The sequence below is a fragment of the Sedimenticola hydrogenitrophicus genome, from assembly GCF_025175675.1.
In the GTDB taxonomy this organism is placed as follows: Bacteria; Pseudomonadota; Gammaproteobacteria; order Chromatiales; family Chromatiaceae; genus Sedimenticola; species Sedimenticola hydrogenitrophicus.
In genome coordinates this window covers 57217-114659 of record NZ_JANIOA010000004.1, presented here as the reverse complement: position 1 = coordinate 114659, position 57443 = coordinate 57217, and the positions used below count along the sequence as shown (strand labels likewise).

General features: G+C 61.2%; 53 protein-coding genes and 1 tRNA gene. 22 read left to right on the top strand and 32 right to left on the bottom strand.

Annotated elements, in window-relative coordinates; genetic code table 11:
- The first annotated feature begins 152 nt into the window (after nt 1-152).
- Nucleotides 153-887, top strand: a complete 735-nt coding sequence (locus NPX02_RS04040) for an NYN domain-containing protein (RefSeq protein ID WP_260291981.1) — start codon at nt 153-155, stop codon at nt 885-887.
- A gap of 278 nt (nt 888-1165) precedes the next feature.
- Here the strand turns inward: NPX02_RS04040 and NPX02_RS04035 are convergent, their stop codons facing one another.
- The 6 genes from NPX02_RS04035 to NPX02_RS04010 all read right to left on the bottom strand — a co-directional run bounded on the left by NPX02_RS04035 (nt 1166) and on the right by NPX02_RS04010 (nt 6666).
- The gene (locus NPX02_RS04035) at nt 1166-2329 is read right to left on the bottom strand and encodes a hypothetical protein (RefSeq protein WP_260291980.1); all 1164 of its coding nucleotides are present in this window, start codon (nt 2327-2329) and stop codon (nt 1166-1168) included.
- A 206-nt stretch (nt 2330-2535) separates the two neighbouring features.
- Nucleotides 2536-3225 (bottom strand): DUF2461 domain-containing protein, encoded by a 690-nt coding sequence (locus NPX02_RS04030; RefSeq protein ID WP_260291979.1) that lies wholly within the window; start codon nt 3223-3225, stop codon nt 2536-2538.
- Between the two features lie 143 nt (nt 3226-3368).
- On the bottom strand, nt 3369-4295 hold the full coding sequence (locus tag NPX02_RS04025; protein ID WP_260291977.1) for an AEC family transporter: 927 nt from the start codon (nt 4293-4295) through the stop codon (nt 3369-3371).
- 120 nt (nt 4296-4415) lie between these two features.
- Nucleotides 4416-4667 carry a hypothetical protein gene (locus NPX02_RS04020; RefSeq protein ID WP_260291975.1) on the bottom strand — a complete coding sequence of 84 codons (252 nt, stop codon included), beginning with the start codon at nt 4665-4667 and terminating at the stop codon, nt 4416-4418.
- 93 nt (nt 4668-4760) lie between these two features.
- Nucleotides 4761-5471, bottom strand: coding sequence for a hypothetical protein (locus tag NPX02_RS04015; protein ID WP_260291974.1), 711 nt, complete (start codon nt 5469-5471; stop codon nt 4761-4763).
- Nucleotides 5458-6666 carry a class I SAM-dependent methyltransferase gene (locus NPX02_RS04010; protein ID WP_260291972.1) on the bottom strand — a complete coding sequence of 403 codons (1209 nt, stop codon included), beginning with the start codon at nt 6664-6666 and terminating at the stop codon, nt 5458-5460. Before NPX02_RS04010 ends, NPX02_RS04015 begins: the two co-directional genes overlap by 14 nt.
- A 284-nt stretch (nt 6667-6950) precedes the next feature.
- Here NPX02_RS04010 and NPX02_RS04005 point away from each other — a divergent pair, with 284 nt between their 5' ends.
- On the top strand, nt 6951-7694 hold the full coding sequence (locus tag NPX02_RS04005) for a pteridine reductase (protein ID WP_260291970.1): 744 nt from the start codon (nt 6951-6953) through the stop codon (nt 7692-7694).
- 6 nt (nt 7695-7700) lie between these two features.
- On the opposite strand, the gene folK is transcribed toward NPX02_RS04005, so the two are convergent.
- Nucleotides 7701-8207 carry a 2-amino-4-hydroxy-6-hydroxymethyldihydropteridine diphosphokinase gene (folK, locus tag NPX02_RS04000; protein WP_260291969.1) on the bottom strand — a complete coding sequence of 169 codons (507 nt, stop codon included), beginning with the start codon at nt 8205-8207 and terminating at the stop codon, nt 7701-7703.
- 1 nt (nt 8208) lies between these two features.
- On the bottom strand, nt 8209-8565 hold the full coding sequence (gene folB / locus NPX02_RS03995; RefSeq protein ID WP_260291968.1) for a dihydroneopterin aldolase: 357 nt from the start codon (nt 8563-8565) through the stop codon (nt 8209-8211).
- A gap of 269 nt (nt 8566-8834) precedes the next feature.
- Here folB and plsY point away from each other — a divergent pair, with 269 nt between their 5' ends.
- The gene (gene plsY / locus NPX02_RS03990) at nt 8835-9443 is read left to right on the top strand and encodes a glycerol-3-phosphate 1-O-acyltransferase PlsY (protein WP_260291967.1); all 609 of its coding nucleotides are present in this window, start codon (nt 8835-8837) and stop codon (nt 9441-9443) included.
- A 10-nt stretch (nt 9444-9453) separates the two neighbouring features.
- On the opposite strand, the gene tsaD is transcribed toward plsY, so the two are convergent.
- The gene (gene tsaD / locus NPX02_RS03985) at nt 9454-10494 is read right to left on the bottom strand and encodes a tRNA (adenosine(37)-N6)-threonylcarbamoyltransferase complex transferase subunit TsaD (RefSeq protein WP_260291966.1); all 1041 of its coding nucleotides are present in this window, start codon (nt 10492-10494) and stop codon (nt 9454-9456) included.
- Between the two features lie 279 nt (nt 10495-10773).
- On the opposite strand from tsaD, the gene rpsU reads away from it, so the two are divergent.
- From rpsU to NPX02_RS03935, 10 genes are all read left to right on the top strand, one after another.
- Nucleotides 10774-10989: a 30S ribosomal protein S21 gene (rpsU, locus tag NPX02_RS03980; RefSeq protein ID WP_260291965.1), complete on the top strand. Its 216-nt coding sequence runs from the start codon at nt 10774-10776 to the stop codon at nt 10987-10989.
- A gap of 26 nt (nt 10990-11015) precedes the next feature.
- A complete protein-coding gene (locus NPX02_RS03975) occupies nt 11016-11459 on the top strand; it encodes a GatB/YqeY domain-containing protein (protein ID WP_260291962.1) in 444 nt (147 codons plus the stop codon).
- Between the two features lie 121 nt (nt 11460-11580).
- Nucleotides 11581-13356, top strand: coding sequence for a DNA primase (gene dnaG / locus NPX02_RS03970; RefSeq protein ID WP_260291961.1), 1776 nt, complete (start codon nt 11581-11583; stop codon nt 13354-13356).
- 135 nt (nt 13357-13491) lie between these two features.
- Nucleotides 13492-15357 (top strand): RNA polymerase sigma factor RpoD, encoded by a 1866-nt coding sequence (gene rpoD, locus NPX02_RS03965; protein ID WP_260291958.1) that lies wholly within the window; start codon nt 13492-13494, stop codon nt 15355-15357.
- Nucleotides 15358-15371: 14 nt separating this feature from the next.
- Nucleotides 15372-15448, top strand: a tRNA-Ile gene (locus NPX02_RS03960).
- A gap of 276 nt (nt 15449-15724) precedes the next feature.
- A complete protein-coding gene (locus NPX02_RS03955) occupies nt 15725-15922 on the top strand; it encodes a type II toxin-antitoxin system VapB family antitoxin (RefSeq protein WP_260291957.1) in 198 nt (65 codons plus the stop codon).
- Complete coding sequence (locus NPX02_RS03950) at nt 15919-16287, top strand: type II toxin-antitoxin system VapC family toxin (protein WP_260291956.1); 369 nt, start codon at nt 15919-15921, stop codon at nt 16285-16287. Before NPX02_RS03955 ends, NPX02_RS03950 begins: the two co-directional genes overlap by 4 nt.
- 357 nt (nt 16288-16644) lie before the next feature.
- Complete coding sequence (istA, locus tag NPX02_RS03945) at nt 16645-18186, top strand: IS21 family transposase (RefSeq protein WP_260291955.1); 1542 nt, start codon at nt 16645-16647, stop codon at nt 18184-18186.
- An 18-nt stretch (nt 18187-18204) separates the two neighbouring features.
- Nucleotides 18205-18960 (top strand): IS21-like element helper ATPase IstB, encoded by a 756-nt coding sequence (gene istB, locus NPX02_RS03940; RefSeq protein WP_260291954.1) that lies wholly within the window; start codon nt 18205-18207, stop codon nt 18958-18960.
- A gap of 22 nt (nt 18961-18982) precedes the next feature.
- Nucleotides 18983-19276 carry a hypothetical protein gene (locus NPX02_RS03935; protein ID WP_260291951.1) on the top strand — a complete coding sequence of 98 codons (294 nt, stop codon included), beginning with the start codon at nt 18983-18985 and terminating at the stop codon, nt 19274-19276.
- Nucleotides 19277-19445: 169 nt separating this feature from the next.
- Here the strand turns inward: NPX02_RS03935 and NPX02_RS03930 are convergent, their stop codons facing one another.
- From NPX02_RS03930 to NPX02_RS03890, 9 genes are all read right to left on the bottom strand, one after another.
- Nucleotides 19446-19952, bottom strand: coding sequence for a HEPN domain-containing protein (locus tag NPX02_RS03930; RefSeq protein WP_260291950.1), 507 nt, complete (start codon nt 19950-19952; stop codon nt 19446-19448).
- A gap of 4 nt (nt 19953-19956) precedes the next feature.
- Nucleotides 19957-21039 carry a DUF262 domain-containing protein gene (locus NPX02_RS03925; RefSeq protein WP_260291949.1) on the bottom strand — a complete coding sequence of 361 codons (1083 nt, stop codon included), beginning with the start codon at nt 21037-21039 and terminating at the stop codon, nt 19957-19959.
- Nucleotides 21040-21294: 255 nt separating this feature from the next.
- Nucleotides 21295-21684 (bottom strand): hypothetical protein, encoded by a 390-nt coding sequence (locus NPX02_RS03920; protein WP_260291948.1) that lies wholly within the window; start codon nt 21682-21684, stop codon nt 21295-21297.
- Nucleotides 21685-21808: 124 nt separating this feature from the next.
- Nucleotides 21809-22300, bottom strand: a complete 492-nt coding sequence (locus NPX02_RS03915) for a hypothetical protein (protein ID WP_260291947.1) — start codon at nt 22298-22300, stop codon at nt 21809-21811.
- Entirely contained in the window at nt 22290-22613 is a 324-nt protein-coding gene (locus tag NPX02_RS03910) for a hypothetical protein (protein ID WP_260291946.1), read from the bottom strand. The genes NPX02_RS03915 and NPX02_RS03910 overlap by 11 nt, the downstream gene beginning before the upstream one ends.
- 105 nt (nt 22614-22718) lie before the next feature.
- Entirely contained in the window at nt 22719-23675 is a 957-nt protein-coding gene (locus tag NPX02_RS03905; RefSeq protein ID WP_260291945.1) for a hypothetical protein, read from the bottom strand.
- A 95-nt stretch (nt 23676-23770) separates the two neighbouring features.
- Nucleotides 23771-24469, bottom strand: a complete 699-nt coding sequence (locus NPX02_RS03900) for a hypothetical protein (protein WP_260291944.1) — start codon at nt 24467-24469, stop codon at nt 23771-23773.
- Between the two features lie 397 nt (nt 24470-24866).
- Nucleotides 24867-25433 (bottom strand): PIN domain-containing protein, encoded by a 567-nt coding sequence (locus NPX02_RS03895; RefSeq protein ID WP_260291943.1) that lies wholly within the window; start codon nt 25431-25433, stop codon nt 24867-24869.
- Nucleotides 25433-25885 (bottom strand): helix-turn-helix domain-containing protein, encoded by a 453-nt coding sequence (locus tag NPX02_RS03890; protein WP_260291942.1) that lies wholly within the window; start codon nt 25883-25885, stop codon nt 25433-25435. Before NPX02_RS03890 ends, NPX02_RS03895 begins: the two co-directional genes overlap by 1 nt.
- Before the next feature lie 213 nt (nt 25886-26098).
- Here NPX02_RS03890 and NPX02_RS03885 point away from each other — a divergent pair, with 213 nt between their 5' ends.
- Together NPX02_RS03885 and NPX02_RS03880 are read left to right on the top strand one after the other, a co-directional pair.
- Nucleotides 26099-28225, top strand: a complete 2127-nt coding sequence (locus NPX02_RS03885) for an ATP-dependent helicase (RefSeq protein ID WP_260291940.1) — start codon at nt 26099-26101, stop codon at nt 28223-28225.
- A gap of 58 nt (nt 28226-28283) precedes the next feature.
- On the top strand, nt 28284-31337 hold the full coding sequence (locus NPX02_RS03880; RefSeq protein ID WP_260291939.1) for a DEAD/DEAH box helicase: 3054 nt from the start codon (nt 28284-28286) through the stop codon (nt 31335-31337).
- Nucleotides 31338-31694: 357 nt separating this feature from the next.
- Here NPX02_RS03880 and NPX02_RS03875 read toward each other — a convergent pair whose 3' ends face one another.
- Together NPX02_RS03875 and NPX02_RS03870 are read right to left on the bottom strand one after the other, a co-directional pair.
- Nucleotides 31695-32441 (bottom strand): RES family NAD+ phosphorylase, encoded by a 747-nt coding sequence (locus tag NPX02_RS03875; RefSeq protein ID WP_260291938.1) that lies wholly within the window; start codon nt 32439-32441, stop codon nt 31695-31697.
- Complete coding sequence (locus NPX02_RS03870) at nt 32438-32827, bottom strand: MbcA/ParS/Xre antitoxin family protein (protein WP_260291936.1); 390 nt, start codon at nt 32825-32827, stop codon at nt 32438-32440. The genes NPX02_RS03875 and NPX02_RS03870 overlap by 4 nt, the downstream gene beginning before the upstream one ends.
- A 156-nt stretch (nt 32828-32983) precedes the next feature.
- Here NPX02_RS03870 and nifJ point away from each other — a divergent pair, with 156 nt between their 5' ends.
- The 5 genes from nifJ to fdhF all read left to right on the top strand — a co-directional run bounded on the left by nifJ (nt 32984) and on the right by fdhF (nt 43952).
- Entirely contained in the window at nt 32984-36583 is a 3600-nt protein-coding gene (gene nifJ, locus NPX02_RS03865; RefSeq protein ID WP_260291935.1) for a pyruvate:ferredoxin (flavodoxin) oxidoreductase, read from the top strand.
- Between the two features lie 2 nt (nt 36584-36585).
- Complete coding sequence (locus NPX02_RS03860; RefSeq protein WP_260291934.1) at nt 36586-37590, top strand: dihydroorotate dehydrogenase-like protein; 1005 nt, start codon at nt 36586-36588, stop codon at nt 37588-37590.
- Between the two features lie 137 nt (nt 37591-37727).
- Nucleotides 37728-39434, top strand: coding sequence for a GGDEF domain-containing protein (locus NPX02_RS03855; RefSeq protein ID WP_260291932.1), 1707 nt, complete (start codon nt 37728-37730; stop codon nt 39432-39434).
- 96 nt (nt 39435-39530) lie between these two features.
- Complete coding sequence (locus NPX02_RS03850; RefSeq protein ID WP_260291931.1) at nt 39531-41201, top strand: NAD(P)H-dependent oxidoreductase subunit E; 1671 nt, start codon at nt 39531-39533, stop codon at nt 41199-41201.
- Between the two features lie 3 nt (nt 41202-41204).
- Complete coding sequence (gene fdhF, locus NPX02_RS03845; RefSeq protein WP_260291927.1) at nt 41205-43952, top strand: formate dehydrogenase subunit alpha; 2748 nt, start codon at nt 41205-41207, stop codon at nt 43950-43952.
- 479 nt (nt 43953-44431) lie between these two features.
- Here the strand turns inward: fdhF and NPX02_RS03840 are convergent, their stop codons facing one another.
- Entirely contained in the window at nt 44432-44842 is a 411-nt protein-coding gene (locus tag NPX02_RS03840) for a hypothetical protein (RefSeq protein ID WP_260291926.1), read from the bottom strand.
- 161 nt (nt 44843-45003) lie between these two features.
- Between NPX02_RS03840 and NPX02_RS03835 the strand changes: the two genes are divergently transcribed.
- A complete protein-coding gene (locus NPX02_RS03835; protein ID WP_260291925.1) occupies nt 45004-45342 on the top strand; it encodes a pentapeptide repeat-containing protein in 339 nt (112 codons plus the stop codon).
- A gap of 396 nt (nt 45343-45738) precedes the next feature.
- On the opposite strand, the gene tatC is transcribed toward NPX02_RS03835, so the two are convergent.
- From tatC to typA, 10 genes are all read right to left on the bottom strand, one after another.
- A complete protein-coding gene (tatC, locus tag NPX02_RS03830; protein WP_260291923.1) occupies nt 45739-46911 on the bottom strand; it encodes a twin-arginine translocase subunit TatC in 1173 nt (390 codons plus the stop codon).
- Nucleotides 46912-46926: 15 nt separating this feature from the next.
- On the bottom strand, nt 46927-47298 hold the full coding sequence (gene tatB, locus NPX02_RS03825) for a Sec-independent protein translocase protein TatB (RefSeq protein ID WP_260291919.1): 372 nt from the start codon (nt 47296-47298) through the stop codon (nt 46927-46929).
- 41 nt (nt 47299-47339) lie between these two features.
- The gene (gene tatA, locus NPX02_RS03820) at nt 47340-47588 is read right to left on the bottom strand and encodes a Sec-independent protein translocase subunit TatA (protein ID WP_260291918.1); all 249 of its coding nucleotides are present in this window, start codon (nt 47586-47588) and stop codon (nt 47340-47342) included.
- 146 nt (nt 47589-47734) lie between these two features.
- Nucleotides 47735-48052 carry a phosphoribosyl-ATP diphosphatase gene (locus tag NPX02_RS03815; RefSeq protein ID WP_260291917.1) on the bottom strand — a complete coding sequence of 106 codons (318 nt, stop codon included), beginning with the start codon at nt 48050-48052 and terminating at the stop codon, nt 47735-47737.
- Nucleotides 48049-48819 (bottom strand): imidazole glycerol phosphate synthase subunit HisF, encoded by a 771-nt coding sequence (hisF, locus tag NPX02_RS03810; RefSeq protein ID WP_260291916.1) that lies wholly within the window; start codon nt 48817-48819, stop codon nt 48049-48051. The genes NPX02_RS03815 and hisF overlap by 4 nt, the downstream gene beginning before the upstream one ends.
- A 33-nt stretch (nt 48820-48852) precedes the next feature.
- Nucleotides 48853-49590 carry a 1-(5-phosphoribosyl)-5-[(5-phosphoribosylamino)methylideneamino]imidazole-4-carboxamide isomerase gene (hisA, locus tag NPX02_RS03805; RefSeq protein WP_260291914.1) on the bottom strand — a complete coding sequence of 246 codons (738 nt, stop codon included), beginning with the start codon at nt 49588-49590 and terminating at the stop codon, nt 48853-48855.
- A gap of 41 nt (nt 49591-49631) precedes the next feature.
- Nucleotides 49632-50273: an imidazole glycerol phosphate synthase subunit HisH gene (hisH, locus tag NPX02_RS03800; RefSeq protein ID WP_260291912.1), complete on the bottom strand. Its 642-nt coding sequence runs from the start codon at nt 50271-50273 to the stop codon at nt 49632-49634.
- 27 nt (nt 50274-50300) lie between these two features.
- Nucleotides 50301-50891 (bottom strand): imidazoleglycerol-phosphate dehydratase HisB, encoded by a 591-nt coding sequence (gene hisB, locus NPX02_RS03795; protein WP_260291908.1) that lies wholly within the window; start codon nt 50889-50891, stop codon nt 50301-50303.
- Between the two features lie 371 nt (nt 50892-51262).
- The gene (gene dtd, locus NPX02_RS03790) at nt 51263-51700 is read right to left on the bottom strand and encodes a D-aminoacyl-tRNA deacylase (protein WP_260291906.1); all 438 of its coding nucleotides are present in this window, start codon (nt 51698-51700) and stop codon (nt 51263-51265) included.
- Nucleotides 51701-51976: 276 nt separating this feature from the next.
- Entirely contained in the window at nt 51977-53797 is a 1821-nt protein-coding gene (gene typA, locus NPX02_RS03785) for a translational GTPase TypA (protein WP_260291905.1), read from the bottom strand.
- 509 nt (nt 53798-54306) lie between these two features.
- Between typA and NPX02_RS03780 the strand changes: the two genes are divergently transcribed.
- Nucleotides 54307-54975: a TIGR04211 family SH3 domain-containing protein gene (locus NPX02_RS03780; RefSeq protein WP_260291900.1), complete on the top strand. Its 669-nt coding sequence runs from the start codon at nt 54307-54309 to the stop codon at nt 54973-54975.
- Nucleotides 54976-55451: 476 nt separating this feature from the next.
- On the opposite strand, the gene ilvD is transcribed toward NPX02_RS03780, so the two are convergent.
- Entirely contained in the window at nt 55452-57302 is a 1851-nt protein-coding gene (gene ilvD / locus NPX02_RS03775) for a dihydroxy-acid dehydratase (protein WP_260291897.1), read from the bottom strand.
- Nucleotides 57303-57443 lie beyond the last annotated feature (141 nt).

Below are 57443 nucleotides of genomic sequence, written 5' to 3'. Positions count from 1 at the left end.
CCGGTAATTCGGCAATAACCCGGTGCCGGCCCGGGGCAAGGCGGCGCCATGGGAACGGTTCCGCTGCACGGTGGAGTCTGCTAGGCTGTGCCAGAGGCCGCCGTGCAACCCGGTAGCTTGACCCTAATAGACGGAAAAATAAGAACAGAACCATGGAAAATACCGACAAATTGGCGGTGCTTATCGACGCGGACAATGCGCAACCGAGTATTGTCGACGGCCTGCTGTCCGAGATCGCCAACTATGGCACAGCCAGCGTCAAGCGCATCTATGGCGACTGGACCTCACCCAGCCTGAAGGGATGGAAAGAGGTGCTGCTGGAGCACTCGATACAGCCGATGCAGCAATTTGCCTACACCAAGGGCAAAAACGCCACCGACAGCGCCATGATCATCGACGCCATGGACCTGCTCTACACCAACAACTTCAACGGCTTCTGCATCGTCTCCAGCGACAGCGATTTTACCAAGCTGGCCTCCAGGATCCGGGAGTCTGGCCTGCTGGTGTACGGCTTCGGCGAAAAAAAGACCCCCTCACCCTTTGTCTCGGCCTGTGACAAGTTCATCTACACCGAGGTGCTGCGGGCCAAGAGTGATGAAGGTGCCGCCATTGCCAAGAAGAGCAGCGGCGATCTGCGACGGGACGCCAAGCTGGTCAACCTGCTGCGCAATGCCGTCGACACCTCTTCCGATGACAGCGGCTGGGCCCAACTCGGGCCTGTCGGCAGTAATATCGCCAAGCAGTCGCCCGATTTCGATCCGCGCAATTACGGTTACGGCCGGCTGGGTGAACTGGTCACCGCCACCAAGCTGTTCGACACCGAGGAGCGGCAGGTGGGCGGAACCAATTCCAAGGTCCTCTACGTCCGGGACAAGCGGAATAAGTAGGGGTGTGCCTCCTGCGGCAGCGTAGTCTGGCTTAGTACGTAGCTGGATGAAGCCCACCCCACGAAAGCCCGACAGACACACAACCCCGGACGGGCGGAATCCGGGACTGCGCACGGCGCCTGCTCCACTCCCCGGATTGTGCCGCCCTGGGCACATGCGGGAATGCCTGTTTCGGTGGTGGCGGCTTCATCCAGGCTACGCCGCTGTTCGTGCCTCACCGGCATCCTACATTGACGACATCTTCGGGGCATTTTTGTTGGTCGATAAACCGACCCCTGCTACTCGGTCCCCCAATATCGTGTGCCGATAGGCTCACCCAGGTCCGCCTCCACCAGGCGCCGCCGCACCTCCAGCAGCCGCTCGATCAGCCGTGGCTCCTTCGCCTCATAGGCATCGGTATCGGGGGTCCGCTTCACCACCACCCCCAATAGTTCGGTAATGGCGTTGCCGATGGAGTTCTGGCTGATGGTGATAATCAGCCGTCCGCTGTCGTCGCGGTAGAGCAGCTGCTTGAAGGCCGGTTGCCAGCGGATGGCGTTGGCATACTTGGCATCGTGCACGCACTGGTCACGCACCTTCTTCGCGGTCTTGAGAAAGTCGTTGTTGTAGATCAGGGTGTTCTCGATCTGCTCGGGGAAATAGGCGTCCCGGGGGATCGGCGCATTACGGGTGGAGACCTGGGTGAAGAAGGTGCGATAGAAGTCGATGAAGCCCATCAGGATGGCGTCGTACTCACGCCAGAAGCGGATGTTCTTCAACACATCCACGCCGCCCTGCACCTCCCAGCTCGGCAGGCCCTGGGGATAACCGGTGAGTTCGAGGCGGCAGGTGCCGTCGGTGACCGGACGCAGGATCTGCAGATCCAGCTGGGAGAAGAATTGGTGATAGACATCGTGCATGTAGGCTTGAAACAGGCTGTGCTGGCCGCCATCGGTGAGGTTCGGATTATCCGCATCGGCCAACCGGGCTTCACGCAGCTGCTGCTTGTCGAAAACGATGAAATGGTTGTGCAGCATGCGGATGCTCGGCACGCCGGCGGAGGTGAGCGGCCAGGTGGCATCCAGGCTCGCCTCGCCCGCCAGGATCAGCGCCTCGTCCGGGTCGGGAAACTGCTCCAGCATGTACTCGATCAGCACCTGGTTCATGCGGTTCCAGACATGCTTCACCTGGTCCGGCACCTGGGTGCGGCGCACCGGCCGGCCCAGCGGGTCGAGGATGCAGTTGGAGGTGTTGTAGATGATCGAGGCGTCGAACTCGTTGCTGTGGCCCAGCGCCTTGCGATAGAGCAGCAGGTTCTCCGGATTCACCAGCAGGCCGTTGTTGTGCACCAGGTCATTGAGATTCTCGGTGCTGTTGAAAAACTCGTTCGGCATCATCCCCTCCGGCACCTCCAGGGGTATCGGACGGAACGGGGTTTCGATCTCGCGCGGACCTGACTGCATAACCTCTACCTCAGTTGCAATATTCTGTTTATATGGTTATAAGTTATTGAAATAAATAACTTTTCAACATATCACCAAGCATCATAGAGCAACCGGAAAGATAAGCAAGTCATGCTATGCGCAAACGGCTTTTTCCCACCGCGTACAAAAAGACGCAGGCAGGAACCTGCCGCCCGGAGCCGGGCGGTCGCCTGGGTGACGACGGATCAGTAGTTGACGTTGATCGCGGTGCAGAGATAGCGCATGAAGGCGTCGGTGCGGCGAAAATCCTTCAGCACCGACTGGGGGAACCGGGGCGAGTGGATCGCCGCCGGTTCGATCGGCTTGATGGCGATGAAGTCCTTCCTTTTCAGATCCTCTATCAGCGGGTGATCGACAGCGAAGCCGCGTGGCGGCCGCTTCAGGCTGTCGCCCTCCAGGTTGAACTCGCGGGCGAAGGCGGGGGCCTGCAGCGCCTTCCTCCAGGCTGCCGGGTTGTCGTCCATGAAGCCGCGGATCCGGCCCAGGGTCTTTGACTCCGGGTGCCAGATGCCGGCGCCGACAAAGCAGCCCTCCGGCTCGATGTGCAGATAGAAGCCGGGGGCGTGGATATCCTTGCCCAGCGCATGGCGGAACTGGATGCCGATGTTGGTCTTGTAGGGGGTTTTGTCGCTGGCGAAGCGGGTATCGCGGTAGACCCGCATCAGCGAACCGCCCACTTTTTTCGGTATGGCGCGGAAATGGGGCGAGATCTCCGCCAGTCCTCCGGCCATGGATTCGATGAGGGCCAGCGCCGGCTCCCGGACCAACGCCTCGTAACGGGGCTTGTTGTCGTTGAACCAGGTCTTGTTGTTGTTCGCCTTGAGTTCACCGAGAAACACCAGGGTGGCTTCGGGAAAACCGTTGAACCGGGCCATGATCGCCTCCTTGTACCGATATTTATGATTCATCCGGGGTCGGAGTCAGGCCATTCCACCACAAGGCAGCGCCCTACTGTCCCGAATGGCCTGACTCCGACCCCTGACTGGTTCCCAGGTAAAACCCAACTCTAGCGGCTGAATCAAAAGCCCGCCAGCCAGATCATCACCGGCAGGGTCAACGCCGCGGCCACCACCTGCACCGTGATCAGGTTGGCCATCAAGGGCGCATCACCGCCCATCTGCCGCGCCAGGATGTAGGAGGTGGAGGCGGTGGGCACGGCGGCGGCGATCACCGCCACGGTGCGCGGCACCCCCTCGATGCCGAACAGCCAGGCGCCGGTGAACATCAACAGCGGCATCCCCAACAGGCGGATGGCGGCGCCGAACGAGACCAGCAGCCGGTGATCCAGCACCAGGGAGAAGTGCAGCCCGGCACCCACCGTCAGCAGGCCCAGCCCCAGCGCCCCGCCGCCGAGGATATCGAACAGGGAGAAGATCTGCGACGGCAGCCCGAGGCCGCTGAGGTTGAGCGTGGCGCCGATCCCGCAGGCGATGATGAAGGGATTCTTCCGCAGCTTGCGCAATACATCCCCGAGACCGCTGTCGCCATCGGTAAAGCGCGCCAGTACCGAGACATTGATGACGTTCAGCGGCGGAATGATCACTGCCATGATGATCGCCATGTAGGCCACCCCTTCATCGCCGAAGAGCAGGCCGACAATGGAGAGGGCGATGAAACCGTGCCAGCGGGTCGCCCCCTGGAACAGGCTGGTGAACGAAGCACCGCCGATCCCCAGCCAGCGCCGCATCAGCGGCTGGAACAGCAGCAACAGCAGGCTCATGCCGAAGATGGCAAACAGCACCATGGCCGAGAACAGCAGCAGCTCGGTGGAGGCGATCTTGGCGGTGGCCAGGGTCTTGATCAGCAGCGCCGGGAAGAGCACGAAATAGCAGAGGTTTTCGAAGCCGAGCCAGCTCTCGTCGGTAAACAGCGGGGTCCGTCGGAGCAGCATCCCGAGCAGGATAATGGCAATGACCGGGATCAGTGCGTTGAAGACGGCGATCATGGGGCTGGCGGTTCCTGTGCAGCAAAAAACCCAGCCGGACTGGCTGGGAAAACCGGTATTTTAAGTTGTTCACACTGCGGCGTGCAAAGCGCTTTTTGCATCCGCTGTCAGGGCGAAGGGTTACAGGGGCGAACCCCGTCCCTTGCTCGGGCAGGTGCCGCCGGCACAGGGCGAGGGACCCGGCAGTTCGGCATGACCGATACGGCCATACTCCCCCGCCTCCTCCGCCCAGACCACGCGGTGGGCGGGGACTTCCTCCGAGGGAAAGGGGATCAGCTGGCCGGTGACGCCGTCATTCTCCAGCACCTGATAGGTTTCGCCAAACAGCTCGAGAATATCGCCGGGTTGAAAGTCGCTTTGGTAGACAGACATAACTTGACTCACAGATAGAAGTTTTCGAATATGCCACAATCTATCCACAAAATCGTATCGTTTGCAACCATTCGGCGGAAATCAGAAGTGCATTCAGATAGGCATGAAGACCGCCGAGGCGACCGACTGGATAATGGTCTTGATGCGCCGGTTGCCGCTCTGGGCGACGATCCGGGCCATCCCGTCCTGCAGCGCAATCAGCTTGCCCAACAGACGCTCATAGCTGAGATTGATCACCGGCCCCGCGGTCTCGTTACTGACCAGGAACAGCCGCCCCGCGCTGTCCCGGGTATGCCCCAGCTTCCAGGTGGCGATCTCGATATTGCGTGCGGCATTGTAGAGTTTCTGCGGATCCAGTTCATCGGTCAGATAAAAGGTCTGCTTGCCGTTGTGCGCCGCCAGGATCATTCCCCGCAGCCCCTCGATAAAGGCGAGCACGCGGTCGCCCCGGTACTGCTCATCGAAGGTCAGCATGATGGCATCGCTGCCATGTAGCTGCCGCAGCTCGGGAAACTGCCCGCTCCGGGTTGCACCGAACACCTTATCCACAGCCTGCTCCAGGGTGGCGGCACCGTCCTTGCGCCACTCCCGGGGATTGCGCCGATAGAGTTTCTCCATCAGCTCGCGCAGATGTTCCATGGAGAACCGGATCTGGATCTCCGCCACCATGTCCACATCGCTCTTGGCGATGTCATCCATGCGGAACTGGCGGGTCTTGATCGGCGAGTCTCGATCCGGCGTGCTGTTGCAGCCGACCAGCGCCAGCAGCACCGCCACCAGCAGCAGTCGGCTAGAGCCGGTCACGCAGATCCCTCATGGCGAAACCGCTCAGCGGCGACTCCCAGCCCTTGGTCAGCCCCAGCACCTTGAAGCGCTCGCCCATTTCGGTCGGCAGGGTCAGGCGCCGCACCCCTTGTACCAGCGCCAGATGGGCCGCCGCCTCGTCCGGATCGGATTCCGCCACCAACCGGTCCAGTCCGCTAGCCATCAGGAAGAACGCCTGGGTGGTGTACCCCGCCACCCGGAACCCCGCCGCCAGCGCCGCCTCGGCAATGGCGGTGAAATCCACGTGGGCGGTGATATCCTGCAGCCCCGGGTAGACCAGCGGATCGGGGTGGGCACGGTGCCGGTAGTGGCACATCAGGGTGCCGCGGCTGCGGGCCGGGTGGTAGTACTCGGCGCGGCTGTGGCCGTAATCGATCAGCAGCACCGCCCCACGCTCCAGGCAGTGCGCCAGGGAAGCGAGCCAGGGTCCGGCCCGCTGGTTGACCTCCGACGCATAATCATCGGTTGCCCCCAACCGGCTCAACGCGGCGGCCAGGTGTCGGGCAAAAGCGGGCGATTCCGGCGCCGCCCAGATCAGTTCGAAGCGCTCCCCGGTACAGCCGACAAACTGCTCCAACAGGGTACCGGCGGAGAGCCGGAAGCGGTGCACCGGCATGGCGTCCAACAGCTCATTGGCGATCACCAGGCCGCAAAAGGCGCTCTCGGGAAACGCCGTCAGCCATTCGACCCGGTCGAGCAGATGGGGGGCGCGCCGGCTCAGGGTCTGGCGTTGACGCTGCTGCAGCTCCGGACTCAGGTCGAGGATCAGGTAACGCGCCGGCAGGCAGTCGAACCGCTCCAGCTCCAGCAGCAGATCGGCGGCGAGGATGCCGGAACCGGCCCCCACCTCCAGGATCGTGCCGCCGGGGAGCCCGTCGAGCACCTCCCGGCACTGACGTGCCAGGCAGCGGGCGAACAGCGGCGAGAGCTCCGGGGCGGTGACGAAATCCCCCGCCGCGCCGAACTTGCGCGCCCCGGCCGCGTAGTAGCCGAGCCCCGGGGCATAGAGGGCCAGCTCCATATAGCGATCAAAGGGTATGCGCCCCCCGGCGGCGGCGATCTCGTCACGGATCAGCGACACCAGTTGCAGGCTGTGCAGCCGGGCGTCCGCATCCGGTTCCGGCAGTTGCGCCACGACGGCCTCGGCCGCCCGGGGGTTGGTGCGCTCAATCATGAATTTCGCAAACTCGTCTGTTCGGTATAAAGTGGTGGGTATTGAACCGTTATCACGGCCAGTGTCGCACTACTGGTGCTACTTCAATTTGATAAAGTACTTTATGTAGGGTGGATAAGCCGGCAGGCACATCCACCATTGCCCCGGTGGATGCGCTGTCGCTTAGGCCATCCTCAGGTCCGTAAACGGTACATCCTTGTACCACTCCTCACCCTACGAAACTTGACCGACCGGCCTAGTCTAGCAGGACAGAGGGTAGAGCAGAAATCGAGGGAGAACCAGCCGTGGCCGCAGCAAACCCACCCGTCGCCCTGATCACCGGCGCCGCCCACCGCATCGGTGCCGCGATCACCCGTCGCCTGCATCGGGAGGGGCTGGATATCGCCCTGCACTACCACCGTTCGCAAGCCGCCGCCGAGGCGCTGCGAGACGAACTTGAGCGCCGGCGGGCCGGTTCGGTGCGGCTGATCCAGGCCGATCTCAACGCCTTGGAACAGCTCACGGAGATGATTCAGCAGATCCGCCAGTGGCGCGGCCGGCTCGATCTGCTGGTCAACAACGCCTCCAGCTTCTACCCGACACCGCTGGAGCAGCTGACCGTTGAGCAATGGGACGACCTGATGGGCACCAATCTCAAGGCGCCGTTTTTTCTCGCCACCGCCGCCGCCCCCCTGCTCCGGGCAACCCGGGGGGCGATCATCAACCTGGTGGATATCCATGCCGAACGGCCATTGAAGCATCACCCCGTCTACAGCATGGCCAAGGCGGGCAACGCCATGATGGTGAAATCACTGGCACGGGAGCTGGGGCCGGAGATCCGGGTCAACGGCGTGGCTCCGGGGGCCATTCTCTGGCCGGAACAGGAGCCGAGCGAGCAGGTGAAAAACGAGATCCTCTCGCGCACTTCGCTGGGACGCTCCGGTACCCCGGAGGAGATTGCCGGCACCGTGCGCTTCCTGGCGCTGGACGCCCCCTACATCACCGGCCAGATCATCGCCGTGGACGGCGGCCGTAGCGTACAGCAGTGACCGGCTTCAGGCCGCCGGCGGCAGGCCGGTCTCGAACGGCACCGGCCAGAGCCGCTGGGATGCCTGGTCAAAGCGCCTCCAGAGCTCATTGTAGGTGCGGCCCAGTTCCGGATGGCGGTGGTCGCCGGCCAGCTCGGTCAGCGGCAACAGGACAAAGGCATAGCGGGTGATCTCATCCCGCGGCAAGTGTAGCCCGTTCAGATCCACAACCCGGTCCCCATAGGTCAGCAGATCGATATCCAGGGTGCGCGCGGCGAAACCGCCCCCCTCCCGGGTGCGACCGTGGGCCGACTCGATGGCGCGAAACCGGCCGATCAGCTCCGTCACCGGCCGCTCGGTATCGATCCCCACCACCAGGTTGTAGAAGGCATCGCCGGAAAAACCGACCGCCTCGCTCTCGTAGACCCGGGAGACCAGCAAACTGCCGAATTCGGCCTGCAGGTCATGCAGCGCCGCGCGGATGTTGTTTTCGCGGTCGATATTGCTGCCGAGGCTGAGCCAGATCCTGGGCATCTCAGAAACGCTCGCCGCGTTCGATGATCACCCCCACATCGGTGGCGGCGCTCACGGCGCCGATCTTGTTCACGGTAAGGCGCACCCAGCGCACCGCGAACTCCTCGCGGATGATCTCTGCGCAACGCTCCGCCAGGGTCTCCACCAGCTGGAACTGGCTCTGCTCGACAAAGCCGATCAGCCGTTTCGAGACCGCCTTGTAATCCACCGCGTCGGCGATATCCTCGCTGGCGGCGGCACGCTGCACATCGGTGCTCATATCGATATCCAGCACCACGGTCTGCTTGATCTCCCGCTCCCAGTCGTAGATGCCGATCACCGTTTCGATCCGGAGATCACGTAAAAAAACTATATCCATGAGTATCCCGTCCGCCTGCATTTGAATCGGCTCATGGTAAAACAGCCGGCGCGGATAACAAATACCCCGACGTAACCTTGACCGTAACTCCTCACCCGGTCTGTAAGTGATTGACCTGCCTTGTTGGCCGATCTTGATCCAGCCATCGCGTGAGGACGGCAAGACAGGACAATCACCCCGCGAGTAGTTGCCCTTGACCTTGGCACCCCGTAGCCGGGAGAATCCCGCACAGCCCAAGGGGGACCGGCCCCGTCGAGGACACCATAATCATGCTGAACGCTTCACTGATCATCGCCGCCTATCTGCTGGGATCGCTCTCCAGCGCCATCATCGTATGCCGCCTGATGGGGCTGCCCGATCCGCGCACCCAGGGTTCGAACAATCCCGGCGCCACCAACGTGCTGCGCCTGGGCGGCAAGAAGGCGGCGGCCATCACCCTGCTCGGCGACACCCTGAAGGGCTTTATTCCGGTCCTGGCCGCCAAGCTGATCGGCGTCTCGCCGCTGGTGCTGGCTCTGGTCGCCCTGGCGGCCTTCCTGGGACACCTCTATCCGCTGTTCTTCCGCTTCCAGGGCGGCAAGGGGGTGGCCACCGCCCTCGGCACCCAGTTCGGCATCCACTGGCAGATCGGCGGGCTGGTGGCGCTGATCTGGCTGCTGATGGCGAAGGGACTCAACATCTCCTCGCTGGCCGCGCTGGTGTCGATGGCACTGGCGCCACTGGTGGTCTGGTACATCTGGCTGGCCCCGGAGCTGATCCTGATGCAGGTGGTGATGAGCCTGATCCTGTTCTGGCGCCACCGCAGCAACATCCGCAACCTGCTGAGCGGTGCGGAGGGAAAGATCAGCGACGAACAAGGACCCGACGCCGGGCCCTAAGCGAGGCCGGTCAGCCAGCGAGGGGGGGCAGAGAGTCCATCGGCCAGCGGGCGCAGGCACCGAAGCCCAACGGCTCGCTGGCTCCGGCGCGCAGGCGCTGCCAGCCGGCATAGGCGATCATCGCCCCATTGTCGGTACAGAATTCGGTGCGCGGATAGAACACCCGCGCCCCCTCCTTGTGCATCGACGCCTGCATCTTCTCGCGCAGGTGCCGGTTGGCGCTCACGCCGCCGGCCAGCACCAGGGTGCCGGCACCGCACTCGCGTACCGCCCGGCGGCACTTGATCACCAGGGTGTCCACCACCGCCTCCTCGAAGGCGCGGGCGATATCCGCCTTGGTGCGCCAGACAGCCTCTTCACTCTCCTGGGTGCCGATCTCCCGCTGCAGGGTGTTGAGGGCGAAGGTCTTGAGACCGCTGAAACTGAAATCGAGCCCGGGCCGGTCGGTCATGGGACGGGGAAAGTGGAAACGCCGGGGATCCCCCTTGAGAGCCAAGGCCGCCAGCTCCGGCCCGCCCGGGTAGGGCAGTCCCATCATCTTGGCGGTCTTGTCGAACGCCTCGCCCGCGGCATCATCCAGCGACTCGCCCAGCAGCCGGTAGCGGCCGATCGCCTTCACCTCCACCAGTTGGGTATGCCCGCCGGAGACCAGCAGGGCGACGAACGGAAATACCGGGCGCTCCGCCTCCAGCATCGGAGCCAGCAGATGCCCCTCCATATGATGCACACCCACCGCCGGCACCTGCCAGGCCCAGGCCAGGGTGCGGCCGATCGCGGCCCCCACCAGCAGCGCCCCGACCAGGCCGGGACCGGCGGTATAGGCCACGCCGTCGATATCCGTCTTGGCCAGGCCGGTCTCCGCCAGCAGACTGGCAAGCAGCGGCAGGGTCTTGCGCACATGGTCCCGCGAGGCCAGCTCCGGCACCACGCCGCCATAGACCGCGTGCAGATCGACCTGGCTGTGCAGCTTATGCCCCAGCAGGCCCGCGCCGCTGTCGTAAATAGCCAACCCCGTCTCGTCACAGGAGGTTTCTATACCCAGTACCCGCATATCTCTCTCGGAATGTTGCTGATTCGGGGACGGCCATCCGCCTCCGAAAGAATTGAAATGTCACGCCTGGCGCGGACTCTATAATAGTGTAAGGCGGAGCCGGGTGGATCAGCGACAGCGCACTTACCCCGCTTGCCCCGTCCCCTTCCGGGAACCGGTTGTAATTCCACCACATCCCGGAATGAAACCATAATTATTTTTGCAAAACGCTACGACAGTGCGTAGAATTCGCGCTCTTAAGTTTCCAGCATCCCGTTGGTACGATTTTTGAGGTGGGAAATGCCCAACGTACGAGTCAAAGAAAACGAGCCGTTTGAAGTCGCAATGCGCCGCTTCAAGCGCGGTTGCGAGAAAGCCGGCGTCCTGGCCGAGGTGCGTCGCCGCGAGCATTACGAGAAGCCGACGACCGAGCGCAAGCGTAAAGCGGCCGCCGCGGTAAAGCGTCACCTGAAGAAGGTCTCGCGCGAAAACCGCAAGTGGGACCGTCAGTTCTGATCTGACCCTGCCCCGGCTCTATTCCCATGATAAAACAGCGCATCCAGGATGACATGAAGTCCGCCATGAAGGGGGGTGACAAACCCCGTCTCGGCGTGATTCGCCTGTTGATGGCCGCTATCAAACAGCGGGAAGTGGACGAGCGGATCGAACTGGACGACACCCAGATACTGGCCGTGCTGGACAAAATGGTGAAGCAGCGACGCGACTCCATCACCCAGTATGAACAGGCCGGACGGCGGGAACTGGCGGAACAGGAGGCGTTCGAGATCACCATCCTCCAGGAGTATCTGCCGGAAGCCCTGAGCGAGGCGGAAATTACCGCCATGATCCGCGAAGCGATCCAGTCCACCGGTGCCGAATCGGTACGCGATATGGGCAAGGTGATGGGGCAACTCAAGCCGAAGATGCAGGGCCGCGCCGACATGGGCGCCGTCAGCGCCCTGATCAAGCAGCTACTCGGCAGCTGACCCGACCGCTGATCCAATCCTGACGGCACCCGCACAAGGCTCTGGCGCACGGCTCTGGCATATTGCATGACCGGAGCTTTTTTGTATCCGCGCGGCAGACTGGATCGGGTACTATTGCAGCATGGCCGGAAAGATCCCCGCACACTTCATCGACGAACTGCTGAACCGGGTCGACATTGTCGACCTGATCAACAGCCGTGTGCCGCTGAAGAAGACGGGCAAGGATTACCAGGCCTGCTGCCCCTTCCACAACGAAAAGACCCCCTCTTTCACCGTCAGCCGGGAAAAACAGTTCTACCACTGCTTCGGCTGCGGCGCCCACGGCACCGCCATCGGCTTTCTCATGGAGTACGACAACCTGGGATTTGTCGACTCGATAGAGGAGCTGGCCGGCAAGGCCGGACTCGAGGTCCCGCGCGAGGGGCGCGACGAAACCGGACCCGACTACCGGCCGTTCTATGACACCCTGGATCAGGCCGCCCGCTTCTACCAGTGGCAGTTGCGCAAACACCCGGACGCCGGCAAGGCGGTCGACTACCTCAAGCAGCGGGGCCTGACCGGCCAGATCAGTGCGGATTTCGCCATCGGCTACGCACCCCCGGGCTGGGACAACCTGATCCGGCAGATGGGCCAGAGCGACAAGGAGTTGGAACTGCTGCGCAGCACCGGCATGATCTCCGAACCGGAGGTGGACAAGTGCTACGACCGCTTCCGCGACCGCATCATGTTCCCTATCCGCAACCACCGCGGCCAGACCATCGCCTTTGGCGGGCGGATTCTCGGCGACGGCAAGCCCAAATACCTCAACTCGCCCGAGACCCCGGTCTTCCACAAGGGCCGGGAGCTGTACGGCCTCTACGAGGTGCGCAAGGCGTTGCGCAAGATCGAGCGTCTGCTGGTGGTCGAGGGTTACATGGACGTGGTGGCCCTGGCCCAGTTCGGTATCCGCTATGCCGTGGCGACCCTGGGCACCGCCACCACGGCGGAACACCTGGAGCGGCTGTTCCGCACCTGCTCCGAGATCGTGTTCTGTTTCGATGGCGACCGGGCCGGGCGCGACGCCGGCTGGAAGGCGCTGGAGACCAGCCTGCCGCAGATGCGTGACGGTCGCGAGGCGCGCTTCCTGTTCCTGCCCGACGGGGAGGACCCCGACACCCTGATCCGCAAGGAGGGGCGGGAGCGCTTCGAGCAGCGCATCATTGACTCCACGCCGCTCTCCAGCTTTCTGTTCGACAAGCTGGAATCCGAGGTCGATATGGCCTCTCTCGGCGGGCGGGCACGCCTGGCGGAGCAGGCAAAACCGCTGCTCGGCAAACTGCCGTCCGGCCTGTTCCGGGAGATGATGCACCAGCGGCTGGCGCAGCGGGTGGGCCTGGAACCGGGGCAGCTGGGCAGCAGCCCGGCGGCGGAATCGCCCAGATCCCGCCCGCCCGTGCGAAAAAAGACGGGCGCACGGCAGATCCTGTCGCCGGCACGTCGCGCCATTACCCTACTGCTGTTGCGGCCGGAACTGGCGCGGATTACGGATTTGCCCTACGAATGGCGGGCATTTCGCGCACCAGGCATCAGTTTATTAAGCCAACTCCTTGAAATCGCGCAGAATCAACCTAACCTTAGGACAGCACAGATCATTGAACGCTGGCGCGACAAGCCGGAGTACCCACACCTGGAGAAGATCTGGAGCACAGCGACCGAGCTGCCCACCCCCGAAGACGGCATGGAAATGGAGTTCCGTGGAGCCCTGCAACGGCTCGTGGAACATCAGCACGAGCAGGAAACCACTCAACTGCTGGAGAGAGTCAGCACGGGAGATGCTTCCGAACAGGAGAAGCAGCGCCTGGGCCAGCTACTTTCTGAAAAACAGAAAATTGCTGACTTGCATAGACGTTCGGATTGAGGTGACCGGCAGGAGATGCGCCGCGGCACTTTGAGACGGGACATATTTATCGTGCGCGTGTAGAAAATTCGCGAAATAAAGGCTATACTTCGCCGCTTGACATTCGCGCACGCCCCTTAGAATTTAAGGCAGGAAATGGATAAGGTACAGCAGCAATCCCAGCTCAAGCAACTGATCGCGAAAGGTAAAGAACAAGGCTTTTTGACCTACGCCGAAGTAAACGACCACCTACCCGACGGCATTGTAGAACCCGAGCAGATTGAAGACATCATCCGCATGATCAATGACATGGGTATCCAGGTGCATGAGAGTGCCCCTGATGCCGATGACCAGGTGATGAGCGACTCCGCGGTCTCCACCGATGACGACGCGGCGGAAGAGGCGGCGGCTGCCCTGGCCAGTGTCGACAGCGATTTTGGCCGCACCACGGATCCGGTGCGCATGTACATGCGTGAAATGGGCACGGTGGAACTGCTCACCCGCGAGGGCGAGCTGAAGATCGCCAAGCGTATCGAAGAGGGACAAAACCAGGTCCTCACCGCGCTCTCCACCTACCCGGACACCATCAACACCATTCTTGATCTGCTGGCCAAGGTCGACGCGGAAGAGATCCGCCTGACCGATGTCATTGTCGGCTTTGCCCAACCGGAAGAGGAAGCGGAGGCGATCGTTGCGCCCGTCCCTGCCCCGAAAAGCAGCGACGCGAGCACCGCAGGCAAAGACGTTGATGATGAAGACGAGGACGAAGAGGCCGATGACGCGGAGGAGGAAGATCCCAATCGCGGTCCCGATCCCGAAGAGGCCGCGCGCAAAAGCGAAGAACTGAAACAGGCCTGCAAGTCCCAGACGGCACTCCTGGAGAAGCACGGCCGCGAACACAAGAAGACCATCGCCGCCAGCGAAGAGCTGACCGCCGCCTTCATGGAGTTCCGCTACAGCCCCAAGGTGTTCAACACCCTGGTGGAGAAACTGCGCGAGGCCATCGCCTTCGTACGCAGTCAGGAGCGCGCCATCATGGACCTGTGCGTCAACACGGCGCACATGCCGCGCAAGGAGTTCATCACCTCCTTCCCGGACAACGAGACCGATCTCGCCTGGATCGACCGCCAGATCGAGAAAGGCGCGGACTACGCCGGCGCACTGGCGACGACCAGGGATGACGTGCTGCGCGCCCAGAAAAAGCTGCTGGAACTGGAGCAGCGCTGCAAACTGACCATCGCCGAGATCAAGGAGATCAACCGGCAGATGTCCATCGGCGAGGCCAAGGCGCGCCGGGCGAAGAAAGAGATGGTGGAGGCCAACCTGCGACTGGTGATCTCCATTGCCAAGAAATACACCAACCGCGGCCTGCAGTTCCTGGACCTGATCCAGGAGGGCAACATCGGCCTGATGAAGGCGGTGGACAAGTTCGAATACCGGCGTGGCTACAAGTTCTCCACCTACGCCACCTGGTGGATCAGGCAGGCCATCACCCGCTCGATCGCCGACCAGGCGCGCACCATCCGTATCCCGGTGCACATGATCGAGACCATCAACAAGCTCAACCGCATCTCGCGCCAGATGGTGCAGGAGATGGGCCGCGAGGCGACCCCGGAAGAGCTGGCCGAGCGCATGGACATGCCCGAGGACAAGGTGCGCAAGGTGCTGAAGATTGCCAAGGAGCCGATCTCCATGGAGACCCCGATTGGTGACGACGAGGATTCCCACCTGGGTGACTTCATCGAGGACTCCGGCGTCATCTCGCCGATCGACTCCGCCACCGGCGAAGGGCTGCGCGAAGCGACCCAGAACATGCTCTGCGGCCTCACCTCGCGCGAGGCCAAGGTGCTGCGCATGCGCTTCGGCATCGACATGAACACCGACCACACCCTGGAAGAGGTGGGCAAGCAGTTCGACGTCACCCGCGAGCGTATTCGCCAGATCGAGGCCAAGGCGCTGCGCAAACTGCGCCACCCCTCGCGCTCCGAGAACCTGCGCAGCTTCCTCGACGGCGACCTGTAACACAACGAGTCAAAGGGCCTATAGCTCAGTTGGTTAGAGCAGTGGACTCATAATCCATTGGTCCCAGGTTCGAGTCCTGGTGGGCCCACCAACTTTAACAGTTAAAACAAGCGGTTACGCTAATAACGTAGCCGCTTTTTTTATGCCCGTTCAATATTTTTCGAATTTGTTCAAAACCACACTCACCGAACCGGGGCTACGGCCTGAGCGACTCGCTGCCGGATATAGCGTTCCGTGGTGCTTCGCTGGTCGTGGGCGCGCAGCTTATACGCGGCCTCGAAGCCCAGCTCGCAGACAAGCTAAGGCACGACAGTGGACATCATTTGATGTACTATAAAGTGCATCACTAACCTTTTTGAGGTGTGCCATGCGTACAACATTAAACATAGACGACCAGTTGCTGGCAGAGGCCCAGCGCATCTGTGGAGTGACCGAAAAAGCGGCGCTGGTCCGCGAGGGGCTGCGCGCACTGATTGAGCGCGAGAGTGCTCGCCGGCTGGCGCGGCTGGGTGGCAGTGAGCCGCAACTGGAGCCCACCCCCCGCCGACATTCGGATAGCCAATGATTCTGGTCGATACCTCAGTTTGGGTCGATCACCTTCGGTCCGGGGACGACGGACTGGCAACCCTGCTCAATAGTAGCCAGGTGTTGATGCATCCCTTCGTCCTGGGTGAGTTGGCCTGCGGCAATCTGCGCCAACGGGCAGAGGTGTTGTCGTTACTAAAGAACCTGCCTCAGGCCACTATGGCTCGAGAGGAGGAAGTGCTGTTTTATATCGAGCGGCACGAATTGATGGGTCGTGGAATTGGCTATGTGGATGCCCACCTGATGGCAGCAGTGGCCTTGGATGGCGGAGCGCGTCTGTGGACCCGAGACAAGCGCTTGCATATGTTGGCCGATAAGCAGGGAATGGCGTATACGTCTGCTTGAACCCGTTTAATGAAAACAGGGAGCGTGGATGACGGCACTGAACGAGGAACAACAAGTCGAACTTGCCACTGATTGATCAGACTCCAGCTCTGACCGTTTCTTGATCAGGTTTCACATCCACTCATCGTGAATCTACTGCATATTCCGGCCCAACCTGAACACCGATTCCGGTTCAACGTGAACACCTGTTCTGGTCGAACGTGAACACCCATTCCGGCGCAAGCTGAACACTTTTTCGATTTTTCCGGAATCGGTGTTCACGATCCCGGAATCACCGTTCACGTTCGACCAGAAACCTTCCCAACGCATTGTTTTTCAATCTTTTTGGTACCCTCTCTCGCTTTTTGGGGAGAGGCCATGCCTGCGAAGAGGACTGCAATGCGAAAAATCCGAGATATTCTGCGCTTACGGCGGTCGGCCGGGTTGTCGATCCGTGCTATCAATGCCAGCACCAAGGTCAGTGTCGGCGCCATCCAAAAGCTGCTGGCCCAAGCCAAGGCGCTGGAGCTTGACTGGCCGTTGCCGGCTGAGCTCGACGACAGCCAGCTGGCCCGGCTGTTCTATCCCGAGGCCGACACCCGCGTCTCCTCCCGCTACCAGGTTCCCGACTGGGCGAGCGTCCACCAGGAGCTCAAGCGCAAGGGGATGACCAAGCAGTTGCTGTGGGAGGAGTACACCCGCCAGTACCCCAACCGCTGCTACAGTTACTCCCAGTTCTGCGACCGCTACAATCACTGGCGGGGGCTGCAGAAGCGCTCCATGCGCCAGAGCCACCGGGCCGGCGAGAAGTGCTTCGTCGACTACTGCGGCCAGACGGTGCCCATCATCTGCGCTGACACCGGCGAGTTCCGCCCGGCCCAGGTCTTCGTCGCGGTGCTCGGCGCCTCCAACTACACCTATGCCGAGGCGACCTGGAGCCAGGCGCTGCCCGACTGGCTGGGCAGCCATGTGCGGACATTCGAATACTTTGGCGGCACCCCCGCCATGGTGGTCCCGGATAACCTCAAAAGTGGCGTCAGCCGCGCCTGTCGCTATGATCCGGACCTCAACCCCAGCTATCAACAGCTGGCTGCACACTATCAGCTGGCCGTGGTGCCAGCACGGCCCTACAAACCCAAAGACAAGGCCAAGGCCGAGGTGGGAGTGCAGATCGTCGAGCGCTGGATCCTGGCCCGCCTGCGCCATCACAGCTTCTTCTCCCTGGCGGAACTGAATCAGTGCATCCGCACCCTGCTGGATGAGCTCAACCTCAAGCCCTTCAAACAGCTGCCCGGTAACCGCCGCGAGGCCTTCGCGCAACTCGACCAGCCGGCACTGCGCCCCTTGCCCTGCCACCCCTACCACTACGTGGCCATCAAGCCGGTCAAGGTCAACATCGACTACCACGTCCAGTACGAGCAGCACCACTACTCGGTGCCCCACCAGTACGTCGGCGAGACCCTGGAGCTGCACGCCAGCGATACCCTCATCCGCCTCTACTTCCGCGGCCAACAGGTCGCCGCTCATCCCCGCAAGTACCGCCCCGGCACTACCACCGAGGCGACCCACATGCCCCAGCGCCACCGCAAACACCAGCAATGGACACCGGGGCGGCTGAAGAACTGGGCCCAGGATATCGGCCCAGAGGTACTGCGCTGGGTCGATGCCCAGCTCCAGTCCCGGGACCATCCCGAACAGGCCTACCGGGTCTGTCTCGGTCTGCTCAGTCTCAGCCGTGACTATCCCACCCAGCGGCTCGACGCCGCCTGCCGCATCGCCAACCACGCGGGGCTGGTGCGCCTCAAGCAGGTCCAGTCGATCCTCCGGAGCAACCGCGACCGCCTGCCCGAACAGCTCAGCCTGATGGCCGAGCTTCCCCAGGACCACGAGAACTTCCGTGGCCCGAAGAACTTCCACTGACCCGAAGGAGACCACACCATGAGCACACAAACCCTGACGCGGCTGCGTCAACTCAAACTCTCCGGCATGGCCGCCGCCCTGCAGACCCAGCTCGAACAGGTCGGCACCTATGAGCAACTGCCCTTTGTCGAACGCCTTGCGCTGCTGCTCGATCAGGAGTGGCTGAGCCGTGATCAGCGCCGCCACGAACGGCTCATCCGCCAGGCCCGCTTCAAGCTTGGTGCTAGGGTGCAGGAGATCGACTACCAGCATCCACGCAACATCAGCCCGGCGCAGATCGCCCGGCTCGCCCAGGGCGAATGGATCCTGCGCGCCCAGAACCTGCTGATCACCGGCCCCTGCGGCAGTGGCAAGACCTACCTCGCCTGTGCCCTGGGACACAACGCCTGCCTGCAGAGCTACAGCGTGCGTTATTACCGTCTCTCACGGCTGTTCCTGGAGCTTACCCAGGCCAAGGCCGACGGCAGCTACCATAAGCAGCTTCAGCAGTTGGCCAAGATCCAGTTACTGATTATCGATGACTGGGGACTGGAGCCGCTGACACCGGCCAACCGTAATGACCTGATGGAGATTATGGATGACCGCCACGGCCACACCGCCACCCTCATGATCAGTCAGCTGCCCACCGACCAGTGGTACGCCAGTATCGGCGACAGCACGCTCGCCGACGCCATCCTCGACCGGCTGATGCATAACGCCCACAGGCTCCAGCTCAAGGGTGAGTCGATGCGCAAGATCCTCGGTCAGTTGACTGAAGATGAACACCTGGGGTAATAATCCTTCCGCGTGATGCGTTGTGAAATCAGGTGTTCACGTTCGTCCGGAATCGCTGTTCAACTTCGCCGGAATACGCATAGTGAGGATAAGGAAAAAAATCGAGTACTATATTGCATTGGAAGTGGAAGGGATACGACTTAATTTTAGAAGAGGAAAAGAAGAAGGAAATTATGTGATAGCAATGAATGCAATTTTCACTGAAAACTATCCTAAAACAAGAGGGAAGCTTGAGCTATCAGAAACTAGTGTAGATTTGTCTATTTTCAAAGATATATATTCGGAAGATGAAGGTAGTGCTGGTGCAGCAATGTAACATTAACAAGGTCCTTCACAAGGATCTGAACTCCGATGCCTGCCTGGGACTGATGGAGTCAGCGGCCGAATACTATCCTGAGGCATGATAATTACGGGGCGAAGAAGCTCACGGCGTCATACGCCCCGTTGACCGGAGGCGGCTAATGGGTGACCCTTTGATTACGCATTTATCTGATCATGCATTTTGCTAGACAGTGAATTACTTCTTTCCCGTCTTCATATGCTTGTACAGCCTCTTCATATGTGGCAGTAGTGTTTATTCTTCCTTCATGAGCAAAATCATTCCTCCATGTAATAAGGTTGCCATATGAGCTTTTTATGTCACGATGATTTGCTTGAAAATAGGTTTTTGCACATTTTTCAATATTTTTCTGAAACCGGGTTTTGTACTTTGCGCCGAATCTCGGTATATATTCATCTTTAATAATGCGGAGCTTTATTTTTCCGCTAATTCTATCGAAGTAGGACTCCGTAAAATTACCAAGAACTTTATGTTTTTTATTAGCAAAGTCTATAAAAATATCTTTAACAGCCATTTCATAAACAGTTACGGCAACAACTGAAACAAAGCCAACATATTTCGCTTTTAACAGCGGATCAGCAATTGCTGGTACTATCGTATTAAGATGATTTACCACATCATCAGCATGCTTGAAGTGATCAATATAAGCCACAAGCTCATCCTAAAAGATATTCTTTTACTTTATTTATACGATCAATAACTGTCTTGGTGTCTGTTGTGTTTATTCTGGTGTATTCATCAAAGTCATCATCATTCAGCAATTTTTTGTAGTTGTTCTTTAAATCTTCGAAGTCGACTTTATTATGCTGTTCAATTAATACGCACATTACTGAGTCGAGCGCGGATACATTTAGAGGTCCTCTAAGGTGAAATGGCTTGGGTCCTAAATGTTTAACCACAAGCTCTGTTACTTTACTGAATACCTCAATAAATTTTTTGGCTTTTTGTGTTGTGCCAGAATCATGCTTTTTCATAGCAACATTTAAAAACTCTTTCATTGGTTTTTCGTATTCATCATATTCGCCAACAAGCGCAAACACCCTCAGAAGAAGCTCAACATCTTTTTGGTGTTTATCTAAATATGTCTTGCCTAGAACTTTTCTCCAATTAGTGTCTTTATTGGCTTTTTTCAGATGATTGTTAAAACCACCTCGAAACACACAGTTTCTGATTTCTTGTGGCTTTAGTGGAGTACCACCCGTGTTGAGGCGCTCAAAAATATGATATGCGCTTGTGCTTTCGCCCGCTGGATTCAACTGACGAATATTTACGGCCCTCAATACTGCTTGCTTTAATTTGCGTTGAACTCCTTCATCGAGATCTTCGAATTTCTGATTGTAATACGGGCTTTTTTCGGGCAAGCCAGTTAAGCGAAAAACTTGTCTTTTTCCTTGAGTACTTTCTTTGCCAAAATAGCCTTCCATGAAAAATACAACACTTAATATCCTTTGCTGCCCGTCAATAACTAAATTTTTATTATCCTCATCTATATAGAAAAATACTGGAGGTACCGGAAGGCCACATATAAATGAATCAATCAGCAGAGATGATTGACGCATAGTCCAAACAAATTCACGTTGATAATCGGGAATCAAAATATCCCCGTCTTTCCACATTTGTGAAATCCCAGAAAGAGTGAAATCAGAAGGATAGCTTGCAATATCATAATTTATTGCAACACTCTCATCTTCTTGCTCATCCTCTATGGTTAATTCTTCATCTGAAAATTGGTCAGCCATTCTGGCTCTCCTAAGTGTTGATATATTCTTTAGTGCGTATAACGCTTCACATCACCAGCAAAATAAAGCTACACAGCTTTATTTTTCCTGGGAGATCGGGGTCGGAGTAATAACTCCACCGAACTTCCTGCGCACCCGTACTCCAACTCGAGTTGTTACTCTGGCCCTGATTTCCATGGCAAGTTAATGTGTGCAATATCGGGGTAGGTTCCCGACGCGGTACCACGTCAACTTGACCGGCCGTGTTAGCGCCGTCTAATCATCGTAATGATATTCAAGCCCTTCCAGCATACTATTTCTAGATAATGTGACATCGAATCGCTTAAAGAGGCCAATAAATTGGCTGAGATCCATATCAATTCTTACTCTGCGAACCTCAATGGGACCGGCACTTCCCTCAATCATTGTTTTTATATTCTCGAAATTACCAGACGTTGCTATCAGAAATTCGACAAATACCGGATCTTCATGAACTCCGTGATTTTCACCAGCGAACATTTTTACGCCCAATAAGAATTCGCCATCATTAATGTGACCATTTTCTTTAAGCCAAGTAGAAGGCCCTTTTTGATCTGCACTGTCAGCGGCAGATGAGCCTTTCCAATCGTTATACTGTACTGAGGCTTTAAATATTTCAGTTGTCATGTTTTCTCTCCATGTTTTTTTTGCACTAACGCCTGCCTTCACGCGAAGTGGCGCGCTAGCGCCGCCGTCGCGTGGAAGACTTCGTTATGCCATGCTGTTTGGCGGATCAATAGATGTTATGTGATTATTCAGCTGCTTTTGCATTTTCGCTAGCTCCCCTAAAGATTGCACCAATAAGCGCATGGCCTGTGGCATAGATAGAGTAACCAAACAAAAACAGGCAAACTACCAACATAGAATAAATGTCGACCTCTCCAAAATAATTGAAATATACTGTTCCTCCTATTATTTGCTGGATATAAACGCCCTTCAATATGGAAGCCGATGTTGTTAGTGCTAGACCATATGTTATTGCCGCAAATGCGGAGTCGGCAAACTTTCCAAAAGACTTATATATTAACCCTTCGTAACTATTAGTGTTATTTCTAACTGACAAATAGTGGATAGAAAACGAGATGGAAACAGACAGCCAAATAACTTTGGATAAATATGCCCATGTGAGACATGACTTAATAGCAAGCCTAACCGCATCTTGATTCAATAAATACACAACAGAAAGTCCGACTAAGAAAACCAACACAGCGAAAAGCTTCCAGTCGATATCTTTAATAGACATCTGCGGTGGTCCTGTTGAATTGTTCTACTTTTGCTTTATCTTCATCATCTGCGTTTTTTCCAAGAAGCGCACCAATAATGCCACCAATAATTACACCGGGAATGCCCCCAAGAACACCAACAACACCACCCAACGCCATTGCGGGAGCTGCGTTCTCAGATGCTTCCGCAGAAATATCATTTATATCATATACGTGGTTTCCGATATTAACTTTACGAGACCCAAATATCTGAACGAGCTCTTGGCGAGAGCTTGCGGATTGCTTTAGATGTATCTTGGTGCCATCTGATTTATCTAATACATATAGACGCATTATTGTTCTCTATGCTCCGATAACGCCTGTATTCAGGGGTGGTCTGCCGCGTAGCAGAGGGACGTCCCAGCACGCAAAGCATGCGGCTGGAATGTCTTGTTAGCCCTAATCATTTTTCATTGCTGTGTGATAGTGATAGCTACACAGACCATTCAAATCCTGTTCATCCGGTGACAAGCTATCGCCACACATTACGCAAGTTTCATAGGTCCTAGTTGCACCACATTTCAGGCACTGATCTTCAAAAAGAATATAAGTATCTTCGCCACACTCTGGGCATTCAGTAGTCGCGGGTTCACCACCTTGTGTTGCTGCTAGATAGTTGTCTGCGCCGAAGTGCTCTGAAACCACTTCCGCAATGACACCTTCGAACAGAAAGTACTCGCCACAAGATGAGCAATGGAATTCAAGAGACTGTGGTGTATTGCTTGAATCCGTTGGCTTTACCAACTGACCATGGCAATTGGGGCATCGGATATTTTCTGAGATTGCCGCGAGTGTCTCAGACTTCCATTGGACATTATTGATCTCAGCTCGGCATTCCTGAAGTTCCTTCTCGTACACCTCAGATACGTCTAGTAGCACTGACCATGCTTCCTCGCCAAGGAGTTCGACAGGCTGGTAGTTCAAATATTCAGATACAAAATCACGAATAATAAGAAAGCTATCGGATAGAAGTTCTTTTACCCTAACTTCGGGTTCTGAAGTGCAATAGTGCTCGATGTCATTTCGAATGTTGACAATCTTCTTAAATTTTTTCCAGTCGACAACCACGTCGAGAGAATCAAAACGCTCTTGTATTTGAAAGACATCAACTGTCTTTTTCCCTTGGCCGACAATTCCTACAGATCCATCACTATTCGATGCCGGTAGCATTCGCTGTTTGACTAGAACCTCATTTGATCCTGCTGGTGACAGCTGTCTAAGCTTTTCCTTGAAAAGCAAAAGTAGGCCCGCGGCGATGTTTCGAGTGGCAGACAGTACTCGACGCTCATCAGTGGACTGAAAATCCTCCACACCGATTTGAATCGATTGAACTGCGTTGTTTAAAAGACTATCCATAATCGACTTTGAGGGGCTAACACCTCACATCACCAGCGGCAAAAAGCAAAGCGAAACGGCGCTTTTTGCTGTCCGAGTGCATGTGATTGTTAACTCTAAACTTCGCCACCTTGATCAATGCTTCTGAGTAACAACCGACCCAAACCTGTAATGTCATAGCCCTGGGCCTTGATCATTCCAGTTTTATCATCGAATTCAGGAAGCTCACCACGTTTCGGCTTTTTAAACCTTGCCTTAAGCAAGCCCAGATTAGCTAAATGCAATTTATGTGTTTGATAAATTGTATGCTTATCAATTTCTTCCTGCGATGACCCCATATGTGCCATGGGCGGAGTTAACGCACCCTCATGCGCCTCCCAAAACCCTTGATGTTCTGGTTGTCCACGATACATTGTTTGAGATTTCAAAATGAGCACTTCAATATCGTTAAGCTCACCAAGTATGGACAATAACCGCTTGTACTCGATGTGTTTTACTTCATCTTCCGTTAAGCTGTTTTTTAACAATGATGCAATATATTCTTTTCGCTCTTCTGATAGTGATCTTGAGGCTTGAATAAAACCATCTTCGATTAGGTCGATAGATTCTGGAGAATAAATATTTTGTACGATTTTAGGCCTATCTGCTTCTGGTATTTTTGATTCCAGTAGTTTTAGAAGAGATTCGATCCTATCAATTCTTTGGTTCGGAATGACCGCGCCTACAATCTCTGCTGCCAACGGCCCCACAAAAGGAATAGCCCCTAAAAGACCTTTCCCAATAATGGTTGCAATATCAGTTCCTGATGTGCTCATTTCTTCCTCTTTTAAGAGCTAACGCTGTTTATACAGCCCGCCATCCGGCGCAATATACAGGTGGAGAATATATTGACGATTCCGACATATTGTTCTACGCATGTTCTATTCCTTGAGATAATTTTAAAATGAGGCATCCCGCCAATAGAAGCTCATTCCTTAATACTCCTGAGTTTATCAGCCGCCAACCTCATTGAACAGCCACAAGATGAGCGTCTGCTTCATGTCGGTAGCTGCCTTTCAAGGCAGTTGGGGGAATATCTGCTGAGGTCGCGTAACAGCGTGGGAACGAGGAAGCATGGTTCCTGCGCCTGCACACTCAATCCGGAGGCCGAAGCTCCCGCGGCTGGTACCACGCTGCCAACGGCGCAAGCGCTATCGAATTATGTGATATGAGCTAAATTAGCTCCTTGAAATCATCGAGTTTCTCGGCGGTTACGACTAGACCCTGCGCGGCGAGGCGTTCGAGGAATTCTTCTGGCGTTTTTGGAGGATTCTGGAGCCGGGCACGTTGTGCCTTTGCTGCTTTAATTATGAGTTCAGGCCGCAAGCCAAATTGATATTCAAGAAACTCATCGGGGAGCATGGCTTCGACGCCATACAGATCAAGTACGTCAGCGGGAAAATCCTTGAGGTTGTGGGTGACAATGATCTGGGCGCCGCAACGAATCGCCGCGGCCAAAACATGTCGATCATTCGGATCAGGTAGTGCAAGCCCCTCGATCAGCGACTCATAACCGGTCACCAGGCAATCGGGAACAGCACGATCCATTAATTCCCGTGTACGGCTTAACGCAGATTTCAGTTCCGGCCATTGCTTGACCAGGTTTCGTGTCCACCACTCATCGTAAATCCGCTCAGTCCACTTGGCGCTATAAAGACCGCTTGTGGCCAGGGTGATAAGAAAATCGCGCAGGGGTGCCGGATACAGGACATTGGCATCGAGCAGGACAACGAATGCCATCAGTACCCCATATCCAGCTCTTGCGCCTGCCTGGCCAACTCATCCAGCGCGGCAGCACTCTCGGTATCCTGCTGGCATTTGTATTCCATCAGCGCCTCAAAGCGGATACGGCGGTGCTTGTTGACCTTGTGGTACGGGATCTTGCCCTCGTCAAGCAGCTTGATCAGGTAGGGCCGGGAGACATTCAGGATGTTTGCGGCCTCTTGGGTGGTCAGTTCGGCATGGGTAGGGACAATGGTTACGGCATTGCCCTGTGCCATTTGAGAGAGCACATCCCGCAGCAGGGCAAGGGCCTGCCGGGGCAGAATGAGATCGTGCCCATCCAATCTGACCTGTGCCCGATCCGCTTGGGGCATCTTTGCCAGCAGGGAACTCAACTCTTGTGCGCTGGCGCGAGCCAGGCTGGCGTCCTCGGTGTTCGGCAGTGATGTCATGTTTCGTGAGGTATTCATCGTCGCGTTCCTTCTGTCTCCTTTAGAATAGCCCAATCGAAATAAACGCAATTCGCAATAAATGAAACAAGTGGCCCACCCGGCGTCTGAAAACTGAACTCCGAAACTTGAGTACTACGCAACCCGCCGCGCAGAGATCACCAGACCCCACAGATTCAAATTCAGCCGCCCTCCCCTTTGCCATCGGCAACGGCTCTGAGACAATAACGCGCCATGGCACACCTTCCCCCCTTGACCGATGAGCAGCTGGCCGTGGTGCACCACGGCGACGGCCATGCGCGGGTAAGCGCGGTGGCCGGTTCCGGCAAGACCGCGACCTTGGTGGCCCGGGTGCTCCATCTGCTGGATCAGGGGGCGGATCCGCGACGCATCCTGGCGCTGATGTTCAATGCCTCGGCCCGCCGGGACTTCGCCGAACGTCTGCAGCGGGCCGCCGCCGGCCACTACCCGACCCTGCCCGACGTGCGCACCTTCCACGCCCTGGGGCTGCGCATCACCCAGTCCTGCGAGCGGCGCGGCCTGCTGCCCAGCCATCGACTTGTCACCCAGGACTGGCAGGCCTTCGACGCCTCCCGGGCTGCTCTGGAGCAGACACTTGGGACCACCCGCAATCGCGATCGGGAGGAGCTGCTGTCCAAGGAGCGGGTGGAGTCCTTCGCGAGCTTCATCGGCCTGGTGAAGGCGGATGTGGTGGGGCCTGAAGAGCTGTTCGACCGCATGGGCCTGGATCCGGAGCTGGCGTATTTCGTAGCCGCCTACGAACGCTTCGAGGCGATTCGGCAGAAAGAGGGGGTGCGCTACTACAGCGACCTGATCCACGAGCCGGTGATTGCCCTGCACCGGGACCCGGGGATCGCCGCCTGGCTCGGTGACCACATGGAACATGTCATCCTGGACGAGTATCAGGATATCAACGAGGCGCAACAGCAACTGGTGAAGGCGGTGGCCGGGCGCCGCGCCCAGGTGATGGCGGTGGGTGATGTGGACCAGTGCGTCTACGAGTGGCGCGGGGCGCGGCCGGAGTTCATGGTGGAGCGCTTCTTCAGGGACTTTCCCGGGGCCGTACGCTACCAGTTGACCCGGACCTTCCGTTTCGGCCACCGCCTCTCCCTGCTGGCGGACCACGCCATCGCCCACAACCGGGGACGCGACGACCACCTCTGCCTCTCCGCCGCCGGCACCCCGGACACCCGCATCGAACGCCGCGCGGAGACGGCGCAGCCCCATCCGTTGCCGGCCATCCTGGACGATTGGCGCAACGGCGGGCGTTCCCTGAGCGAGGCCGCGGTGCTGGTGCGCCTCTACAGCATGAGCGTCCCCCTGGAGCTGGCGCTGCTGCGCCAGGGCATCCCCTACCGGCTGGAGGGCCACGACAGCCTGTTCGAGTGCCCCGAGATTCGCTCCCTGCTGGGCCACCTGCGGCTCGCCGCCGGCACCCTGTTCGACAGCGATGACTCCCTGGCGACGGTGGAAACCATGCTGAGGGTGCCCCAACTGGGGTTCAGGAAGGCGGAGCTGGCGCGCATCGCCCAGGCCCTGGTAAAGCAGCCGAAATACCCGGATCAGCTGCTGCGTAGCCTGGTCAACGAGGAGATGAGCGGCTACCAGCGCAACCGGGTATTGGCCCGCGCCGCCCTGTGGCGGCAGCTACAGCAGCGCGGCAAAGGCGCCCCGGCCGGGGAGCTGCTGCGGCAGGTCATCGAGGAGGCGGAACTGTACGAGTTCTTCCGCTGGTCCAGCCCCACACCGATGCAGGCCCAGGAACGGCAGCAGACCTGCGAATCATTCCTCGGCTTCGCCCGGGAAAGCGGTCGGCGTGCGGGCAGCTTCCTGGAGCTGATCGCGGAGCTGCAGGCCCGGCACCGGGACGGACAGGGCGAGCGACTGCTCATCACTTCCATCCACCGGGCCAAGGGGCTGGAGTGGCCCCTGGTGATCCTGCCCGGCCTGGTCGAGGGCCGCTTTCCCTACTACCTCTCCCCGGACCAGGCCGGCCCGGTGGAAGACGAACGGCGGCTGTTCTACGTGGGCTGCACCCGGGCCCAGGAACGGCTCTGCCTGCTGCACCCGCCAGACCCGGAGCTGGATCGATACGAACAGACGCAGGAGAGCCAAGTGCCCCCGCCCTATCGCTGCGTTGCCAGCCGGTTTCTGTACGAGGCCCGCACAGCCCTGTCGGACCGGGTAGGCGCCGCTCTGGCCGGACAAGCGGAGCAAATGACCGTGGCCCAGGCCCCGGCATTGGTCAATCGCTATCTGCAGGCCGTGGATGCCGGGTTCCGGGTCGAAGAGAGACCGAAACACCCCGCCAGCAAGAGCGCCAAGGGTGCGAAGAACTGATATCATCCTCAACACGTTTCCCTCAATATGATCCCCCAAACACAACCAAAGTGCCGCCATGCCAGAGACCGCCCCAGACCCCTTCCTCTATGATGCCGAACAACTCCATGCCCTGACCGGCGCACCGTTGGTGGAACGGGGACTGCGCTGGTTCAAGGAGAACCGCGTGACCGATCTGGCCACGGACAGCAACGCCCTGTGGGGGCAGGTGGAAGACCCTGAGAGCGACGAACCCATCGCCGTCGGCTTGAGCTATGAAGACAGCGGCAACCTGCGGGTGGAGTGCCTGTGCAAGCCGGACGGGGATGCGCCCTGCGCCCACGCGGTGGCCCTGTTGTGCGCCCATGCCGCCAACACCGCTGGCACCGACCTGGCGCTGCTCAGCGCCCGCGAAGGCGCACTGGCGGAGCGGCGCAAGGCGGGCCGTTCCGAGGTGCGGGTGAAGCACCTGGGGGGCGAGCCCTGGTTCGGTACCTGGCGCGCCCGTTCCGTGGACGCGGACCCGCGCTTCGGCCGCAGCTACCAGGTGCATATCCGCTCACTGCACGAGCCGACCAACTACTGCACCTGCCCCGACTTCGCGGTCAACCAGCTCGGCACCTGTAAACACATCGAGGCGGCCCTGCACCGCATCAGCAAGCGCAGGGACTACCGACGGCTGGCCGACCAGTCGGCACCCCACCCCTATATCTACCTGGACTGGAATACCCCCGAGGCACCGCGCATCCGCCTGTTCCACGGCGCGGTCAAGGGTAAGAAGCTGCAGGTACTGCTGGCCGCCTGGTTCGACGCCGAGGGCCTGTTCAGCGGCCGTCTGCCGGAGGACTTCTTCCGCCTGAGCGAAGCACTGGCGGGGCGCGCCGACATTGATCTCGGCGACGACGCCCAGGCGCATGCCCAACGCCTGGCCGAGCAGGCGGCCCGTCGGGTGCGGGCGGCGGAAATCCGCGAGCGCATCGCCGAGACCGGCGGCCGTCTGCCGGGGATCAGGGCCACCCTCTACCCCTACCAGATGGAGGGGGTGGCCTTCCTGGCCGCCAACGGTCGCACCCTGCTGGCGGATGACATGGGCCTGGGCAAGACCCTGCAAGCCATCGCCGCCGCCAGCTGGCTGTACCGCCACGAGGGGGTGGCACGCACCCTGGTGATCTGCCCCGCCTCCCTCAAGCACCAGTGGGCGCGGGAGATCGAGCGCTTCACCAGCCTGCCGGTGCAAATCGTGCAGGGCCCGGCGGCCCAGCGCCGGGCCCAGTACCGCAAGCTGGAGTGCTTCACCGTGCTGAACTACGAGCTGGCGCTGCGCGACCTGTCGGAAATCAACGAGATCCTCTGCCCGGACCTGCTGATCCTCGACGAGGCGCAACGGATCAAGAACTGGCGCACCAAGATCGCCACCGCGGTCAAGCGCATCCCGTCCCGCTACGCCTTCGTGCTGACAGGCACCCCGCTGGAGAACCGGCTGGAGGACCTCTACAGCCTGATGCAGGTGGTGGATCAGCGCCTGCTCGGCCCGCTGTGGCGCTACCTGGCCGACTTCCACGTCACCGACGAGCGCGGCAAGGTGCTGGGCTACCGCAACCTCAGCGAGCTGCGCCGCCGCCTGGCCCCGGCCATGTTGCGCCGCGATCGGCGCCTGGTCGCCGATCAACTGCCGGCGCGCATCGAACAGCGCCTGGACGTGGAGATGACGCCCACACAGTGGGCGCTGCACGACGACGCGGCAGCCAACGCCGGACGCCTGGCCATGATCGCCCAACGCCGTCCCCTGACCCCCAGCGAGCAGAACCGCATGATGGCCGCCATGCAGGCCGCGCGCATGGCCTGCAACGCCGCCGGCCTGGTGGACAAGGTGACCGAGGGTTCGCCCAAGATCGACGAACTGGCCCAGCTGCTGGACGAGCTCTGCCTGCAAGGCGGTCTCAAGGCGGTGGTGTTCTCCCAGTGGGAGCGCATGACCGCCATGGTGGAGGAGCGGCTGCGCGGGCTCGGCCTGGGCTGCGTGCGCCTGCACGGCGGCGTGCCGACCGCCAAGCGGGGCGATCTGACGGACCGTTTCCGCGATGACGACGCGGTGCAGGTGTTCATCTCCACCGATGCCGGCGGCTCCGGCTTGAACCTGCAGAGCGCCTCGGTGCTGGTCAACCTGGATGTGCCCTGGAACCCGGCGATACTGGACCAGCGCATCGCCCGGGTGCACCGCCTGGGACAAAAGGGAAAGGTCCAGGTGATCCTGATGGTGGCTCCCGACTCCTACGAGGAGCGGGTGATGCGGCTGGTGGCCGGAAAGCGCGACCTGTTTGACAACGTGGTGGACCCGGAGGCAACCGCGGACACGGTAGGCGTCTCCAAGCGCCTGTTGGAAGCACTGGCGGAAGAGCTGGCGGGGCAGCCCCCGCAGGCCGACAGCCAGGATTCTGAAGCACCCGTGCCCGAAACAGAGGGACCGACAACCCCCGTACCCGCGGCGCACGGAAACGGGGAAGCGTCGGAAGAGCCCCCGTTACTGGCCCACTGCATCGAGGCCCTGCAACGGGAACTGGGCCCACGCATCGAACGCATCCTCGGCATCGGCGGACGCCTGCTGGTGGTGATCGACCGGGTGGACGAAGCGGCCTCACGTCTCGCCGAGACACTGTCGCAACACATCCCCGTAGCCCTGGTGGACCCCCTCACCCTGACCGGCCTGCAACGCCTGGGCGACGCCTTCCCCTTCGCCGTGGGCCAGGTGCACTATGACGCCGCCGCCCAGCCGCAGCCGCAAGGCCCCTCCCTGCTGCGCCGCCAGGCCGAGGAGCGCCTGGAGGCCGCACGCCTGTTGCTGGAACAGGGGAGCCGAGGCCCCGCGGTGGAACTGCTGCTGTCCGCCATGCTGGCCGCCACCGCGGACCTGGCCGGCGAGACCAGCGCGCCCACGGCCCAGCAGGCCGCGGTGTGGCTCTACGGTGAAGCACTTCCCAGGGGGTTGCTGGAAGAGGGGCAGGCCGCGATCCTGATACGGGCCCTGGCCTTGGCCCAAGCGCCGGAGCTGCCGCAATCGATGCTGGAGGCGATGTTAACGGATGCACAAACCCTCTTGACAACACACCGGCCACGGAACGCACGTCAGATCTAAACGCCTACGGTTTAAGGATCAACTGCTGGATATGCAGGGCGTCCCGGGGACGTATGCTGGCAAGGGAAAAAAGCCCTATCACCCGGCAATGTTGGTTGCACCCTGGTAGTCCTTCAATTTGATAAAGTACTTTTGTAGGGTGGATAAGCGACAGCGCATCCACCATTGCCGCGGTGAGGAGTGGTACATGGATGTACCGTTTACGGACCTGAGGATGGCATGCGCCTACCGGCTTATCCACCCTACGAAACTAACCCACCCAAAACTGAAACAGCTTTACCCGGCAATTTTAAATTGGAAGACAGTTAATAGTGCCAATCGGTATTTTCGCCTTGGCCACGCTGAGGCACCGATACCTCAGCCTGCAGGCCGGGGAAGCTTCCCGGCGATCAGGTATCTTTCGAGTGGGAAGTGGTGGCGGAGACCCATCGCCCTATAGGTGACCCTATGGGCATCGACCGAGCAGATGCCCTGCTCCACTTGGTGGACCAAGGGGTTGGCCAGCGCCTCGGGAGATGAAAGTGCGACATTGAGCCCCTGATCCGGGTCCCTCGCGGAGATGTATTCAAACGCCAGCACACCGTCCGCGCGCATGGCCATCCCCAGTGCCTGGGTTGTCGAGTAGTCTTCCGGGTGCCGCAAGATTTCGCTATGCAGCGCGAACGGCTGCGACTGAAGCTGGATGCCGCAATCAGTGCGGTAGTCGAAGCCAAACTGGGTGTGCTGCGTCATCCAGACACGCCCAGGCGCCAGATCGACGGCGTCCTGAAACAGGAAGTGCCGATAGAAAGCAAATTCCTCCATCGCGGTCTGGATGGCAAGCGCGCCGTAGAGGTAGCCGGGCTCCCGGGTTAAGCCAAAACGGCTTCCCCACTCGAGCGGGGGATAGCGGAAGGGCGACTGCAGCAGGTAGTGTAGGGCCCCGCTTCCGGGACGCTTTCGCGGCTTGGAGTCATCCAGCAGGCTCTCAAGCAGATCCTGGGCATCCAGCGATGAGACGATCTCCGTGGTGGCGGCCTGTTCTTGTGTTTCTACGATCCGATAGCCACGTCCGGCAATGGGCCGCACACACTCCCGACCGACATCCGACCAGATCTCGCTCAAACACGACCCCGCATCGCGTCCAGATAGCGGGTTAGCGTCACCAGCCCGTCGATACGGTGCATCATGTCGGCCGGAACGGCCTGCAATGAGCGAATGGGGGAGCGCATCCACTCCCGCAGGTGCGTTTCGTCACGGCCGATCAAGGCATAGAGCGAGCGATACACCCGCACCACCATGAGGGCGATTTCGCCGCTCTTTGAGTGTGGATCAACCCCGTTGCGGTTGATCGTGGTGCGGCTCCGGCCGATGATGTTGCCGACTTCGTCACCACTGAAGCCGAGCTTCCTGCCGGCGTTGATTACGGCCTCGCCGAGTACGGCGGACTCGTTTAAAGCGTCTTGTCGCCTGCTGTGGGCCATATCCGTCTCCGAATGTGCATTTGTCATTATAATAGCATTTTATGTGCGAATGAACAGGGCGTGAATGGGTGTTTGTCTAACAGCGAAAAGACCGGGGCATCGGTCACTGATGACCACCCGGGTCTGGGCTATGCTTGCACTCAGGGACGGAGACAACGCCCCGCTCAGTAACGGGAGAAACACATGCAGCACCTGGCCACCATCGACGGCAATGAAGCCGCCGCCACCATCGCCCACCTGACCAACGAAGTCATCGCCATCTACCCCATCACCCCCGCCTCGCCCATGGGCGAGCACGCCGACGCGTGGTCGGCGCAGGGACGCCGCAACCTGTGGGGCACGGTGCCTGGTATTATCGAGATGCAGAGCGAGGGCGGCGCCGCCGGCGCGCTGCATGGTGCCCTGCAGGCCGGAGCGCTGTGCACCAGCTTCACCGCCTCCCAGGGCCTGCTGCTGATGATACCCAACCTGTACAAGATCGCCGCGGAACTGACCCCCATGGTGCTGCACGTGGCGTCGCGTTCCCTGGCGGCCCAGGCGCTCTCCATCTTTTGCGACCACGCCGATGTAATGGCGACGCGCGGTACCGGCTTCGCCATGCTGTGCGCCAACTCGGTCCAGGAGGTCCACGATCTGGCGCTGATCGCCCAGGCGGCGACCCTGGAGGCCCGGGTACCGATCATCCATTTCTTCGACGGTTTCCGCACCTCTCACGAGGTGGCCAAGATCGAGACCATCGGCACCGAGGTGGTCCGCGCCCTGATCAGCGACGAGCTGGTGCAGGCGCACCGCGCCCGCGCCCTCAACCCGGAGCATCCGGTGCTGCGCGGCAGCTCGCAGAACCCCGATGTCTATTTCCAGGGGCGCGAGAGCGTCAACTCCTGGTACCGGAAGATGCCCGCCATCGTACAGGGGGTGATGGATCGCTTCGCGGCGCTCAGCGGCCGCCAGTACCGGCTGTTCGACTATGTCGGCGCCGCCGATGCCGAGCGGGTGCTGGTGCTGATGGGTTCCGGCGCCGAGACGGCGCACGAAACCGTCGACCACCTGCTGGCCCGGGGTGAGAAGGTGGGGCTGCTCAAGGTGCGTCTGTACCGCCCGTTCGATGCCGCTGCCCTGCTCGCCACGCTACCCGCCACGGTACGCCGCATTGCCGTGCTCGACCGCACCAAGGAGCCGGGCGCCGACGGCGAACCGCTGTACAAGGACGTGCTCGGCGCGGTGGCCTATGCCTTCGCCGCCGGAGAGTCGCCTCTCGGTCAGCTGCCGCTGGTGATCGGCGGCCGCTACGGTCTCTCCTCCAAGGAGTTCACCCCGGGCATGGTCAAGGCGGTGTTCGACGAGCTGGACCGGGAGCGGCCGAAAAACGGATTCACCATCGGCATTCACGACGACGTCACCCACACCAGCCTGGATTGGGATGCCGGCTTTCGTAGCGATGCGGCAGGAGAGGTCAACTGCGCCCTGTTCTACGGCCTCGGCTCCGACGGCACCGTCAGCGCCAACAAGAACAGCATCCGGATCATCGGCGAGGCCACCGACCTGCAGGCCCAGGGCTATTTCGAATACGATTCCAGGAAGGCCGGTGCCGTCACCATCTCCCATCTGCGCTTTGGTAAGCAGCCGATCCGCTCCAGCTACCTGATCGGCGACGACCAGGCCCGGTTCATCGGCTGCCACCAGACCATCTTCCTGGAACGTTACGACCTGCTGGACAAGGCTGTAGCGGGCGCGGTGTTCCTGCTCAACACCACCGCCGTGCCGGAAACGGCCTGTGACACCCTGCCGCGGCGCATGCAGCAGCAGATCATCGACAAGCAACTGCGTTTCTTCGTCATCGATGCCTACCGGGTGGCGCAGGAGAGCGGTATGCAGCGGCGCATCAACACCATCATGCAGACCTGCCACTTCGCCATCTCCGGGCTGTTACCGCGCGATCAGGCAATCCAGGCGATCAAGGATGCGGTGGAGAAGAGCTACGGCGGCAAGGGCGACCGCATCGTGGAACTCAACTTCCGTGCCATCGATGCCGCCCTGGCCAACCTGCACCAGGTCAGCGTGCCGGAGCGGGCGACCTCGACCTTCGAGCGACCACCGGCGGTGGCGGCCAACGCCCCGCCCTTCGTGCGCGAGGTCACCGCCCGGCTGATCGCCGGCCAGGGTGACCGGCTGCCGGTGAGCGCCATGCCCGCCGACGGCACCTGGCCCACCGCCACCACACGCTGGGAGAAGCGCAATATCGCCCTGGAGATCCCGGTCTGGGACGAGAACCTCTGCATTGCCTGCGGCAAGTGCCCCTTCGTCTGCCCGCACACGGCGATCCGCAGCAAGCTGTTCGATCCGGCCCGGGTCAGCGACCTGCCGCCCACCTTCCGGCACATGCCGGTCAAGGGCAAGGAGTTCCCCGAGGGTGCGCATATCGTCTACCAGGTAGCGGCGGAGGACTGCACCGGCTGCGGCCTGTGCGTGGACATCTGCCCGGCCAAGGACAAGGAGAACCCGGGCCGGCGCGCCCTCAACATGGCACCCCAGCCGCCGTTGCGCGAACAGGAGCGGGTCAATTTCGAGTACTTCCTCGCCCTGCCCGAATTCGACCGGCGCGAGGTGCGCAATACTGTGATGAAAAGCGCCATGCTGCTGCAGCCGCTGTTCGAGTTCTCCAGTGCCTGCCCCGGTTGCGGCGAAACGCCCTATCTGCGCCTCGCCTCGCAGCTGTTCGGCGACCGCATGCTGGTGGCCAACGCCACCGGCTGCTCCTCCATCTACGGCGGCAACCTCCCCACGACGCCCTGGGCGCGGGACACGCAGGGCCGCGGACCGGCCTGGAACAATTCACTGTTCGAGGACAATGCCGAATTCGGCCTCGGCATGCGCATCGCCGTCGACAAGCAGCGGGAGCAGGCCATCGAACTGCTCGACCGGCTCGCATCCCATATCGACGCGGCGCTGATGCGGGGGTTGCTCGACGCCGGGCAGGGGGACGAGGCCGGCATCCACGAACAGCGCGAACGCGTCGCCAGGCTGCGTGAAGCGCTGCAACCGCTGGACCTCCCCGAAGCCCGCCAGATGGAGAGCCTGACCGACAGTCTGGTGAAGCGCAGCGTCTGGATCGTCGGCGGCGACGGCTGGGCCTATGACATCGGCTTCGGCGGTCTCGACCATGTGCTCTCCTGCGGCCGCGATGTCAACATCCTGGTGCTGGACACCGAGGTTTACTCCAACACCGGCGGCCAGACCTCGAAGGCGACACCGCGCGGGGCGGTGGCCAAATTCTCCGCCGGCGGCAAGCCGACGGCGAAAAAGGACCTGGCGATGATCGCCATGGCCTACGGTGACGTCTACGTGGCCCAGGTGGCCTACGGCGCCAAGGATGTGCAGACCCTCAAGGCCTTCATGGAGGCCGAGTCCTGGCCCGGGGTCTCCCTGATCATCGCCTACAGCCCCTGCACCGCCTGGGGCACCGACATGGCGAACAATCACGCCATGCAGGACCGCGCCGTGCGCAGCGGTCACTGGCCGCTGTTCCGCTATGACCCGCGCCGCGCCGCAAGCCAGGAAAACCCGTTGCAGCTGGACTCCAGGGAGCCGTCGATCGCCTACCGTGATTTTGTCAGCCAGGAGACCCGCTTCAGCATGCTGTGGCGCAGCGATCCGGAGGCCGCCGAGCGCTACCTTGGCGCGGCCCAGCAACACGCCCTCGACAACTACCTCCATTACCGCCAGCTGGCGGACCTGAGCTACGCCACCCCGGGCGCAGAGAAGCCCGGCCAGGCGAAGGAGTGATCATGGACCTGCGTACCACCTATCTCGGCCTGACCCTGAAAAACCCACTGGTGCCGTCCGCCTCGCCGCTCTCCCGCAGCCTTGACACGGCGAAACAACTGGAGGACGCGGGGGCCGCCGCCCTGGTGATGTACTCGCTGTTCGAGGAGGAGCTGCGGCATGATCAGGAGGTGATGGACGACTACCTGCACAACCAGGCCCTGGGCCATGCCGAAGCGACCAGTTTTCTACCGCTGCACGACAGCATGCGCTCCCGGCAAGCGTCTTATCTGGAGCAGTTACAACGCCTGAAACAGGCGCTGGAGATCCCCGTCATCGCCAGTCTCAACGGCGTCACCCCGGGCGGCTGGGTGGAGCATGGCAAGGCGTTGCAGCAGGCCGGGGCCGACGCGCTGGAATTGAACGTCTATTACATTGCCGGCGGCCTGGCGGTGAGCGGCGCCGAGGTGGAGCGCCGTTATATCGACCTGCTCCATGAACTGCGCCAGCACGTCAGCCTGCCCATCGCCATGAAGCTGTCGCCCCAGTTCAGCTCCATTGCCAACCTGGTCAGCCATCTGGAGCGGGTCGGGGCCGCCGGCGTCAGCCTGTTCAACCGCTTCTACCAACCGGATATCGATATCGACAGCCTGCGGGTGACCCCGCAACTGCACCTCTCGAGTTCGGCGGAATGCCTGCTGGCGATGCGCTGGATCGCCATGCTCCACGGCCGTGTGAAACTGAGCCTGGCCGCCACCGGCGGCATCCACGACCACCAGGACGCGCTGAAGATGCTCCTCGCCGGGGCCGACGTGGTGCATCTCTGCAGCACCCTGCTGCGGCATGGCCCCGGCAGGCTGGCCGAAATCCTGTGCGGCATGGAGGCATGGCTGGAAGAGAGCCCTTATACATCGGTCGAGCAGCTCAAGGGCACGCTCAGTCAGCAACATACCGGCGACGCCTCGGCCTACGCCCGCGCCAACTATCTGCAACTGCTGAACAACTATCTACCCTCCGGCGACTGTTAACCCCCAGCCGGGGAGAACCGCATCCGCACCGTGATGCATGAGACATCCCAGGCCAAGCGTGGTGAGTTAGCCATTGCTTAAGTTTTCCGCACCGATCCCGATACAATAATAAATAACCAGGCAGTACCCGCCCTATCATGAACCTCAAATCACGCTTCTCCCTGATTACCCTGCTGCTGATCGCCGTCTCGGCCATCGCCGGGTGGGGGTCGGTGCGCACCCTGGCGGAGGATATCGTCGCGCAGTGGGCAATGCGTTACGCGGAGAAACAGGCGCTCTATGACAAGAGCCGCACCCTGCAGCCGATCCTGCGCGAGGTGGCGCTGGCACGCCAGCTGGCCCACTCCCAGTATATCCGCGAGTGGACGCGGAAACCGGACGACCCGGAGCGTAGCCGACGCGCCATTACCGAAATGGAGAGCTTTCGGCAAAGTTTTCATGACCAGAACTATTTCGTGGCGCTGCTGAAAAACGGCCATTACTACTACAACAACGCGGAGAATGAATACGCCGGCAAGGAGTTCCGCTATACCCTCGATCCGAAACAGGCCAAGGATGCCTGGTTTTACGACCTGATCCGGCAGGGGCGGGACCTGCACATCAACGTCAATCCCGACCTGGAGCTGGGCATCACCAGGCTCTGGATCGACGTGCTGATCCGCGACGGCAACGATATCCTCGGCATGGCCGGGACCGGCCTGGACCTGACCGGCTTCATCCAGAACGTGGTGGAAGAGGAGGAACCCGGCGTCACCAGCCTGTTTGTCGACCACACCGGGGCGATCCAGATACACCGCAACGAGTCACTGATCGATTTCGGTTCCATCAGCAAAAATCAGGGCGAACAGCACACCATCGATCTGCTGTTCGATCAGCCGGCGGACCGCACCGCGATCCTGGCTGCCATGAAGGTGCTGGAAGACCTGAACCAGACCGTGATTACCGAGTTCGTCAGCGTCAACGGCAAGCGCCACCTGGCGGGGATCACCTATCTGCCGGAGATCGGCTGGTACGAGATCACCCTGCTCGACCTCGATGTCCTGCTGCCGTTCAGCCAGTTCAGCGGGATTCTGCTGGTCTATGCCATCACGCTGCTGGGCGCTTTTCTGCTACTGCACCTGTTCCTCAATCACCAGGTACTGAATCCCCTGAGCCAACTCGACCGCGCCATGAGCCGGGTCGAATCCGGCGCCGACGTGACGGACAATCTGGGGGAACTGGGAACGGGTGAGATCCGCCGCCTGATGCAGCGCTTTTTGCGCATGGCCCACGCCGTCCTGGAGTCCCGGCACGACCTGGAGAGCAAGATTCAGGAACGCACCCTGGCACTGGAACGGCTGACCAAGATCGATCCCCTGACCGAACTGCTGAACCGGCGCGGCATGACCGAGCGGATCGAGACGGAGCTGCAGCGTATCCAGCGCGAGCCAGGCCAGGTGGGCCTGCTCTGGCTGGATGTCGACTGGTTCAAGCAGATCAACGACCACCATGGCCACGCCGTGGGCGACCAGGCGCTCCGGCTGCTGGCCGATATTATCCGCAACACCCTGCGCCCCTACGATGTCGCCTCGCGCTGGGGCGGCGACGAATTCCTGGTGCTGGTGCAGCCGGCGGATGCCGACACCCTGGACCAGATCGGCACCCGGCTGAACCGGGAGATCGCGGAGAACCGGCAACTGGTCACCGCCGGCGGCGAGATCGTCCCCCTGAGCGCCAGCATCGGCGGCCACCTGTCGCGGGAGGGCGAGCCGCTGGACAGTCTGCTGCAGCGGGCCGACCAGGCCCTCTACGCCGCCAAGGCGGCGGGACGCAACTGCTATCGCTCCACCGCCGAGATCGCATGAGCCCCACCGCCCCTCCCCAGGCCGACTTCCCCCGCCTCTTGCGCCGCTTCGGCGGGGGGTTATGATTAGTAACTGAAAAAACCCGTGGAGGCGGTATTGAAAACATCCGGAAAAAAGCAACACGGCCGCCCCCGGGGACGCCAGGCGGATGCCGCCGACCTGGCCACCGTGCAAGGCTATCTGGACGCCGGCCAGGGCCGGCGCGACCGCCTGATCGAGTATCTGCACCGTATCCAGGATGATCGCGGCTACCTGGACAGCGGCCTGCTGACCGCCCTGGCCGAGGTCCTGAAGCTCTCTACCGCGGAAGTCTGCGAAGTGGCCAGTTTCTATCACCATTTCGATGTCGTGAAAAATAGCGAGTCGCCGCCGCCGTCCCTGACCATCCGGGTCTGCGACTCCATCAGCTGCCGCATGGCCGGCGCGGAGCCGCTGATCGCGCAACTCCAGGGTGCGCTGGGTGACGGCGTGCGAATCCAGCGGGCCCCCTGTGTCGGTCGCTGCGACAACGCGCCGGTGGCGGTGGTGGGAACCCGGCCGGTGGCCGCCGCCACTCCGGCGCGGGTGCGGGAGACGCTCGACGCCGGGGTCCACAGCGACGGGATACCTGCCACCGCCCGGGACTACGCCGCCTACCGAGCCGCCGGCGGTTATGCCCGACTCCGAACCCTGGTCGAGCATGGCGACGAGGCGGCCTGCGAGGCCGTCATCGCCTGTCTGGAGGACGCCAACCTGCGCGGCCTGGGCGGCGCCGGCTTCCCGGTGGGGCGCAAGTGGCGCGTCGTCCGCGGCTACCCGGGACCGCGCCTGATGGCGGTGAATATCGACGAGGGCGAACCGGGCACCTTCAAGGACCGGTACTACCTGGAGCGTGATCCGCACCGTTTTCTGGAGGGGATGCTGATCGCCGCCCGGGTGGTGGGTATTGAAAAGATCTACATCTACCTGCGCGACGAGTATGCCGGCATCCGCGCCCTGTTGCAGCGCGAGCTGCAGGCGTTGCGCGACGATCCGCCCTGCCCGCTGCCCGGGATCGAACTGCGGCGCGGCGCCGGGGCCTACATCTGCGGCGAGGAGTCGGCCATGATCGAGTCGATCGAGGGCAAGCGCGGCCTGCCGCGGCTGCGCCCCCCCTTCATCGCCGAGCGCGGGCTGTTCGGCCGCCCCACCCTGGAACACAACATGGAGAGCCTCTACTGGGTGCCGGAACTGCTGGAGAAGGGCGCGGACTGGTTCACCGCCCAGGGGCGCCGTGGCCGCCAGGGGCTGCGCAGCTTCTCGCTCAGCGGGCGGGTGCGCCGTCCCGGGGTACACCTCGCCCCGGCCGGCATCAGCGTGCGCGAACTGATCGACGAGTATGGCGGCGGCATGCTGGAGGGACACCAGTTCAAGGCCTATTTTCCCGGTGGCGCCTCGGGCGGTATCCTGCCCGCCAGGCTGGGCGACCTGGCGCTCGATTTCGACACCCTGAACGAGCACGGCTGCTTCATCGGCTCGGCCGCCGTCATCGTCCTCTCCGATCGCGACAACGTGCGCGACCTGGCCCTGAACGCGATGCACTTCTTTGCCCACGAATCCTGCGGCCAGTGCACCCCCTGCCGCGTCGGTACGGCCAAGGCGGCCCGCCTGATGAATGAACCCCGCTGGGACCGGCCGCTGCTGCAGGAGCTCTGCGAGGTGATGACGGATGCCTCCATTTGCGGGCTCGGCCAGGCGGCGCCCAATCCGCTACGCTGCGTAATGCAGTATTTTCCGGAGGAGTGCTGAACCATGAGCGACCGGACTGAAGGCCGCGCCGACGGCATCCGCTTCACCCTGAATGAGACAGCGGTAACCGCCCTGGCCGGGGAGTCCATCCTGCAGGCGGCGCAACGTCACGGCGTGGAGATCCCCCACCTCTGTTACCAGGAGGGGCTGCGCGCGGACGGCAACTGCCGCGCCTGCATGGTGGAGATCGACGGCGAGCGCGTCCTCGCCGCCTCCTGCTGCCGCCAGCCAAGCCCGGGCATGGAAGTGCGCAGCCGCTCCGAGCGCGCGCTGCATGCGCAAAAGCTGGTGCTGGAACTGCTGCAGTCTGACCTGCCCCATGACCGGGCGGGTTACACCCGGCACAACGAGCTGGATCACTGGAGCGACAAGCTGGGGGTCGACCACTACCGCTTCCCGTCGCGCAGCCAACCGGCCCCGGACAACTCCCATCCCGCCATCGCGGTACGGCTCGACGCCTGTATCCAGTGCGGGCGCTGTCTGCGCGCCTGCCGCGAAACCCAGGCCAACGACGTGATCGGCTTCTTCGGTCGCGCCAGCGCCCTGCAGATCGGCTTCGACCTGGATGACCCAATGGGCCAGTCAAGTTGTGTGGCCTGCGGCGAGTGCGTGCAGACCTGTCCCACCGGCGCCCTGATGCCGGCGAGCGATGTGGCCCTGCAACCAGTCGACCGCCAGGTGCACTCGGTCTGTCCCTACTGCGGGGTCGGTTGCCAGCTCACCTACCACGTGCGGGACAACCGTATACTTTATGTTAATGGACGAGATGGCCCCGCCAACCACGGCCGGCTCTGCGTCAAGGGGCGCTACGGCTTCGACTACGTCAGCCACCGCCAGCGCCTGACCAAGCCCCTGATCCGCCGTGCCGATGCCCCCAAGCGCGCCGCCATGGACATGGACTACGACAATCCGCTGCGCGATTTCCGCGAGGCCGAGTGGGATGAGGCGCTGCGGCTGGCCGCCGACGGACTACTGAAAATCCGCGAACGCGCTGGTCCCCGGGGGCTGGCCGGGTTCGGCTCCGCCAAGGGCTCCAACGAGGAGGCCTACCTGTTCCAGAAGCTGGTGCGCACCGGCTTCGGCAGCAATAATGTGGACCACTGCACCCGGCTCTGCCACGCCTCCTCGGTGGCCGCGCTGCTGCAGATGATCGGTTCCGGCGCGGTCTCCAACCCGGTGGCCGACGTGGCGCAGGCCGAGGTGATCCTGCTGATCGGCGCCAACCCCACCGCCAACCACCCGGTCGCCGCCACCTTTTTCAAGAATGCCGCCCGGGCCGGCAAGACCCTGATCGTGATGGACCCGCGCCGCACCGAGATCGCCCGCCACGCCGACCACTTCCTGCAGTTCAATCCCGATACCGACGTGGCGCTGCTCAACGCCATCCTGCACGCGGTGATCGAGCTCGACCTGGTGGACCGGGACTTCATCGAAAGCCGCACCGAGGGCTACGCGGCGCTGAAGGCGCACCTGGCCGACTACAGCCCGGCGCGCATGGCGCCGGTGTGCGGCATTCCCGCAGAGACCCTCTACGAGGTGGCCCGCGTTTATGCCGGCTCCCGCGGCTCGATGATCTTCTGGGGCATGGGCATCTCCCAGCACATTCACGGTACCGACAACGCCCGCTGCCTGATCAACCTGGCCCTGATCAGCGGCCAGATCGGCCGTCCCGGCAGCGGCCTGCATCCGCTGCGCGGCCAGAACAACGTGCAGGGGGCCTCCGACGTGGGCCTGATCCCCATGGTCTATCCCGACTACCAGCGGGTCGACGACCCGGCGGTGCGGCAGCGCTTCGAGGCGCTCTGGGGCGTGCCGCTCGATCCCGAACCCGGCCTCACCGTGGTGGAGATCATGCACGCGATCGAGGCAGGCGACATTCGCGGGATGTATATCATGGGCGAGAACCCGGCCATGTCCGACCCCAACCTGAACCAGGCTCGCCAGGCGCTGGCCTCGCTGGAGCACCTGGTGGTGCAGGACATCTTTATGACCGAGACCGCCCACTACGCCGACGTGATCCTGCCGGCCTCGGCCTTTCCGGAGAAGGACGGCACCTTCACCAACACCGACCGGCGGGTACAGCTGGGACGCCGGGCGCTCGATCCCCCGAGCGAGGCACGCCAGGACCTGGAGATCATCACGGAACTGGCGCGGCGGCTGGGGCTGACATGGGACTATTCCGGGCCGCGCGAGGTATTTGCGGAGATGCGTCAGGCGATGCCAAGCATTGCCGGCATCACCTGGGAGCGGCTGCAGGCGGAGAGCGCCGTCACCTATCCCTGTGAGCGGGAGGGGGACCCGGGTACCGAGGTGATCTTCACCGACACCTTCCCACGCCCCGGGGGCCGGGCGGCGCTGATCCCCGCCGCCTTCACCCAGGCCGACGAGTTGCCGGATGCGAACTATCCGTGGATTCTGATCACCGGCCGGCAACTGGAACACTGGCACACCGGCGCCATGACCCGCCGCGCCAGTGTACTGGACGCCCTGCAGCCACGGCCGCTGGCGATGCTGCATCCGCAGCTCCTGCAGCAGTTGGGGGTGACCGCCGGAGAGCCGATCCGTATTCGCTCACGGCGCGGCGAGATCGTCGTTGCGGCCCAGAGCGACCGCGGTCTGCAGCCGGGTCAGATCTTCCTGCCGTTCTGTTATTACGAGGCGGCCGCCAATCTGCTGACCAACGAGGCACTGGACCCGGACGGCAAGATTCCCGAGTTCAAGTTTTCGGCGGTGTGGGTGGAACCGGCATAAAGCGAGTGTTCTGTAAAAGTTACTACTCACGGGGTGATTGGCTCGCCTTGCCGGACTCACACGATGGCTTGTCTCCTCGAATCCGGCCTCATTTTCAGCGCCTGCCCAAACTCGCTTCGCTCAAACAAGGGCAGGCTTGTCTCTGAAAAAGGGGCCGGATTCGAGGCGCCATCGAGATCGCCCAACAAGGCAAACCAATCACTTACAGGCTGGGTGAGTAGTTAACTGTAAAAAATAATGCTGGGGAGCATGTTTCCGGGTCGGTGTTTCCAGAGTGGTTTTTCTGCTCTCGCCAAGCACGCCAAGAGCGCAAAGACTGCAGGAAACGGAATTTAATCGAAGAAGCCTGTTTTCCTTGGCGTTCTTGGCGTCTTGGCGAGAGAAAATGCCGTCTCTTGGTACCCGCAAGCTCTGCGAACGGGCCCGCTGATTAATACAAGAACGCCGGCAGTACAGGAATGGCTGTCATCAGCGTTTCCTCAGGAAGTACCGTATTCACGCCGGAACTGGTCCTGGGCGTCCACATCGGGCCTGACCAATGCCACTTTGGTAATCTCGAGATCGTCGCGCCGCAGCTCATGTTCCGGCCGTAGTCCCTTGATGCGGCGTTTCCGGTCCATGAACTTGCGGGCGAACAACAACTTGCCATGCAGGTACTGCTGCTTGAAATGGGCAAGCAGCCAGCCCCCTGCCGCATCCGGCTCGACCGAGACCAGCCCGTGGTACTCCACCACGCCTTTCCCGTCGCGAAAGCGGAGCACGTCGCAACTGCCGATGGCCGACCGCGGAGTAAAGGGGAGGTGGAACTTCTTTTCCAGCAGCTGCTCGACCAGTCGCCTCAGTTCACGGTTGGTGGTAACGGGCGGGACCCGGGGTATGAAAATCTTCATTAAATCCACTTCCTGATTATGGTTTTTTGAAGTATGGATAATTTATACGAAAACGGTTCGCGGTAACAGGCCTCTCTACTATAATATTCACAGCTACCTGATCCGCTCCGGGACGACCCGCAAGTGGGCGTTCCGCAACAACAGACAGAATGAAAAACCTTATGGCCACACCCACCATCAAAGACGACCCGCTCTACCAGATGCTCCGTGATGGGCACGTCGAGCAGTTCAATCAGCATCACCAGTCCGGGACCCCCTGCGACCTGAGGGGGGCGGATCTGCGCGCCCTGGACCTGCGCAAGCTGGATGCGCGAAACCTCGACCTGGGGGACTGCTACCTGCGCCAGACGGATCTGCGCGGCCTGGACCTCTCCGAGACCAACCTCGACGGGGCCAGCATCAGCGGCGCCAAGATTTCCGGCACCCTGTTTCCCAGCCAGCTGTCGGCCGAGGAGATCACCCTCTCCCTGGTGCACGGTACGCGCATGCGCTACCGCTGAGCGGTACAGCTTTACCGGAGCCTTGTGGCGGGTAGGATGGGTGGAGGCGCGCGACGCCGTTGTTGGAAACGTCCACGGCGACCGGACGCGCGTAACCCATCTTTGGGCACAGGTGGTGCGTGTTGGGGGACATTAACGGTACGTCCGTGAACTGCTCTTCACCCAATGCTCGATGGGTTACGTCGTTCCTCCTCCACCCATCCTCGGATTACACGGGGATGCTCACGGGATGGGCAGTTGGCCCGTAGGAGCGGCGCCCCCGCCGCGATTCCCGATCGGCCCCGCTGCATATGGTGAGTGAAACGAAACGCAGCGGCCGCGGGTGAAGCGCGTCGCGTAGCCGGCACCTGGTACGGCTTGTTTACGGCATCGGGCGGGACAACAGAGGCGGCGAGCTCAGTAATCCTCGTCCAGCTGATTGAGGATGTTGCGGGCCACCTTGGCCTGTTCGGGACCGGCCTCACCCAGGATCTCGTACAGCAGTCCCCGGGCCTTGACCTGCTCATTCTGGTCACGAAACTCCTGTACCCGCCGCAGCTTCTCCTCGATCACCTCGTCGTACATTCCCTCATCGTCGGATTCACCCAGGTCGCCGCCCTCTTCCACGGCCTCGATGGCGTCCAGCTCGGCCTCCAGCTCGGCCTCGGTCAGCGGCTTGAAGCGCTCCGGGTCCAGCGTCGTGTCGTCCATCTCAAAGGCGGGGTCGGTGACAAACGCCGGCGCACCCGCCGTCGGCCCCGGCCGCTTCGGTACCGCGTCGGCAGCGCTATCCGCCTGGCTGTCGGTGTCCGCTTCATCCTGCGCTTCGACCTCGCGTTCACGCCGCTTCTTCTCGCGCAAGACCATGCGCGAGAAGAAGACGCCGATCTCGAACAGAATCCACATCGGCAAGGCCAGCAGGGTCTGGGAGATCACGTCAGGCGGGGTCAGCAGCATACCGACAGCGAAGGCGCCGACGATGATGTAGGGCCGCTTCTCGGTCAGACTATCCGGTGTGGTCATACCCATGGCGACCAGGATAATGGTGGCGATCGGCACCTCGAAGGCGATCCCGAAGGCAAAAAACAGGCTGAGGACAAAATCGAGATATTTGGCGATGTCGGTCGCCATCACCACGCCCTCGGGGGTGGTACTGGCCATGAAGGCGAACACCAGGGGGAAGACCACAAAATAGGCGAACAGCACCCCGATGTAGAACAGCAGCGCGCTGGAGGCTACCAGCGGGATCATCAGCCGCTTCTCGTGCTTGTACAGCCCCGGCGCGATAAAGGACCAGAGCTGGTAGAGAATGAACGGCATGCCGATAAAGATCGACGACATCAGGGTCAGCTTGAACGGGGTCAGGAAGGGCGAGGCCACCTCGGTGGCGATCATCGACGAGCCTGCCGGCAGGTGAGCCATGAGCGGCCCGGCCACCATCTGGTAGATGTCATTGGCGAAGTAGAACAGGGAGGCAAAGATGACCCCCACGACGATGACCGCCCGCAACAGCCGATCACGCAGCTCCAGCAGATGGGTTACAAAGGGTTGTTCTGTCAGGGCGTCCACCCCGTCATTCTCTGTGGTCATGGGGTTTCGTTGCGGCTATTTCGGGGTATCACCGGGACGCTCCTGGGGGGCGGGGCGGTCCTTTGCGGCATCTTCGCCGGCCGACGACTTTTCCAGCTCGCGGACCGACTTGTTGGCCTCCTGGGTAAAATCGCGCAGGGTTTCACTGGTCTCTTCGACGATCTCTTCCAGGGGATTGAGCTGTTTTTTCTGCTCCTCGAGGATCTCTTTCAGCTCTTCGGCCTTGATCTCCTTGTCGATCTCGCTTTTTACCTGCTGCAGCACCTTGCGGCCCTTGCCCATCCACTTGCCGGCGGTATAGGCAAGCTTCGGCAGCCGCTCCGGTCCGACCACCAGCAACGCCACCAGACCGATGATCGCCAACTCCCAGAAGCCGATATCAAACATAGTTCAAAAAACCTGGCATGCAGTCAACACGGGCCGGCAGATCAGGATTTCTTGGAGCTGGAGGGCTCTTCCTTGCTGGTCACCTCACCTTCAATAATCTTCTCTTCATCGGCCTGTTCCAGGCGAGCGCTGTCGTCACCCTTCTTTTCATCCTTCATGGCACCCTTGAAGCCCTTCACCGCGTTGCCCAGATCAGAACCGATGTTCTTGAGCCGTTTGGTTCCAAACAGCAGCAGCACAATTACCAGAACAATCAACAACTGCCAGATACTGATTCCGCCAAAACCCATACTCTTCTCCACTCAAAACAACGGCCCGGATTGAACTAAACTCAAAAGGCCTACGAAACTAACACCTGACTGGCGGACCGGAATCCACCAGAAGAGTTCGATAATAACTGAAAATAACCCAACACGCAGGGTTTTTAACAGCCCGGTTATTTCCCACGCCGGGCCTTCTCCTCCAGGCCAGAGAGGCCGAAGCGGCGATCCAGCTCATCCAGCACATCCTGGGGTTTCAACCCCTGGTGGGCCAGCAGGACCAGGCTGTGAAACCAGAGATCGGCAATCTCGTAGACCAGCTTTTCCGGTTCCCCGTCCTTGGCGGCCATCACCGTTTCGGTGGCCTCTTCGCCGATTTTTTTCAGGATGGCGTCCAGCCCCTTGTCGTAAAGCCGGGCCACATAGGAGGAATCGGGATCGGCCCCCTTGCGCGCCTCCAGCACCTCGGCCAGGCGTGCCAGCAGATCGCTCACAGCCGCACCTCCACGCCCTGCGCGGCCATGAAGCGCTTGGCCTCCTCGATACTGTATTCGGCGAAGTGGAAGATGCTGGCGGCCAGCACCGCATCGGCACCGCCCTGCACCACCCCGTCCACCAGGTGCTGCAGATTGCCCACCCCGCCAGAGGCGATCACCGGCACCGTCACCGCGTCGCTGATGGCCCGGGTCAGTTCCAGGTCGAAGCCGATCTTGGTGCCGTCCCGGTCCATGCTGGTGAGCAGGATCTCGCCGGCGCCGTACTCCACCATCTTGCGCGCCCACTTGATGGCGTCCAGCCCGGTCGGCTTGCGCCCGCCATGGGTGAAGATCTCCCACTTGGCCGGCTCGCCCTCGCCGCTGGTCCGTTTCGCGTCGATCGCCACCACGATGCACTGGGAGCCGAAACGGCTGGTGGCCTCGCGGACAAACTCCGGATTGAATACCGCCGCGGTGTTGATCGCCACCTTGTCGGCACCGGCATTGAGCATGCGCCGCACGTCCTCGCTGGTGCGGATGCCGCCACCCACGGTGAGCGGGATGAACACCTCGCCGGCCACCTGTTCCACCACGTGCACGATGGTCTCCCGGTCATCCGAGCTGGCGGTGATATCCAGGAAGGTGATCTCGTCGGCCCCCTCGCTGTTGTAGCGTCGCGCCACCTCCACCGGGTCGCCGGCGTCGCGGATATCGACAAACTTGACGCCCTTGACGACGCGTCCGGCGTCCACATCCAGGCAGGGTATGATTCTCTTGGCCAGCATGGTTTCTGATCTCTGGTTGGGGTCTCGCGGAATTCAGCCGCTCAGGCGATCGGCCAGGACCTGGCCGGCGGCGAAATCCAGGGTGCCCTCGTAAATGGCGCGGCCGGTAATGGCGCCCATGATATTGGCTGTATCCGCCTTGCAGAGCGCCTCGATATCGCCGATATCGGTGATGCCGCCGGAGGCGACGATGGGGATATCCACTGCATTGGCCAGGGCGGCGGTGGCCGCCACATTGGGTCCGCTGAGCATGCCGTCGCGACCAATGTCGGTGTAGACGATGGCGGAGACGCCGTCCTGCTCGAAACGGCGCGACAGTTCGGTCACCTCCTGGTCGGTCACGGTGGCCCAGCCGTCGATCGCCACCATCCCCTCCTTGGCGTCCAGGCCGACGATCACATGCCCCGGAAAGGCAGCGCAGGCACGACCGACGAAGGCCGGCTCCTTGACCGCCTGGGTGCCGATGATGACGAAGTTCACCCCGGCATCCAGGTAGGCCTGGATGGTGCGCTCGTCGCGGATGCCGCCACCCACCTGGATCGGCAGCGCGGGATAGGCCTGGGCGATGGCGCGGATCACGCCGCCGTTGACCGGCTCGCCGGCAAAGGCGCCGTTCAGGTCCACCAGATGCAGACGGCGGGCGCCTGCCGCCACCCAGCGCCCGGCCACCTCGACCGGATCATCGGAGAAGATGGTCTCATCCTCCATGCGGCCCTGGCGCAGCCGCACGCAGCGGCCATCCTTCAGATCAATCGCGGGTATCAGTAACACGTTCGGTACCTATATAAAGTCAATGGCGGGTTCGGGCGCCGTCAGGGCTGCCAGTTTACGAAGTTGCGCAACAACCGCAGGCCGGCGTCGGCACTCTTTTCCGGGTGGAACTGGGTGGCGAACAGGTTGTCCCGGGCGATCACGCTGGTGAACCGGATGCCGTAGTCGGTGGTGCCCGCCACCAGTTCCGGCTGTTCCGGGTCCACGTAGTAGCTGTGCACGAAATAGAACCGGGTCTGGTCCTCGATCCCCTCCCACAGCGGGTGGGGTCGGGTCTGGCTGACCCGGTTCCAGCCCATCTGGGGGATCTTCAGCCGCGCTCCCTGGGCATCCCGGGACTCGGGAAAATGTCTCACCTGCCCGGGAAACAGCCCCATCAGTTGGGTGCCCTGGTTCTCCTCGCTGAAGCTCATCAGCACCTGCATGCCCATACAGATGCCGAGAAACGGCTTGCTGCTGGCGGCCTCCAGCACGGCCCGGTTCAACTGGTGGTTGGAAATCGCGGCCATGCAGTCGCGGGCCGCGCCCTGCCCCGGAAACACCACCCGGTCGGCCTGCAGGATCAGCTCGGGATCGTCGGTCACATGGATTTGGTCATCCGCCGCCGCCACATGCTCGATCGCCTTGGAGACCGAGCGCAGGTTGCCCATGCCATAATCAATGACTGCAATGGTTTTCGACATAGCTTCAGACTGCCAGCGTGTAGGGGATTAAAGGCTGCCCTTGGTGGAGGGGATCACCCCCGCCATCCGCGGATCGGGTTCCAGCGCCATGCGCAGCGCCCGGCCGAACGCCTTGAACACGGTCTCGGCGATGTGGTGGCTGTTGCGGCCGCGCAAATTGTCCACGTGCAGGGTCACCCCGGCGTGATTGACGAAGCCCTGGAAGAACTCGTAGAACAAGTCGGTATCGAAGGCACCGATCATGGCGCGCGGAAAGGCCACGTCGAACTCCAGACCGGGGCGGCCGGAGAAATCGAGCACCACCCGGCTCAGCGCCTCGTCCAACGGCACATAGGCGTGACCGTAGCGACGGATCCCCTTCTTGTCGCCCACCGCCTGGGCCACCGCCTGACCGATGGTAATACCGATATCCTCGGCCGAGTGGTGTCCGTCGATGTGCAGATCACCCTGCGCGCTGACCTCAAGATCGATCAGGCCGTGCCGTGCCACCTGGTCCAGCATGTGCTCGAGAAACGGCATGCCGGTTTCCAGGCTCGATGCGCCCGTGCCGTCCAGGTTCAGCTTGACCCGGATGCGGGTCTCCAGGGTATTGCGTTCGATCTCAGCTTGACGCTGCATGGGTCGACTCCAGCGGGTTCAAATCGCGTCCGTGGTGGGACGGGGCGCCGGACCGGCAGTTTCCGGACACGGCGACCGGCCGCATCACCACGACCAATAGCGCATTCTATGGGAAATGGCTGGTTTGTCCAAGGATGGACTTAATGCCGCGAAGGCCAGGGATGGATGTAGGGGCAACCCCCCGTGGTTGCCCGCGCGCTCCGGGCATCTGCAATTCGGGCAGGCACGGGGGCCTGCCCCTACGACGACAATCAGGAGAGCCGGGAGCGGCAATATTTGAGATCCGGCCCACGCCTGCCACACCATGTAGGGTGCCGGTGAGCTTGCGAACCGCACCAACCGCACTCAGATCGATGCAGCGCAGCCCAATCTCACACCTGCAACCAGAAAGTGACCGGCCCGTCGTTGGTCAGGCTCACCTGCATGTCGGCACCGAACCGGCCGCAACCGACCGGGGCATGGGCGTCGGCCGCCCGCTGGCAGAGGTAGTCGAACAGACGGGCGCCTGTTTCCGGATCGGCGGCGGTGGAGAAACCGGGCCGGCTCCCCTTGCGGGTGTCGGCCGCCAGGGTGAATTGGGGCACCAGCAGGAGTCCGCCGCCGATATCCCGCAGGCTCCGGTTCATCCGCCCCTCGGCATCGGGAAACACCCGGTAACCGAGCAGCCGCTCCAGCAGCCGCTCCGCCTGTCGCTCGCCGTCCCGGGGCTCGACCCCCACCAGCACCAGCAGGCCGCGTTCTATCCGCGCGACCGATCGGCCGGCGATCTCCACCTGGGCTGAAGTGACGCGTTGTAGCAGACCGATCAAGGCTCCCCCCTTCGAACTTCGCACTTCCATACCCGTGCTTCAGATTTATCCTACGTAGCCCCGGGATTCAGCGCACAACGAAATCCCGGTGACGGTGGCAATCTATAGCTGTCGCCAAAACAACGGACTGCCACCGGATCGGCAACACACTTCACGGACGATTCCATGGACTGGAACCCTTTGCCAACCAAGCCCGGCGACATGCCCCGACAGCAGGGAATGCTGCCGGGGTTTTTTATGGGCGCTATCCCCGATTGGGCCCGCGCCATCTCAAACTCAGTCCGAACTGGTCACCCGTGAGGCCCGCTTACGCTCGTGCTCCTTCAGATGACGCTTGCGGATGCGGATCGCGCTCGGCGTCACCTCCACCAGCTCATCATCCTCAATAAACTCCAGTGCCTGCTCCAGGGAGAAGCGGACCGGCGGGGTAAGAATGATGTTCTCATCGTTACCGGCGGCGCGGATATTGTTCAGCTGCTTGCCCTTCAGCGGGTTCACCGTCAGGTCATTGGCCCGGGAGTGGATACCGATCACCTGCCCTTCGTAGACCGCCATGCCATGTTCGATGAACAGGCGTCCCCGCTCCTGCAGATTGTACAGGGCATAGCCCAGCGCCTTGCCGGTGGAGTTGGCGACCAGCACGCCGTTGTTGCGCGGCGCAATGCCGCCGTGCTGGGCCGGACCGTAATGGTCAAATACATGGTAGATCAGCCCGGAGCCGGAGGTGAGGGTCATGAATTCGGTCTGGAAACCGATCAGCCCGCGCGACGGGATGATGTAATCCAGACGCACCCGTCCCTTGCCGTCCGGCACCATGTCCTGCAGATCGCCCTTGCGGCTGCCCAGGGCCTCCATGATGCCGCCCTGGTCGTCTTCTTCGACATCCACGGTGAGCTGTTCGTAGGGCTCGCACACCTCGCCGTCCACCTCGCGGAAGATCACCTCGGGACGCGAGACGGCCAGCTCATAACCCTCGCGGCGCATGGTCTCCAGCAGGATCGAGAGGTGCAGTTCGCCACGCCCGGATACGCGGAATTTTTCCGGGTCGGTACCCTCTTCCACCCGCAGCGCCACGTTGTGGATCAGCTCCCGCTCCAGCCGCTCCTTCAACTGGCGGGAGGTCAGGTACTTGCCCTCCTTGCCGGAGAACGGCGAGGTGTTGACCTGGAAGGTCATGCTCACCGTCGGTTCGTCCACGGTCAACGGAGGCATGATTTCGGCATGTTCCGGATCGCACAGGGTATCGGAGACATTGGGCGCGGCGATACCCGACAGGGCGACGATGTCGCCGGCCGAGGCACTCTCCACCTCCACCCGATCCAGGCCCAGGAAGCCGAACACCTTGCCGATCTTCTCCCGGCGCTGGTCGCCGTCCCGGGTGATCAGGGTGATCGGCATGTTGCGCCGTACCGTGCCGCGGGTGATGCGGCCCACCGCGATGGCCCCAACATAGCTGTTGTAGGCCAGGGTCGAGACCTGCATCTGGAACGGGCTGTCAGGATCCACGTCCGGGGCACTGCAGTTTTTGACAATGGCCTCGAACAACGGGGTCATATCCCCTTCACGCGCGTCACTGCGTTCACTGGCATAGCCATTGATGGCGGAGGCGTAGATAATGGGGAAGTCGAGCTGCTCGTCGGTGGCGCCGAGGCGATCGAACAGCTCGAAGGTCTGATCGATCACCCAGTCAGGACGCGCCCCTTCGCGGTCGATCTTGTTCACCACCACGATCGGTTTCAGGCCGTGCTGGAACGCCTTCTGGGTGACGAAGCGGGTCTGCGGCATCGGCCCCTCCACCGCATCCACCAGCAGCAGCACCGAATCCACCATGGAGAGCACCCGCTCCACCTCGCCACCGAAATCGGCGTGGCCCGGGGTGTCGACGATGTTGATCCGGTAATCATTCCAGGTGATCGAGGTGTTCTTGGAGAGGATGGTGATGCCCCGCTCCTTCTCCAGATCATTGGAATCCATCAGCCGTTCCAGTGGTCCGAAGCGATCGCCGAGTGTGCCGGACTGCTGCAGCAGCTTGTCGACCAGGGTGGTTTTGCCATGATCGACGTGGGCGATAATGGCGATATTACGTAACTGTTTCATGTCCGGACCGCGATTCAAGGTAGATTAAAGGCGGCGCATTATATACAACTTCAGGATGGCTGGCTCATCTATCCTCTGTATGAGGTCATATTTCTGGGCTTCACACGCAGAGTCAGTAGGTTAGGTACACTTCGTAATGAAGAACATGCAACAAAAGTGACATCCGTTTGTCACAGAAGCTGTTTACCGGTTATTCACAGAACCTGTGGATAACTTTGTGGACAAATTCTGGGTAACCGGCCTGAGGCCGCAAGAACAGTGAATTTGGGTTAAATTGATAATTTTTCATACAGTTAGTTATTTTCTTTATAATCAATGCGTTATAAAAAATGAAGAAAAGTTGGCGCGGCTGTTGACTCTATATTCCAACTGCGTTAGGAAGAGACAAATCGATGTGCATAACAGACGCCAACAGGCCCGGAGTACGAGGGATTTGTGATCTCCGGCTTGGACAGGCGGCAACCTATCTGAAAGAATGCGCGAAAATTTCCACCCACTCAGAGGCGAGCGTGAAAAAATACCTGATTCCCCTGGCACTGCTGACGGCGATGTCCGGCCTGCATGCCGAGTCCCGTTACGTCACCGACCAGTTCAAGATCACCCTGCGTTCCGGGGAAAGCACATCACACAAGATTATCCGCATGCTCCCCAGCGGTGATCAGGTCGAATTAGTCAACTCCAATGACGAAAACGGCTATTCCCAGATAAGGACCCGTGATGGCACCACCGGCTATGTTCTCACCCGGCAGCTGATGGCGATCCCGAGTGCCCGGGACCGCCTGGTGTCGGCGGAAGCCAAACTGGCCGAACTGCAGGAGGCGCCGGGACTGTTGAGCGCCAGGTTGAGCAAACTGCAGGACGAATACCAGGCCCTCACCGGCCAGCACGACAAGCTGCAGCAGGAGAAACAGACCCTGGACGACGAGCTGCAATCGATCAAGCGCACCGCCGCCAACGCGGTGCGCATCGCCGACGAGCGCAACGAGCTGCGCAAACAGGTCGCCACCCTGACCCGGGAAGCCGAGGAGCTGAAGCAGAGCAATCGCGAACTGGGCAACGACAGCGCCCAGCGCTGGTTCCTGATCGGCGGCGGCGTGGTGGTCGGCGGCATCATCCTGGGACTGATCCTGCCGAGCCTGCGGGTACGCCGGCGCAAGAGCTCCTGGGGTTCGCTGTAAGGTACGGTGTTCAAGAATCAGGTGTCGGAGTCAGGCCGCCCAAGTTTTCAAAAAGGACAACAGCACACTACGGCCTGACTCCGACACCTTGCTTTCGTGGGCGGCGTTCTATTGGGAAAAGGGCAGGCACGGGGGCCTGCCCCTACAACGGTTTCAAAAGGTAGGCCATAGGGCGGGGCCTGTAACCCACGTCCCCGGTCCGCGCACCCTGCCCGCCGCTATTTCTCGGTCAGGGTTCACGGCGCCCACGGGGCGCCCTATACAAGACGGCGCACTGGCCGCTCATCGTTCCTCCCGCCGGGACCACGCTCCCGGATACCGTAGGGTGCCGGTGAGCCTGCGAACCGCACCGTTGACGGAACTCATGCGATGCGGTTCGTTTCACTCACCGCATCCTACGAACCTGTCCCGTGCCGGAGATCTCCGAGAACCAACCAATCGGGCCTTGCCCGCCTCAACCTCGGAGTGCAACAAGCTCAGCGCTTCAACTGGCTGACATCGCGCACCGCCCCGCGGGCGGCACTGGTGGTCAGGGCGGCATAGGCCTGTAGCGCCTGGGAGACCACCCGTTCACGGTTGACCGGCTGCCAGGCCTGCACCCCCTTTGCGTCCATCGCCACGCGCCGTGTTGCCAACTCCGCTTCCGGGACCGCCAGCTGGATGGTGCGGCCGGGGATATCGATCTCGATCCGGTCGCCCTCCTCCACCAGGCCGATAGTACCGCCCTCGGCCGCCTCCGGTGAACAGTGGCCGATGGAGAGCCCCGAGGTGCCACCAGAGAAGCGGCCGTCGGTGATCAGGGCACACGCCTTGCCCAACCCCTTGGATTTAAGGTAGCTGGTGGGATAGAGCATCTCCTGCATGCCGGGGCCGCCCTTGGGCCCCTCGTAGCGGATCAGCACCACATCGCCGGCCTGGATCCGGTCGTGGAGGATGGCATCCACCGCCGCCTCCTGGCTCTCGAAGATACGCGCCGGACCGCTGAACTGGAGGATCGACTCGTCCACCCCGGCGGTCTTGACGATACAGCCGGCCTCAGCCAGGTTGCCGTAGAGCACCGCCAGTCCACCGTCCCGACTGTAGGCGTGTTCGATGTCGCGGATACAGCCGCCCGCCCGGTCCAGGTCCAGATCGGGCCAGCGGGTCTCCTGACTGAAGGCGGTCTGGGTGGGAATCCCCGCCGGACCGGCCAGGTAGCGGCTGCAGGCGGTCTCGTCGCTGCTGCGGCCGATATCCCACTTTTCGATCGCCTGCCCCAGGGTACCGCTGTGCACGCTGCCGGCATCCGCATGGATCAGGCTTCCCTTCTCCAGCTCGCCCAGGATGCTGATCACACCCCCGGCGCGATGTACATCCTCCATGTGGTAGAGCGGGGTGGAGGGGGCCACCTTGCACAGGTGCGGCACCAGGCGCGACAGCCGGTCGATGTCGGCCATGGTGAAATCCACGCCGGCCTCGTGGGCCGCCGCCAGCAGGTGCAATACCGTGTTGGTGGAGCCGCCCATGGCGATATCCAGGCACATGGCGTTCTCGAACGCCGCGAAGTTGGCGATGGCGCGGGGCAGCACCGCCGCCTCGTCCTGCTCGTAATAGCGGCGGGCGATATCCACCACCAGGCGGCCCGCCTCCAGGAACAGTTCGCGGCGGTCGGCGTGGGTGGCCAGCAGCGAGCCGTTGCCCGGCAGGCTCAGCCCCAGCGCCTCGGTCAGGCAGTTCATGGAGTTGGCGGTGAACATGCCGGAGCAGGAGCCGCAGGTGGGACAGGCGGAGCGCTCGATGGCATCCACGTCCTCGTCCGACTCCTTGTCATCCACCGCCATCACCATGGCGTCCACCAGGTCCAGCTTAATCTCCTTGCCATGCAGCCGGGTCTTGCCCGACTCCATGGGTCCGCCAGAGACAAATACCGCCGGGATATTGAGGCGCAGGGCGGCCATCAGCATCCCCGGGGTGATCTTGTCACAGTTGGAGATACAGACCATCGCATCGGCGCAGTGGGCGTTGACCATGTACTCCACCGAGTCGGCGATGATCTCCCGCGAGGGCAGCGAATAGAGCATGCCGCCGTGGCCCATGGCGATGCCGTCATCCACGGCGATGGTGTTGAACTCCTTGGCCACGCCGCCGGCCTTTTCGATCTCGCGGGCCACCAGTTGGCCCATGTCCTTGAGGTGGACATGCCCCGGCACGAACTGGGTGAAGGAGTTGACCACGGCGATGATCGGCTTGTCGAAATCCCCGTCGGTCATGCCGGTGGCGCGCCACAGGGCGCGGGCGCCGGCCATGTTGCGGCCATGAGTGGTGGTACGGGAACGGTATTGGGGCATGTGCTTCTCCAGCTTCGGTAGAATCGGTAAACAATAGGTAACTACTCACGAGGTGATTGGCCTGCCTTGCCGGCCTCACACGATGGCTTGTTTCCTCGAATCCGGTCCCTTTTTCAGCGCCTGCCCAAGCCGCTCCCGGCC

What these genes read in the sequence shown, in the direction of transcription:
- NPX02_RS04040 (WP_260291981.1), top strand. Translation starts at nt 153, where the DNA reads ATGGAAAATACCGACAAATTGGCGGTGCTTATCGACGCGGACAATGCG.
- NPX02_RS04035 (WP_260291980.1), bottom strand. Translation starts at nt 2,329, where the DNA reads ATGCAGTCAGGTCCGCGCGAGATCGAAACCCCGTTCCGTCCGATACCC.
- NPX02_RS04030 (WP_260291979.1), bottom strand. Translation starts at nt 3,225, where the DNA reads ATGGCCCGGTTCAACGGTTTTCCCGAAGCCACCCTGGTGTTTCTCGGT.
- NPX02_RS04025 (WP_260291977.1), bottom strand. Translation starts at nt 4,295, where the DNA reads ATGATCGCCGTCTTCAACGCACTGATCCCGGTCATTGCCATTATCCTG.
- NPX02_RS04020 (WP_260291975.1), bottom strand. Translation starts at nt 4,667, where the DNA reads ATGTCTGTCTACCAAAGCGACTTTCAACCCGGCGATATTCTCGAGCTG.
- NPX02_RS04010 (WP_260291972.1), bottom strand. Translation starts at nt 6,666, where the DNA reads ATGATTGAGCGCACCAACCCCCGGGCGGCCGAGGCCGTCGTGGCGCAA.
- folK (WP_260291969.1), bottom strand. Translation starts at nt 8,207, where the DNA reads ATGCCCAGGATCTGGCTCAGCCTCGGCAGCAATATCGACCGCGAAAAC.
- folB (WP_260291968.1), bottom strand. Translation starts at nt 8,565, where the DNA reads ATGGATATAGTTTTTTTACGTGATCTCCGGATCGAAACGGTGATCGGC.
- plsY (WP_260291967.1), top strand. Translation starts at nt 8,835, where the DNA reads ATGCTGAACGCTTCACTGATCATCGCCGCCTATCTGCTGGGATCGCTC.
- tsaD (WP_260291966.1), bottom strand. Translation starts at nt 10,494, where the DNA reads ATGCGGGTACTGGGTATAGAAACCTCCTGTGACGAGACGGGGTTGGCT.
- rpsU (WP_260291965.1), top strand. Translation starts at nt 10,774, where the DNA reads ATGCCCAACGTACGAGTCAAAGAAAACGAGCCGTTTGAAGTCGCAATG.
- NPX02_RS03975 (WP_260291962.1), top strand. Translation starts at nt 11,016, where the DNA reads ATGATAAAACAGCGCATCCAGGATGACATGAAGTCCGCCATGAAGGGG.
- dnaG (WP_260291961.1), top strand. Translation starts at nt 11,581, where the DNA reads ATGGCCGGAAAGATCCCCGCACACTTCATCGACGAACTGCTGAACCGG.
- rpoD (WP_260291958.1), top strand. Translation starts at nt 13,492, where the DNA reads ATGGATAAGGTACAGCAGCAATCCCAGCTCAAGCAACTGATCGCGAAA.
- NPX02_RS03955 (WP_260291957.1), top strand. Translation starts at nt 15,725, where the DNA reads ATGCGTACAACATTAAACATAGACGACCAGTTGCTGGCAGAGGCCCAG.
- NPX02_RS03950 (WP_260291956.1), top strand. Translation starts at nt 15,919, where the DNA reads ATGATTCTGGTCGATACCTCAGTTTGGGTCGATCACCTTCGGTCCGGG.
- istA (WP_260291955.1), top strand. Translation starts at nt 16,645, where the DNA reads ATGCCTGCGAAGAGGACTGCAATGCGAAAAATCCGAGATATTCTGCGC.
- istB (WP_260291954.1), top strand. Translation starts at nt 18,205, where the DNA reads ATGAGCACACAAACCCTGACGCGGCTGCGTCAACTCAAACTCTCCGGC.
- NPX02_RS03925 (WP_260291949.1), bottom strand. Translation starts at nt 21,039, where the DNA reads ATGGCTGACCAATTTTCAGATGAAGAATTAACCATAGAGGATGAGCAA.
- NPX02_RS03920 (WP_260291948.1), bottom strand. Translation starts at nt 21,684, where the DNA reads ATGACAACTGAAATATTTAAAGCCTCAGTACAGTATAACGATTGGAAA.
- NPX02_RS03915 (WP_260291947.1), bottom strand. Translation starts at nt 22,300, where the DNA reads ATGTCTATTAAAGATATCGACTGGAAGCTTTTCGCTGTGTTGGTTTTC.
- NPX02_RS03910 (WP_260291946.1), bottom strand. Translation starts at nt 22,613, where the DNA reads ATGCGTCTATATGTATTAGATAAATCAGATGGCACCAAGATACATCTA.
- NPX02_RS03905 (WP_260291945.1), bottom strand. Translation starts at nt 23,675, where the DNA reads ATGGATAGTCTTTTAAACAACGCAGTTCAATCGATTCAAATCGGTGTG.
- NPX02_RS03900 (WP_260291944.1), bottom strand. Translation starts at nt 24,469, where the DNA reads ATGAGCACATCAGGAACTGATATTGCAACCATTATTGGGAAAGGTCTT.
- NPX02_RS03895 (WP_260291943.1), bottom strand. Translation starts at nt 25,433, where the DNA reads ATGGCATTCGTTGTCCTGCTCGATGCCAATGTCCTGTATCCGGCACCC.
- NPX02_RS03890 (WP_260291942.1), bottom strand. Translation starts at nt 25,885, where the DNA reads ATGAATACCTCACGAAACATGACATCACTGCCGAACACCGAGGACGCC.
- NPX02_RS03885 (WP_260291940.1), top strand. Translation starts at nt 26,099, where the DNA reads ATGGCACACCTTCCCCCCTTGACCGATGAGCAGCTGGCCGTGGTGCAC.
- NPX02_RS03880 (WP_260291939.1), top strand. Translation starts at nt 28,284, where the DNA reads ATGCCAGAGACCGCCCCAGACCCCTTCCTCTATGATGCCGAACAACTC.
- NPX02_RS03870 (WP_260291936.1), bottom strand. Translation starts at nt 32,827, where the DNA reads ATGACAAATGCACATTCGGAGACGGATATGGCCCACAGCAGGCGACAA.
- nifJ (WP_260291935.1), top strand. Translation starts at nt 32,984, where the DNA reads ATGCAGCACCTGGCCACCATCGACGGCAATGAAGCCGCCGCCACCATC.
- NPX02_RS03860 (WP_260291934.1), top strand. Translation starts at nt 36,586, where the DNA reads ATGGACCTGCGTACCACCTATCTCGGCCTGACCCTGAAAAACCCACTG.
- NPX02_RS03855 (WP_260291932.1), top strand. Translation starts at nt 37,728, where the DNA reads ATGAACCTCAAATCACGCTTCTCCCTGATTACCCTGCTGCTGATCGCC.
- fdhF (WP_260291927.1), top strand. Translation starts at nt 41,205, where the DNA reads ATGAGCGACCGGACTGAAGGCCGCGCCGACGGCATCCGCTTCACCCTG.
- NPX02_RS03840 (WP_260291926.1), bottom strand. Translation starts at nt 44,842, where the DNA reads ATGAAGATTTTCATACCCCGGGTCCCGCCCGTTACCACCAACCGTGAA.
- NPX02_RS03835 (WP_260291925.1), top strand. Translation starts at nt 45,004, where the DNA reads ATGGCCACACCCACCATCAAAGACGACCCGCTCTACCAGATGCTCCGT.
- tatC (WP_260291923.1), bottom strand. Translation starts at nt 46,911, where the DNA reads ATGACCACAGAGAATGACGGGGTGGACGCCCTGACAGAACAACCCTTT.
- tatB (WP_260291919.1), bottom strand. Translation starts at nt 47,298, where the DNA reads ATGTTTGATATCGGCTTCTGGGAGTTGGCGATCATCGGTCTGGTGGCG.
- tatA (WP_260291918.1), bottom strand. Translation starts at nt 47,588, where the DNA reads ATGGGTTTTGGCGGAATCAGTATCTGGCAGTTGTTGATTGTTCTGGTA.
- hisF (WP_260291916.1), bottom strand. Translation starts at nt 48,819, where the DNA reads ATGCTGGCCAAGAGAATCATACCCTGCCTGGATGTGGACGCCGGACGC.
- hisH (WP_260291912.1), bottom strand. Translation starts at nt 50,273, where the DNA reads ATGTCGAAAACCATTGCAGTCATTGATTATGGCATGGGCAACCTGCGC.
- hisB (WP_260291908.1), bottom strand. Translation starts at nt 50,891, where the DNA reads ATGCAGCGTCAAGCTGAGATCGAACGCAATACCCTGGAGACCCGCATC.
- typA (WP_260291905.1), bottom strand. Translation starts at nt 53,797, where the DNA reads ATGAAACAGTTACGTAATATCGCCATTATCGCCCACGTCGATCATGGC.
- ilvD (WP_260291897.1), bottom strand. Translation starts at nt 57,302, where the DNA reads ATGCCCCAATACCGTTCCCGTACCACCACTCATGGCCGCAACATGGCC.